The sequence below is a fragment of the Prescottella soli genome (assembly GCF_040024445.1).
GTDB lineage: Bacteria > Actinomycetota > Actinomycetes > Mycobacteriales > Mycobacteriaceae > Prescottella > Prescottella soli.
Genome location: NZ_CP157276.1, coordinates 2,052,741 through 2,110,411, shown reverse-complemented (window position 1 = coordinate 2,110,411; position 57,671 = coordinate 2,052,741). Strand labels below are relative to the sequence as shown.

44 protein-coding genes, 1 tRNA gene and 1 riboswitch (1 of these 46 only partly in view) are annotated in these 57,671 nt (G+C 69.7%); of the genes, 27 read left to right on the top strand and 18 right to left on the bottom strand.

From position 1 onward, the window contains the following. The 5 genes in view from ABI214_RS09920 to ABI214_RS09900 are tightly spaced (each overlapping or abutting the next) and all read left to right on the top strand, a layout consistent with a single transcriptional unit that may run on beyond the window. Positions 1-263, top strand: the 3' portion of a protein-coding gene (locus ABI214_RS09920; RefSeq protein WP_348609500.1) for an MCE family protein. Its footprint begins 1,126 nt before the window's first position; 263 of the gene's 1,389 nt are visible here — the last part of the coding sequence; the start codon falls outside the window, past its left edge; it ends in the stop codon at positions 261-263. Then, on the top strand, positions 260-1,492 hold the full coding sequence (locus ABI214_RS09915) for an MCE family protein (RefSeq protein WP_348609498.1): 1,233 nt from the start codon (positions 260-262) through the stop codon (positions 1,490-1,492). Before ABI214_RS09920 ends, ABI214_RS09915 begins: the two co-directional genes overlap by 4 nt. After that, a complete protein-coding gene (locus tag ABI214_RS09910) occupies positions 1,489-2,892 on the top strand; it encodes an MlaD family protein (RefSeq protein WP_348609496.1) in 1,404 nt (467 codons plus the stop codon). Before ABI214_RS09915 ends, ABI214_RS09910 begins: the two co-directional genes overlap by 4 nt. Continuing rightward, on the top strand, positions 2,889-3,686 hold the full coding sequence (locus ABI214_RS09905; protein WP_348609493.1) for a mammalian cell entry protein: 798 nt from the start codon (positions 2,889-2,891) through the stop codon (positions 3,684-3,686). The genes ABI214_RS09910 and ABI214_RS09905 overlap by 4 nt, the downstream gene beginning before the upstream one ends. Then, positions 3,683-4,189, top strand: coding sequence for a mammalian cell entry protein (locus ABI214_RS09900; protein WP_348609490.1), 507 nt, complete (start codon positions 3,683-3,685; stop codon positions 4,187-4,189). The genes ABI214_RS09905 and ABI214_RS09900 overlap by 4 nt, the downstream gene beginning before the upstream one ends. 69 nt (positions 4,190-4,258) lie before the next feature. On the opposite strand, the gene ABI214_RS09895 is transcribed toward ABI214_RS09900, so the two are convergent. Continuing rightward, positions 4,259-5,788 (bottom strand): alpha,alpha-trehalose-phosphate synthase (UDP-forming), encoded by a 1,530-nt coding sequence (locus ABI214_RS09895; RefSeq protein WP_348609487.1) that lies wholly within the window; start codon positions 5,786-5,788, stop codon positions 4,259-4,261. 30 nt (positions 5,789-5,818) lie between these two features. Then, positions 5,819-5,992 carry a hypothetical protein gene (locus tag ABI214_RS09890; RefSeq protein ID WP_175420559.1) on the bottom strand — a complete coding sequence of 58 codons (174 nt, stop codon included), beginning with the start codon at positions 5,990-5,992 and terminating at the stop codon, positions 5,819-5,821. 133 nt (positions 5,993-6,125) lie between these two features. Here ABI214_RS09890 and ABI214_RS09885 point away from each other — a divergent pair, with 133 nt between their 5' ends. Next, positions 6,126-7,823: an ABC transporter ATP-binding protein gene (locus ABI214_RS09885; RefSeq protein WP_348609483.1), complete on the top strand. Its 1,698-nt coding sequence runs from the start codon at positions 6,126-6,128 to the stop codon at positions 7,821-7,823. Further along, positions 7,820-9,601: an ABC transporter ATP-binding protein gene (locus ABI214_RS09880; RefSeq protein ID WP_348609480.1), complete on the top strand. Its 1,782-nt coding sequence runs from the start codon at positions 7,820-7,822 to the stop codon at positions 9,599-9,601. Before ABI214_RS09885 ends, ABI214_RS09880 begins: the two co-directional genes overlap by 4 nt. Before the next feature lie 25 nt (positions 9,602-9,626). On the opposite strand, the gene ABI214_RS09875 is transcribed toward ABI214_RS09880, so the two are convergent. The 3 genes from ABI214_RS09875 to ABI214_RS09865 all read right to left on the bottom strand — a co-directional run bounded on the left by ABI214_RS09875 (position 9,627) and on the right by ABI214_RS09865 (position 12,126). Then, on the bottom strand, positions 9,627-10,151 hold the full coding sequence (locus tag ABI214_RS09875; protein WP_348609477.1) for a cytochrome C5: 525 nt from the start codon (positions 10,149-10,151) through the stop codon (positions 9,627-9,629). A 31-nt stretch (positions 10,152-10,182) separates the two neighbouring features. After that, positions 10,183-11,019: a tyrosine-protein phosphatase gene (locus ABI214_RS09870; protein WP_348609474.1), complete on the bottom strand. Its 837-nt coding sequence runs from the start codon at positions 11,017-11,019 to the stop codon at positions 10,183-10,185. A 168-nt stretch (positions 11,020-11,187) separates the two neighbouring features. Then, entirely contained in the window at positions 11,188-12,126 is a 939-nt protein-coding gene (locus ABI214_RS09865; protein WP_348609471.1) for a methionyl-tRNA formyltransferase, read from the bottom strand. 113 nt (positions 12,127-12,239) lie between these two features. On the opposite strand from ABI214_RS09865, the gene ABI214_RS09860 reads away from it, so the two are divergent. The 4 genes from ABI214_RS09860 to ABI214_RS09845 all read left to right on the top strand — a co-directional run bounded on the left by ABI214_RS09860 (position 12,240) and on the right by ABI214_RS09845 (position 31,634). Beyond that, positions 12,240-13,040 (top strand): alpha/beta fold hydrolase, encoded by an 801-nt coding sequence (locus ABI214_RS09860; RefSeq protein WP_348609468.1) that lies wholly within the window; start codon positions 12,240-12,242, stop codon positions 13,038-13,040. A gap of 129 nt (positions 13,041-13,169) precedes the next feature. Beyond that, entirely contained in the window at positions 13,170-29,930 is a 16,761-nt protein-coding gene (locus ABI214_RS09855; RefSeq protein ID WP_348609465.1) for an amino acid adenylation domain-containing protein, read from the top strand. A gap of 136 nt (positions 29,931-30,066) precedes the next feature. Continuing rightward, complete coding sequence (locus ABI214_RS09850) at positions 30,067-31,404, top strand: lysine N(6)-hydroxylase/L-ornithine N(5)-oxygenase family protein (RefSeq protein ID WP_348609462.1); 1,338 nt, start codon at positions 30,067-30,069, stop codon at positions 31,402-31,404. Then, positions 31,401-31,634, top strand: a complete 234-nt coding sequence (locus ABI214_RS09845) for an MbtH family protein (protein ID WP_127917713.1) — start codon at positions 31,401-31,403, stop codon at positions 31,632-31,634. The genes ABI214_RS09850 and ABI214_RS09845 overlap by 4 nt, the downstream gene beginning before the upstream one ends. 15 nt (positions 31,635-31,649) lie before the next feature. Here ABI214_RS09845 and ABI214_RS09840 read toward each other — a convergent pair whose 3' ends face one another. After that, positions 31,650-33,119 (bottom strand): threonine/serine ThrE exporter family protein, encoded by a 1,470-nt coding sequence (locus ABI214_RS09840; RefSeq protein ID WP_348609458.1) that lies wholly within the window; start codon positions 33,117-33,119, stop codon positions 31,650-31,652. A 1-nt stretch (position 33,120) separates the two neighbouring features. Beyond that, positions 33,121-33,501 (bottom strand): nuclear transport factor 2 family protein, encoded by a 381-nt coding sequence (locus ABI214_RS09835; protein WP_348609455.1) that lies wholly within the window; start codon positions 33,499-33,501, stop codon positions 33,121-33,123. An 83-nt stretch (positions 33,502-33,584) separates the two neighbouring features. Between ABI214_RS09835 and ABI214_RS09830 the strand changes: the two genes are divergently transcribed. After that, a tRNA-Thr gene (locus tag ABI214_RS09830) sits at positions 33,585-33,656 on the top strand. 66 nt (positions 33,657-33,722) lie between these two features. Here the strand turns inward: ABI214_RS09830 and ABI214_RS09825 are convergent. The 4 genes from ABI214_RS09825 to ABI214_RS09810 form a co-directional block, all read right to left on the bottom strand. Then, positions 33,723-34,106, bottom strand: coding sequence for a VOC family protein (locus ABI214_RS09825; RefSeq protein WP_348609452.1), 384 nt, complete (start codon positions 34,104-34,106; stop codon positions 33,723-33,725). Positions 34,107-34,197: 91 nt separating this feature from the next. Further along, positions 34,198-34,383, bottom strand: a complete 186-nt coding sequence (locus tag ABI214_RS09820) for an enoyl-CoA hydratase (RefSeq protein WP_348609449.1) — start codon at positions 34,381-34,383, stop codon at positions 34,198-34,200. A 158-nt stretch (positions 34,384-34,541) separates the two neighbouring features. Beyond that, complete coding sequence (locus ABI214_RS09815) at positions 34,542-35,183, bottom strand: class I SAM-dependent methyltransferase (protein ID WP_348609446.1); 642 nt, start codon at positions 35,181-35,183, stop codon at positions 34,542-34,544. A 2-nt stretch (positions 35,184-35,185) separates the two neighbouring features. Further along, complete coding sequence (locus tag ABI214_RS09810) at positions 35,186-36,157, bottom strand: NAD(P)/FAD-dependent oxidoreductase (RefSeq protein ID WP_348609443.1); 972 nt, start codon at positions 36,155-36,157, stop codon at positions 35,186-35,188. A 90-nt stretch (positions 36,158-36,247) separates the two neighbouring features. Here ABI214_RS09810 and ABI214_RS09805 point away from each other — a divergent pair, with 90 nt between their 5' ends. After that, entirely contained in the window at positions 36,248-36,844 is a 597-nt protein-coding gene (locus ABI214_RS09805) for a helix-turn-helix domain-containing protein (RefSeq protein ID WP_348609440.1), read from the top strand. A gap of 22 nt (positions 36,845-36,866) precedes the next feature. Here ABI214_RS09805 and ABI214_RS09800 read toward each other — a convergent pair whose 3' ends face one another. The 4 genes from ABI214_RS09800 to ABI214_RS09785 all read right to left on the bottom strand — a co-directional run bounded on the left by ABI214_RS09800 (position 36,867) and on the right by ABI214_RS09785 (position 39,180). After that, positions 36,867-36,998, bottom strand: coding sequence for a hypothetical protein (locus tag ABI214_RS09800; RefSeq protein ID WP_348609438.1), 132 nt, complete (start codon positions 36,996-36,998; stop codon positions 36,867-36,869). A gap of 290 nt (positions 36,999-37,288) precedes the next feature. Further along, positions 37,289-38,125 (bottom strand): ABC transporter, encoded by an 837-nt coding sequence (locus ABI214_RS09795; RefSeq protein ID WP_348609435.1) that lies wholly within the window; start codon positions 38,123-38,125, stop codon positions 37,289-37,291. Positions 38,126-38,187: 62 nt separating this feature from the next. Further along, positions 38,188-38,502: a DMT family transporter gene (locus tag ABI214_RS09790; RefSeq protein ID WP_348609433.1), complete on the bottom strand. Its 315-nt coding sequence runs from the start codon at positions 38,500-38,502 to the stop codon at positions 38,188-38,190. A 15-nt stretch (positions 38,503-38,517) separates the two neighbouring features. Further along, positions 38,518-38,578: riboswitch (guanidine-III (ykkC-III) riboswitch) on the bottom strand. 23 nt (positions 38,579-38,601) lie between these two features. Continuing rightward, the gene (locus tag ABI214_RS09785; protein ID WP_348609431.1) at positions 38,602-39,180 is read right to left on the bottom strand and encodes a TetR/AcrR family transcriptional regulator; all 579 of its coding nucleotides are present in this window, start codon (positions 39,178-39,180) and stop codon (positions 38,602-38,604) included. 191 nt (positions 39,181-39,371) lie between these two features. Here ABI214_RS09785 and ABI214_RS09780 point away from each other — a divergent pair, with 191 nt between their 5' ends. From ABI214_RS09780 to ABI214_RS09765, 4 genes are all read left to right on the top strand, one after another. Beyond that, complete coding sequence (locus tag ABI214_RS09780) at positions 39,372-40,619, top strand: NAD(P)/FAD-dependent oxidoreductase (RefSeq protein ID WP_348609428.1); 1,248 nt, start codon at positions 39,372-39,374, stop codon at positions 40,617-40,619. Positions 40,620-40,767: 148 nt separating this feature from the next. Beyond that, positions 40,768-40,905: a hypothetical protein gene (locus ABI214_RS09775; RefSeq protein WP_348609424.1), complete on the top strand. Its 138-nt coding sequence runs from the start codon at positions 40,768-40,770 to the stop codon at positions 40,903-40,905. A gap of 146 nt (positions 40,906-41,051) precedes the next feature. Further along, positions 41,052-41,753, top strand: a complete 702-nt coding sequence (locus ABI214_RS09770) for a response regulator transcription factor (protein ID WP_348609421.1) — start codon at positions 41,052-41,054, stop codon at positions 41,751-41,753. A 9-nt stretch (positions 41,754-41,762) separates the two neighbouring features. Continuing rightward, positions 41,763-43,157, top strand: a complete 1,395-nt coding sequence (locus tag ABI214_RS09765) for a sensor histidine kinase (RefSeq protein ID WP_348609418.1) — start codon at positions 41,763-41,765, stop codon at positions 43,155-43,157. A gap of 6 nt (positions 43,158-43,163) precedes the next feature. Here ABI214_RS09765 and ABI214_RS09760 read toward each other — a convergent pair whose 3' ends face one another. Beyond that, a complete protein-coding gene (locus ABI214_RS09760) occupies positions 43,164-43,589 on the bottom strand; it encodes an HIT family protein (RefSeq protein WP_348609415.1) in 426 nt (141 codons plus the stop codon). Positions 43,590-43,763: 174 nt separating this feature from the next. Between ABI214_RS09760 and ABI214_RS09755 the strand changes: the two genes are divergently transcribed. From ABI214_RS09755 to ABI214_RS09715, 9 genes are all read left to right on the top strand, one after another. Continuing rightward, positions 43,764-44,423, top strand: a complete 660-nt coding sequence (locus tag ABI214_RS09755) for a YdcF family protein (RefSeq protein ID WP_348609412.1) — start codon at positions 43,764-43,766, stop codon at positions 44,421-44,423. Positions 44,424-44,553: 130 nt separating this feature from the next. After that, positions 44,554-45,792 (top strand): glycosyltransferase, encoded by a 1,239-nt coding sequence (locus tag ABI214_RS09750; protein ID WP_408585869.1) that lies wholly within the window; start codon positions 44,554-44,556, stop codon positions 45,790-45,792. Beyond that, a complete protein-coding gene (locus ABI214_RS09745; protein WP_348609409.1) occupies positions 45,789-47,921 on the top strand; it encodes a glycosyltransferase family 39 protein in 2,133 nt (710 codons plus the stop codon). Before ABI214_RS09750 ends, ABI214_RS09745 begins: the two co-directional genes overlap by 4 nt. A 43-nt stretch (positions 47,922-47,964) precedes the next feature. After that, positions 47,965-48,207: a DUF2630 family protein gene (locus ABI214_RS09740; protein WP_348609406.1), complete on the top strand. Its 243-nt coding sequence runs from the start codon at positions 47,965-47,967 to the stop codon at positions 48,205-48,207. Positions 48,208-48,259: 52 nt separating this feature from the next. Further along, complete coding sequence (gene purD / locus ABI214_RS09735; RefSeq protein ID WP_348609403.1) at positions 48,260-49,513, top strand: phosphoribosylamine--glycine ligase; 1,254 nt, start codon at positions 48,260-48,262, stop codon at positions 49,511-49,513. Positions 49,514-49,636: 123 nt separating this feature from the next. Continuing rightward, positions 49,637-50,797: a pyridoxal phosphate-dependent aminotransferase gene (locus ABI214_RS09730; RefSeq protein WP_348609400.1), complete on the top strand. Its 1,161-nt coding sequence runs from the start codon at positions 49,637-49,639 to the stop codon at positions 50,795-50,797. 91 nt (positions 50,798-50,888) lie between these two features. After that, positions 50,889-51,500: a TetR/AcrR family transcriptional regulator gene (locus ABI214_RS09725; RefSeq protein ID WP_348609397.1), complete on the top strand. Its 612-nt coding sequence runs from the start codon at positions 50,889-50,891 to the stop codon at positions 51,498-51,500. Between the two features lie 36 nt (positions 51,501-51,536). Further along, on the top strand, positions 51,537-52,958 hold the full coding sequence (gene purB / locus ABI214_RS09720) for an adenylosuccinate lyase (RefSeq protein ID WP_348609392.1): 1,422 nt from the start codon (positions 51,537-51,539) through the stop codon (positions 52,956-52,958). Between the two features lie 2 nt (positions 52,959-52,960). After that, positions 52,961-53,677 (top strand): dienelactone hydrolase family protein, encoded by a 717-nt coding sequence (locus ABI214_RS09715; RefSeq protein ID WP_348609388.1) that lies wholly within the window; start codon positions 52,961-52,963, stop codon positions 53,675-53,677. Here ABI214_RS09715 and ABI214_RS09710 read toward each other — a convergent pair. Both ABI214_RS09710 and ABI214_RS09705 read right to left on the bottom strand, forming a co-directional pair. Further along, positions 53,655-55,184: an MFS transporter gene (locus tag ABI214_RS09710; protein WP_408585870.1), complete on the bottom strand. Its 1,530-nt coding sequence runs from the start codon at positions 55,182-55,184 to the stop codon at positions 53,655-53,657. The two genes, ABI214_RS09715 and ABI214_RS09710, sit on opposite strands and share 23 nt — an antisense overlap. 318 nt (positions 55,185-55,502) lie before the next feature. After that, complete coding sequence (locus ABI214_RS09705; protein WP_348609383.1) at positions 55,503-56,081, bottom strand: TetR/AcrR family transcriptional regulator C-terminal domain-containing protein; 579 nt, start codon at positions 56,079-56,081, stop codon at positions 55,503-55,505. Between the two features lie 311 nt (positions 56,082-56,392). Here ABI214_RS09705 and ABI214_RS09700 point away from each other — a divergent pair, with 311 nt between their 5' ends. Next, a complete protein-coding gene (locus ABI214_RS09700) occupies positions 56,393-57,556 on the top strand; it encodes a saccharopine dehydrogenase family protein (protein ID WP_348609378.1) in 1,164 nt (387 codons plus the stop codon). Positions 57,557-57,671 lie beyond the last annotated feature (115 nt).

Here is a 57,671-nt window from a genome sequence, read left to right as displayed (position 1 = left end):
CCGAACGCAGCGCAGATCTGTGCAAGCAGCAGCTGGGGCCCGTCCTCGAATCGATGACAATGAACTATCCGCCGATCATGACGAACCCGGCCATCGGTGAGTTTGCGCAGCCTGGTGACGTCGAGTTCACGGAACCCGGACTCCAGCAGGCAGCGGCCGGCGGTGCGCCCGTTTCCGCAGTCAAGAGTCCGCTCGATGCGGCGCCCACGGCGACTGTGCCGAAGGATCTGACCGGGCTGATGCAGCCGGGAGGTGGACGATGACAAGGTTGTCGACGGCCCGTCGGGTGGGACTCATTGCGGGCCTGCTCTCCGCGAGTTTGGTGCTCTCCGGTTGCGAGTGGACGGGACTGAACTCCGTGCCGCTGCCCGGTGCCCAGGGGCGTGGTGACGGCGCCTACGAGGTCGAGATCCAGATGCCGAATGTGACGACGCTGACCGAGAATTCGCCGGTCCTCGTGGACGATGTGACGGTCGGCCGCGTTTCGAAGATCGAGGTTCAGGGCTGGCACGCACTGGTCACTGCGTCGCTCAACGGCGACGTCGATCTTCCGGAGAACTCGACCGCCAAGATCGGGCAGACCAGCCTGCTCGGTTCGGCCCACCTGGAGCTGGCCCCGCCCGTCGGGGAGGCGCCCAAGGGCAAGCTCGCCGGGGGCGACGTGATTCCGCTCGATCGCGCGGGTGTGTACCCGACGACCGAACAGACCTTGTCGTCGCTGTCAGTGGTGCTCAACGGCGGTGGACTGGCGCAGCTGCAGGACATCACGTCGGAACTGAACAAGGCATTGGGCGGACGGGAGGACTCGGTCCGAGATCTGGTGCCGCAGTTGGATACCCTCGTCGGCAGTCTCGACCGGCAGCGCAACGAGATCGTGTCGGCGATGGAGGGCATCAACCGTCTGGCGGGTACCGCCGCGAAGCAGACGGACACCATCTCGAAGGCGCTGGACGCGATCCCGCCGGCGCTCGAGGTGCTCGTCGATCAGCGGCAGGACATCACCAACGCGATGGTGTCGCTCGGGCAGCTCAGCGATGTCGCGGACAGGCTGATCAAGGAGAGTGGCGACGATTTCGCGACGAACGTCCGCGCGCTCATCCCGACCTTGACGGCGCTGGCGAACTCGGGCGAGAGTCTTACCCAGGTTCTCGGCGTGCTGTTGACCTTCCCGTTCCCCCAGGCCGGTCTGAACAACGTCATCCGTGGTGACTACGCGAACCTCGGCATGACGATCGATCTCACGGTGCCCCGCCTCGAACTGAACTTCCTGTCGGGAACGCCGATGGGAGCACGCCTCGGTAGCCCCGAAGGCATCCTGGCGAAGGATGCGGGCGTGGCCGGCCAGGCGCAGGACCCGCTGCGCGCACCGTTGCAGACACCGGCCGCGAAACCCACCGAGAAGCCGAAGCCGGCTGCTGGAGGCGGGATCCAGATTCCGGGCTTGCCTCCGATCAACATTCCAGGTCTACCGTTGGGGGAGCCGGCACCATGATGCTCTCGAAGTTCGTCAAGGTTCAGTTGGTGATCTTCTCGATCCTGACCGTGATCGGTCTGGTCGTGATGGCCACGCAGTATGTGCGGTTGCAGGACATGGTCGGCATCGGGCGGTACAAGGTGACAGTCGAGCTGCCCTCGACGGGTGGCCTGTACCGCAACGCGAACGTCACCTACCGCGGAACGACGGTGGGCAAGGTCGAGGAGGTCAGGCTCTCGGACACCGGCGTAGAGGCGGTGCTCAACGTCGACTCCGGCTTCGACATTCCGGCAGACGTCAACGCCGACGTCCGGAGCGTGTCTGCGGTCGGCGAGCAGTTCGTCGACCTGGTCCCGCCGGAGGACGCCGCCTCCAGCGAACAGCTCTCGGGCGGCGACGTCATCCCGGTGAGCCGCACCAGCGTCCCGCAGGACGTCGGCGCGATGCTCGATCAGGCCGACTTGTTGTTGGCGAGCATCTCGGACACCAAGCTCCGTACGGTGATCGACGAATCGTTCAAGGCGTTCAACGGTTCCGGACCCGACCTGCAGCGTCTGATCGATTCTGCCCGGTTGTTCGTCGAGGAGGCGAACAAGAACAGTGACGCGACGAAGACGCTCATCGATCAGGCCGGACCCTTGCTGGACACCCAGGTGGTAAGCAGCGACGCAATCCGATCCTGGACAAGAGATCTGGTGACGTTCACGAACCAGCTCCGCACCAGCGATCCGGATCTGCGCGCTGTGATCGAGAAGGGGCCGGGCGCGGCGCAGGAAGCGAACCAGCTTCTGCAGGACCTCAAACCGACGTTGCCGCTGCTGCTGGCCAATCTCGTCAGCGTCGGTGAGGTGGGCGTCATCTACAACCCGGGGATCGAGCAGATCCTGGTGCTGTACCCCCCGTTGACAGCTGCTCTGGTTACCATCGCTGGCGCCGGGCCATTTGAGGACGGTGCTCTGGTGAACTTCCATATGGAGCTCAACGATCCGCCGCCGTGCACCACGGGCTTCCTGCCGCCGGACCAGTGGCGATCGCCTGCCGACGAGTCTCTGGTCGATACGCCTGGGGACCTGTTCTGCAAGGTCGACCAGTCCGATCCGAATGCGATCCGCGGTGCGCGCAATCTGCCCTGTATGGAGTATCCCGACAGGCGTGGACCCACTCCGGAAGCGTGTCGTGACGGCTACGTCCCGGTGGGCAACAATCCGTGGCAGGGCCCACCGCAGCCGGTCGCTGCCGCGGCCGACAAGCCGGTGCCGGGTCCCGTCACGACAGGTGCCACGACGGCGGCACGTCGGTACGATCCGGTGACGGGCACGTACATCGGCCCCGACGGAAGGACTTACTCGCAGCCGAATCTCGGTGGCAACGCGGGTCAGTCATTGGAGGATCTTATGAAGGGCCAGCAAGGGCGATGACGATCGACAAGGCTGCCGAACGCGAGGACGGCGGGCGGCAGGCCCGCCGACGCGCCTCGCGTCCGGCGGGCCCCTCCGGGGCCGAGCCGACGAATTCTGAAGTGACCACACCGACGACCACGACTCCGGAACCGACGGTGCCGGGGTCCGGCGGGACGTCGGTGAAGCCGGCAGCCCCCGTGCCACCGCAGGAAGCCGCGGTCCGGACACCTGACGCGACTACCACCGGGTCGGGCGCTACCACCGCGGTTGAACCGACCACGGCGTCGGCGGTCGAGGCAGATTCCCCCTCGGACGAACCGCCGGCGAAACGATCGAAGGCGCAGTTGGTCCTGGGCGTGCTGGCAGGTGTCGTGATCGTCGCGCTCGTTGCCGCAATCACGGTCCTCCTCATCGATCGCAAGCATGCCTCGGACCTGGCGGTCGAGCGGGCAAGATACGTCGACGTCGCCCGCACCACGGCGATCAACATCAGTACGCTGCGGTCGGACTCGGCCAAGGAAGACCTCGACAAGCTGTTCGAGGGCACCACCGGCCCGCTGCGGGCGGACCTCGATGCCCGGCTCAACGACTTCGCGGGTGTGGTCTCCAAGCTCAACGTGAGCACGACCGGTGAGGTGGTGGAGGCCGGGCTGGAGAGCGAGGACGGCAACTGCAAGACGTCGCTCGTCGCGGTGAAGGCCAATCAGAAGAACGCCGACGAGCCGCCGGTGGACAAGTCGTTCCGGTTGCGCGTGGTGATCTGCGACGAGGGTGGCAACCTGCTCGCATCGAATGTGGAGTTCGTGCCGTGAAAAACAATGTGACGCAACTGCAGAAGATCCTGACGATCGTCGTCGCGATCACCATCGTGGCGCTGGCGGGCGTGGCCGGTTGGCTGTACTGGGGCCCGGGTGGAATGCGCGAGACGGAGGCAACCGAGCAGGCGCGCAGCGAGGTTCTCGACGTCGTCGACGGCAAGGTCGTCGCGATGCTCGCCTACAACCACAACACCGCACAGGACCAGCTGCACGCTGCCGCTGACGGACTCACCGAGGACTACAAGAAGCAGTATCTGGATCTTGTCGACAACACCATCGCTCCCGGCGCGAAGGAGAAGTCGATCGATGTGCAGGTGTCGACGTCGGCGAAGTCGGTCGTCGAGGCGAGCCCGGACCGCGTCGTGACCCTGCTCTACCTCAACCAGATCACCACAAGTTCCGAATCGCCGGACGCGGTCAGCAGTGGCAGTCGCGTGCGGGTCGAGATGGTCAAGGATGGCGACGACTGGCTGATCAACTGGCTGACGCCGATCTGATCCAGATCCACTCCGAGAACCGAAATGGGCTCCCGCGCAATGCGGGAGCCCATTGTCGTTCGTGTGGGGCTAGTCGGCGAACTCGCTGTCCGGCGGCAGGAGGGCCGATCCGGCGATGCCGTGCTGGTCGAGGGCGTCGAGGAAGGAGCGGGCCCACCGGTCGACGTCGTGCGCGAGGACCTGGCGGCGCAGGGCGCGCATGTGGCGTCGGCCGTCCTCGCGGTTCTGCTCGAGCGCGGCCTCCATCTTGTCCTTGACGTCGTCGAGGTCGTGCGGGTTGCACAGGAAGGCCTGGCGGAGTTCGGCTGCGGCGCCGGTGAATTCGCTCAGCAGCAGGGCGCCGCCGAGGTCGCTGCGGCAGGCCACGTACTCCTTGGCGACGAGGTTCATGCCGTCGCGCAGCGGCGTCACCAGCATGACGTCGGCGGCGACGAAGAACGCGATCAGATCGTCGCGTCCGATGGGGCGGTGGATGTAGTGCACGACAGGCCGGCCCACCTCGGCGTACTCGCCGTTGATGCGGCTGACGGTCTGCTCGATCGCACCGCGCATCTGCACGTAGCTCTCGACGCGCTCGCGGCTCGGTGTGGCGAGCTGGACCATCACGGTGTCGGCCGGGTCGACGCGGCCCTCCTCGAGGAGCTCGTACAGCGCGTCGAGGCGGACGTCGATGCCCTTCGTGTAGTCGAGGCGGTCGACGCCCAGCATGATGTGCTTGGGGTTGCCGAGTTCCTTGCGGATCTGCTTGGCGCGGTCGCGAATCGACTTGCGGCGCGAGATCTCGTCGAGCTTCCCGGAGTCGATCGAGATGGGGAAGGCGCCGACACGCACGGTCCGGAAGCCGACCTGGACGATGCCGAGCTTGGAGCGGACGCCGACGGTGCCGCGGGAGGTCTGCTGTCCGGCGAGCCGCCGGGCGAGGTACATGAAGTTCTGTGCGCCGCCGGGCAGGTGGAAGCCGATGAGGTCGGCGCCGAGGAGCCCCTCGACGATCTCGCGCCGCCACGGCATCTGCATGAACAGCTCGACCGGCGGGAACGGGATGTGCAGGAAGAAGCCGATGGTGAGGTCGGGGCGCAGCATCCGCAGCATCTTGGGCACCAGCTGCAGCTGGTAGTCCTGGATCCACACGGTCGCGCCCTCGGCGGCGGCCTTGGAGGTGGCCTCGGCGAACCGGCGATTCACCTCGACGTACGCATTCCACCACTCGCGCCGGTACTCCGGCTTGACGATGACGTCGTGGTAGAGCGGCCACAGGGTGGCGTTGGAGAAGCCCTCGTAGTAGTCCGCGACCTCCTGCGCGCTCAGCGGCACGGGGTAGAGGTCGAGGCCGTCCTCGACGATCGGGTCGAGCTCGACGTCCGCGACACCGGGCCAGCCCACCCATGCGCCCTTGTTGCTGCGCAGGATCGGCTCGAGCGCGGTGACGAGCCCGCCGGGGCTACGCTTCCAGCGGGTCGTGCCGTCGGGCAGCTTCTCGAGATCGACGGGTAGTCGGTTCGCGACGACAACGAAGTTGGAGCCGGGGAGTTCGACCCCGTCGGAGTCCGCGCCCGCCTCGCCCTCGGAACTCGTCGATGATTCCGAGCGCGCAGCCACGGATCTCCTTACCTTCCCTGTCGGTCTTCGTCAGTCAAGCTTGGGGTTCGGGCCGATGCCGAGCATCGAGAGCAGCATCCGGCATTCGTCGGCGTCGGCGGCATACGCAGCGACGACGCGCTGGGCCTGCCGGGCAGTCTCGTCGGCTACGGGCTCGAGGTCCTCGTCCGCGATGTCGTTCTCGGTGGTCGTCTTCGCGGCCATCTTGTTCCTTCCGGCTTGCTCTACTACGGCGCAGGTAGTTCTTACTGCGACTCTATGAGAACCGCCGGGGTAAGCGCCACTCACCATCCAGTTAGGGTCTACTTACCTAACTGGATCGGGGGGTGGAGGATCGATGACGGGTGGTATCGCGGTTCTGCGGCGAACACTCGCGCGCAACCGTGCGCGGTTGTTCGCGGGCACCGTCCTGGTGAGCGTGCACCAGGTCGCGGAAACCGCGGTGCCGATCGGGATCGGGGTCATCGTCGACCGCGCGGTCGAGACCGGCGACGTCACGGCGCTCGTGGTGTGGCTGGCGGCGCTGGCCGTCCTGTTCGTGGTGTTGACGTCGTCCTGGCGCATCGGCGCACGGTTCATCGTGGCCGCGGTCCAGCAGGAGGCGCACCGGCTGCGGGTCGAGGTCGCGGGCCGGATCCTCGATCCGCGCGGCGTCCGCACCGAGCTGCGGGCGGGGGAGCTGTTGACGGTCTCCACCTCGGACGCCGACAAGGAGGCGTGGATCCTCGACGTCGTACCGCGGGTCGCGGCCGCGTTGACCGCGATGATCGCGTCGGCGATCGCGCTGCTGTGGATCGACGTGCAGCTCGGCCTGGCGGTGCTGATCGGTACGCCGGTGATGCTGGGGCTGCTGCAGCTGGCGGCACCGCTGATCACCCGGCGTGCGGCCGCACGGCAGGAGACGTCGGCGCGTGCGGCCGGCATGGCGACGGATCTGGTGAGCGGGCTGCGCCCGCTGCGCGGCGTCGGGGCCGAGGAGACCGCGGCGCGGCGGTACCGCGCCGTCAGCCGTGAGGCGCTCGCCGCGACGATGCGGGCCGCGAAGGCGACCGGCGTGTTCGTCGGCGTGTCGATGACGGTGAGCGCGCTGCTCGCGGTCTCGGTCGCCGGCTTCGCGGGCTGGTTCGCGCTCGACGGGCGGATCTCGGTGGGCGAACTCATCACCGTCGTCGGTCTGTCGCAGTTCATCGTGGAACCGCTCGGCATGCTCGCGCGCGTGCCGGGCCTGTACGCGAACGCGCGGGCGTCGGCGGACCGGCTCGCCCTCGTGCTCGACGCCGACCCGCTGCTGCCCGAGGGGACATCGGTGCGGTCGGGCGCGAGCGACGTGGAGTTGCGGTCGGTCGCCTACCGGTCCCTCGAGGACGTCACGCTCGATCTCGCGCCCGGAGAGCTGCTCGGGGTCGTCGCCTACCGGCCGGAGGACGCCGAGGCCCTCGCGGAGGTGCTGTCCGGGCAGGTGCCTCCGGACCTGTACGGGGGAGTGGTCCGGATCGGCGGCGTCGCGTCGGCCGACCTCGGACTCACGCACGCGCGCCGCACGGTGCTGGTGGAACCGCACCGCACCGATCTGTTCGCCGGCACCGTCCACTCCAACGTCACCGCCGGTGCGCCGGGCGCGGACCACGCTGCGGTGCAGCGGGTCCTGACCGCGTCGGCCGCCGTGGACGTCGTCGACGCGCACCCGGCGGGCCTCGACCACGAGGTCACCGACCGCGGGGCGAGCTTGTCCGGTGGGCAGCGTCAGCGGGTGGCGCTCGCCCGTGCGTTGGCCGCGCAGGCGCCCGTCATGGTGCTGCACGATCCGACCACGGCCGTCGACGCCGTCACCGAGCACGCCATCGCCGAGGGCATCGCGTCCGCGCGGCACGGTGGCGAGCGCGCCCACTCGACCGTGCTCATCACCAGCAGTCCCGCGTTGCTGGCGGTGACGGACCGCGTCGTCGTCCTCGCCGCCGGCCGGGTGACCGCCGGGGGCACCCACGCGGACCTGTCCGCGCGCGACGCGAACTACCGGAAGGCGGTGCTGCGATGAGCGCGCCGGAGCCGCGACTGCTGCCGATCGCGTCGGCGTCGGAGAGCTGGCGCTGGCTCGGACGGGAGTTGGGGCAGCGCAAGGGAACGACCGCGCTGACCCTCGTCGTCGGGCTGGTCGCGGCCGCGGCCGCGGTGGTACCGGTGTACGTGTTCGGTGTGCTCGTCGACCGGGTGCGTGAGGGCGCCCCGGCGTCGACGATCGTCGGCGTCGTCGTGGTCATCACCGTGGCCGCGATCGTCGCCGGGGCGTTGACCGGCGTCGGCTCGTACCTCGTCGCGCGGCTCGGCGAGGGCACGCTCGCCGGACTGCGGGAGCGGGTGGTGGCGCGGGCACTGCGGCTGCCGATCCCGACGATCGAACGAGTCGGCAAGGGCGACTTGCTCTCCCGCGTCGGCGACGACGTCTCGGTGATCGGCAAGGCCGTCGCCGACGTCGTACCGAGCCTGATCTCCGCGCTGCTGCTGGTGCTGCTGAGCATGGTGGCGATGGTCGGAATCGACTGGCGCCTGGGGCTGGCGGGGATGGTCGCGCTGCCGATGTACGCGCTGGCGCTGAAGTGGTACCTGCCGCGGTCGGGACCGCTCTACGCCTGGGAGCGCGTCGCGATGGGGCGGCGCTCGCAGGCCCTCGTCAGCAGCATGCAGGGTGTCCGAACGGTCCGCGCGTACGGCCTCGAGGACCGGCACCTCGCCGACATCGACCGGGCCTCCGCGGACGCCCGCGACCTCGCGGTCGGGGTCTTCGGGCTGTTCACCCGGTTCGCCGGGCGCGGTAACCGGGCCGAATTCGTCGGTCTCGCCGTCATTCTCGCGGTCGGCTTCGTGCTCGTGGACGCCGACGCGGTCACCGTCGGCCAGACCACCGCGGCGGCGCTGCTGTTCCACCGCCTGTTCAATCCGATCGGCGCCCTGCTGTACACGTTCGACGAGGTGCAGTCCGCGGGCGCGAGCCTCGCGCGACTGGTCGGCGTGCTCGGGATCCCCGAGACCGGCGAGCCCGGGACCCGCGGCGAGCCGACCGACGGGTCACTCGAGCTGGTGGACCTGCGGCACAGCTACGACGGCGGTCACGAGGTGCTGCACGGCGTGAGCCTGCGCATCGCGCCCAGGGAACGGGTGGCGCTGGTCGGGTCGACGGGCGCCGGCAAGTCGACCCTCGCGGCGCTCGCGGCGGGATCGCTGCCGCCGACGTCGGGCACGGTCCGCCTCGGCGGGGTTCCGCTGGGCGAGTTGGGCGCTGGGGCCCTGCGTCGGTATGTCGCGATCGTCAGCCAGGAGGTCCACGTGTTCGCCGGACCGCTCGTCGAGGACCTGCGACTCGCCCGGCCGGACGCGTCGGCCGACGACGTCACCGCCGCCCTCGACACGGTCGGCGCGCTGCCGTGGGTGCGGGCTCTCGCGCACGGACTCGACACCGTCGTCGGGGAGGGCGGTCACCCGCTCACCGCCGCCCAGGCCCAGGAGTTGGCGCTGGCCCGCCTCGTTCTCGCCGATCCGGAGGTGGCGGTCCTCGACGAGGCGACCGCCGAGGCCGGCAGCGCCGGTGCGCGCGAACTCGAGCGCGCCGCCGACTCCGCGACCCGCGGCCGGACCACGCTCGTCGTCGCGCACCGGCTCACGCAGGCCGCGACCGCCGACCGCGTCGTGGTGCTCGAGCACGGACGGATCGTCGAACTGGGCACACCCGCCGAGTTGGTCGCCGCGGGCGGACGCTACGCGCAGCTGTGGGCGGCGTGGGAAGGGTCGGGCGGGCGGCTCGATTCCGTGCGAACGTGATCCCGGCGCCCCGCGTGTGGACGACCTAGCGGTCGTCGGCCGAACTCACGTGGTCCAGGAGGTCGTCGAGCGACTCGAACTCGACGACCTCGGTGTCGTCGTCCTTCTCGTCCACGACGACACCGTCGACGTCGAGATCCTCGTCGAGCTGGGCCCGGATCCAGCTGTCGGGGAACCGCTTCGGCGCGGCAAAGGAGAGAAGTACGGCGTCGTGGAAGACGGCCATGGACGTGAGCGTCAGATCATCGCGCAGGTCGGTCGCCTCGATCACACTCTGATCGCCGACCGCCTCCTCGATCTCCTCGGCGACCGAGTCGACGATCCGACCCCATCGGGCATCGGTGACCGTCAGCACTCGTTCGACCGCAGCGAGGAGCACGGCGGTGTCCATGTCGGACCGGTCGTCGAGTTCGGGGTCGACGTTCACGGTGACGTCGGTTCCGGCGGCACGCATCCGAGCGGTCCCGAACACGAATCCGTCGTCGGCCTGTGGCTCCGTCAGTAATCCCGTCCGGGCGATCTCGTCCCTGAGCCGGTCGATCGTGTCCATCGGGGCGATGCCTTTCCGAAGATGAGGTGGGTCAGACCAGCAGGCGCGCCCGCAGGGTGTCGATGGTCTGCTGGTCGACTCCCAGTCCCTTGCGCACGTAGTTGTCGACACCACCGTACAGCCGGTCGACCTGAGCGAAAGCGGCGTCGAGCCACGACCTCTCGACGGCCTTGTCGCGGCCCAGGTACGTGTTGCTGGCCAGGAAGTCCTGGTACACCGTCTCCTTCGGCACGCCCAGCAGGGTCAGCAGGATCGCGGTGCTCCAGCCGGTGCGGTCCTTGCCGGCGCTGCAGTGGTACACGGTGGCGCCGGCGGTGTTGCCGGCGATCGCCGTGAGCAGGTCGCGGAACGCGACGTCGGAGCCGCGGTAGGTCACCATGAACGGGTAGCCGATGGACTGGCCGATGTCGGACGACCCGTTCACGGCGGCGTCGATCAGCGCGCGGCCCAACGTGATCGGCACGAACTCGTGAAACGCGATGCCGTGTTCGAGCGAGACGACGTCCGCCACCTGGTAGCGGACTCCCTCGGGGATCCGGTCCGGATCGTCCTTGCGCTCCGACATATTCCGCAGGTCCACGTCGAGCGTGACGTTCGCGGTGGTGAGCTTTGCGAGGTCGGCGTCGGTGAGCGAGCTGAGCTTGTTGGAGCGGAACACCAGCCCGGTGCGGACGTGCTTGCCGTCCGACGTCTCGTAGCCGCCGATGTCGCGGAAGTTCTTCGCGCCCTCGAGGCGGATCGCGGTGGTGGTGGTGTCCGTCGTGGGCTCGGCACTCGCGAGCGGGGCGGCGACCACCGGCGCGACCAGGGCGAGCAGGCCCACGATCAGCAGGAGCAGTCGATTGAAGGCGGTACGGGTCGATCCCATGGGTCCTCGCGAGTGCCATCGGGCGCGGGCGGCCCGGTGCCGCCGCGGTTTCGGAGGGAGGCTAACCGGAGAAACCGGGTGTGGTGTCGCAAATGCCGTATCCGGTCGCGAATGTCCGGCTGACCGCAGGGGCGCCGGACGCGCCCGCGGTACAACTCACCATGAGACTCAGCGTCCCAGGTACCCGCCACCGTGCGGGAAGAACTCCTTGCCCGACATCTCGGTGCCGTCGTCGAGGCGCACGCGCTCGATGACCAGACCCTTGTTCTGCCCGGTGCGGGCGTCGGGGCCGGCGACGATGACCATGCCGAGGGCCTCGTGGATGAAGACGCGGCCGGGGGTGCCGCCGTAGTTGCCCTTCGACACCGACGACTGCAGCACGCGGATGCGCTGTCCCTTGAACGTGGTGAACGCGTTGGGGTACGGGTCGGACTGGGCGCGCACGAGACGCTCGATGGCGTCGGCCGGCCATGTCCAGTCGATGCGACTGTCCTCCTCGGAACGCTTGTGGAAGAACGTGGCCTGCGTGCGGTCCTGCGGCGTCCAGTCGGTGCGGCCGGACTCGATGAGCGCGAGGGCGTCGAGCGTGATGGGGCCGATCATGTCGACGGTGCGGTGGAACAGATCGGTGACGGTGTCCTTGGGGCCGACCGGCGTCGAACGCTGCAGGACGATGTCGCCGGCGTCCAGTTCGTCGTCCATGAGGTGCGCGGTGAGGCCCACCTCATCCTCGCCGTTGATGAGCGCCCAGATGAGCGGCGAGAAGCCGGTGTACTTGGGCAGCAGCGAGTCGTGGATGTTGAGGGTGCCGTAGCGCGGGGCGTCGAACACGTCGCGGGGCAGCCACGTTCGCCAGTTGTTGGCGACGATGATGTCCGGTGCGGCGGCCTTCAGGGCGGCCTTGAAGTCCTCGTCGGGCCGGTTCGCGATGTGCACGGGCACGCCGTGCTCGGCGGCGAGGTCGGCGACGGAGTCGGCCCACATCTTCTCGTAGGCGTGCTCGCTCTTCGGGTGCGTGATGGCCAGCACGACCTCGTGATCCGAATCGAGGACGGCCTGCAGGGTACGGTGGCCCCAGGTTTGGTAGCCCAGCGTGGCGACTCTCAACGCGATCCTCCTGGTCGGGTTGTGCCGGAACAGTCGCCACTCGCGACGACCACAGCAAATTAGGTTACCCAACCCTATGTGACGCAGTGACCGCAGCACGAGGAAGGCCGCCAATGCCCATCGCCACCATCAACGGAATTCCTCTGAACTACCAGGTCAAGGGTGAGGGCGACCTCGTCGTGTTGATCATGGGTACAGGAAGTCCCGGCCGTGTGTGGGACCTGCACCAGGTGCCGGCGCTGCAGGCGGCGGGCTACCGCGTGTGCACGTTCGACAACCGCGGCATCGCGCCGTCCGGGGAGAGTGTCGGCGGCATCACGATCGAGGACCTGGTGGCCGACACGGCCGGGTTGATCGAGCTGCTCGGCGGCCCCGCTCACGTCATCGGCACGTCGATGGGCGCACGCATCGCGCAGGAGCTGACCCTCGCGCGCCCGGAGCTGGTCCGCAAGGCGGTGTTCCTCGCCGGTCACGCCCGCATGGACCAGTTCCAGCGCACCCTCAACGAGGGCGAGCGCGAGCTCGAGGATTCGGGAATCACCCTGCCGGCGAAGTACCGCGCCGCGATCACCGCGTTGATGAACCTGTCGCCGGCCACGCTCGCCGACCAGCATGCGGCCCGCGACTGGCTCGACGTCTTCGAGTTCTCCACCGGCAAGTCCTCGCCCGGTGTGCGTGCCCAGCTCGCGATGGATCGTAGTTTCGACCGGGCGCAGGCCTACCGCGGCATCACCCGCCCGTGCCTGTCCGTCGGTTTCGCCGACGACCGCATGATCCCGCCCTTCCTGTCGAAGGAGGTGGCCGACGCGATCCCGGGTGCGGTGTATCAGGAGATCCCGGACACCGGGCACTACGGCTACCTCGAGCGCCCGGAGGCAGTGAACAAGGTGGTCCTCGACTTCCTCGCCGGCTAGCGCCGCCGCGCGCCGATCCGGGTGGGCGGTGGGCGTGTTCTCCCCGTGAGGTGGGTTAGCCTATCCTAAACTCCCTCTCATACTGCGTCCGTCTCGCGCGGCGCGCCCACGACGGACGATCGGATTTGTATGTCTGCGGACCACCTGCCGGCTGCCCCCATGCTCGACGCGCCCGTCGCGGGTCTGCCCATCACCGCGGCGCAGTCCGAGGTCCTCGTCGCGCAGCAGTTGGATCCGCAGAGCACCATCTACAACCTCTCCCTGGTCGTGGAGGCCACCGGACCCATCGACCTCGACCGCGCGGTCGAGGCGATCCGCCGGACCGTCGGCCACGCGGAGGCACTCCACATTCGGTTCCGGGTCGGGGCGGACCGGACGCTGCGGCAGGTGCCGGCGCCGTCCGACGCGTGGCCGCTCGAGGTGGTCGACGTGCGCGACGCCGCCGATCCCGAGGCCGCCGCGCAGGAGTGGATGGACCGGGACATGGCGACCGTCGTCGAGGTCACGGGCGACGACGCGCTGTTCGCGCACGCACTGCTGCGGCTCGCCGACGACCACACCGTCTGGTACCAGCGCTACCACCACAGCATCATCGACGGCTTCGGCATCTCGCTGGTTGTCGCCGACATGGTCGCGCGCTACGGCGATCCCGGCCTCGAGTCGACGGCCGGGGCGTGGGCGCTGCGCGACCTCGTCGACGCCGACGTCGACTACCGCGGCTCGGCGCGGTTCGAGGCCGACCGGGACTACTGGCTGGCCGAGATCCTCGACGCGCCCGAGCCGCCGCAGATCTGCGCAGCCGGCGCCGACGCCTCGGAAACGCCCGAGTCCACGACCGTCACGATCGACGCCGCCATCGCGGACGCACTGTACGAGTTCGCGTCCGCCGCGGGAATCCGTCGCACTCGGCTGCCGATGGCGTTGATTGTCGCGTATCTCCATCGCGTCACGGGCCTGCGCGACCTCACGGTCTCGGTGCCGATGGCCGCCCGCGTCGGCCGCGCGATGCGCCGCACGCCCGGCATGGCGTCGACGATCCTGCCGGTGACGTTCCACGTGGATCCGGACGCCACCGTCGGCGATCTCGCGCGGGCGATCGACGCGCGACTGGTGGGAACGTTGCGCCACGGGCGTTTCCGTGGCGAGGACCTCGCCCGCGAGGTACGCGCGATCGAGCCCGACCGGCGTGTGTTCGGTCCGGGCATCAACTCGATGATGTTCGAGCACGTGCTCGAGTTCGCCGGCAGCCCCGCGCACATCCGCGGCTCGGTCACCGGGCCGGTCCGGGACCTCGACTTCTCGATCCAGGGCGGCGAGGACGGCGAGCCGATCCGCATCGACCTGCGCGCCCCGGCCGGGCAGCGCGCCGAACTGCTGCGGCACGAGGAACGTCTGGCGCACTTCGTGTCCCAGTTCCTCCGGAACCCGATGGCCACCGTGCGTGCGCTCGAGCCGATGACCGACGACGAACGCCGCCGCGTCCTGATCGACTGGAACGACACGGCCGAACCCCAGCCCTCGTGCACCGTCCCGGAACTGTTCGCCGAGGTCGCCCGTCGCGCCCCCGACGCCGAGGCGCTGGTGGCCGGCGATCGCCGCCTGACCTACCGCGAGCTGTCGGAACGGGTGGCGCAACTCGCGCACCACCTGCGCGAGCGCGGACTCGCAGCGGAAGAGGTTGTCGCCGTGGGACTTCCGCGGTCCGCCGAGATGGTCGTCGGCCTGCTCGCGGTGTTGTGCGCGGGCGGGGCGTTCGTCCCGCTGGACCCGTCGTGGCCGCGCGAACGACGTGATTCCGTGCTCGCCGACGCCGGCGCCCGACTGGTGCTCACCGGTGCGGGCGGCGTCGATGCGGGTGCGGACGCGGTGGACGTCGACCTCGATGCGTGGGCGCATGGTGAGTATCCGATCGAGCTGCCGGAGGGCGGTTTCGACGGCCGCCGCCTCGCGTACGTGATCTTCACGTCCGGCTCCACCGGCCGGCCCAAGGGGGCGATGATCCGGCACGAGGCGATCTGTGCGCGCCTGCTGTGGCAGCGCGAACGAGTCCTCGGCTTCGGCGCCGACGACGCCTCGCTGTTCAAGGCGCCGCTGTCGTTCGACATCTCCGTCAACGAGATCCTGCTGCCCCTGGTCTCGGGCGGACGCCTGATCGTCACCGAGTCCGGCGGTGAGCGCGACCCGCAGTACCTGCTCGATCTCATTGCCCGCGAACGCGTCACGTTCGTCTACCTGGTGTCGTCGATGCTCGACGTGCTGCTCGACCTGGCCCGCGGCACCGACCTGCTGTCGGGTCTGCGGCACGTGTGGTGCGGCGGCGAGGTGCTCACCCCGGACCTGTTCGACCGGTTCCGGCGACAGCTGTCGACGACGCTGTACCACGGCTACGGCCCGGCCGAGGCCACGATCGGTGTCTCGCACGTGATCTACCGCGACGACGCCGCCCGCATCGCGACGTCCATCGGCCGCCCCAACCCCAACACCCAGCTGTACGTGCTGGATTCGCAGCTGCACCCGGTCCCGGAGGGCATCGGCGGCGAACTGTACGCGGGCGGCTACCTGCTGGGCCGCGGCTACGTCGGCGCGCCCGGGCTGACGGCGTCACGCTTCGTCGCGAACCCGTTCGCGGACGACGGTTCCCGCCTGTACCGCACCGGCGACCTGGCGCGGTGGGCCGCCGACGGCACCCTCGACTTCCTCGGCCGCGCCGACAACCAGGTGAAGATCCGCGGCATGCGTCTCGAACTCGAGGACGTCGAGGCCGCGCTCGCGTCCAACCCGGACGTGCGGCACAGCGCTGTCCTGGTCCGCAAGACACCGGCCGGGGCCAACTACCTTGCGGCGTACGTGGTTGCGGACACCGGCCGCTCACTCGGCCCGGAGACGCTGCGGGCGTGGGCGTCGGACAAGCTGCCGGAGTACATGGTGCCGTCGGCCTTCGTCGTCCTGGACGAGTTCCCGCTCACCCCGAACGGCAAGCTCGACCGCCGGGCGCTGCCGGCGCCCGACCTGGCCGCGGCGAGCGAGCACGTCGCACCGCGGACCGCGCTCGAGTCAAGGCTGTGCGCGTTGATCGGCGACGTGCTCAGCCTCGAACAGGTGGGCGTCACCGACGACTTCTTCGCCCTCGGCGGCGACAGCATCGTCGCGATCGCACTCGTCAATCAGGCTCGGCGCGACGGCTTCTCGATCACCGCGCGCGACATCTTCCAACTCCGGACCGCCGGCGCGCTCGCGGCCGTGGTCGACGGCCGGGTCGCGGACGCGCAGGATGCCGACGACGTCGCGGTGGGCGAGGTCCCGGCGATCCCCGTCGTGGCGCGCGTGTGCGCCGCCGGAACCGACGTGCGCACCTTCCACCAGTGGGTGCTGGTGCAGACCCCGGCCGGGCTCGACGAGGAGACCGCGACGGCGGCGCTGCAGGCGGTCGTGGCGCGACACGACGCGCTGCGGGCCCGTTGGGACCGTGAGCGTGGCGTTCTCACGGTTCCGGCGACGGACCAGCCGGTGACGGTCCACGTGTCGGACCTGCCCGACGGCGACGTGGACGCCGCGGTGGCCGCCGATCGCGAGGTCATCGTCGACCTGCTCGATCCCGAGTCCGGAATCATGTTGCAGGCCGCCCTGTTCCGCTCCGACGACGCGCCCGGACGACTGCTGCTCGTCGCGCATCACCTCGTCGTCGACGGCGTGTCGTGGCGGATCCTGCTGGAGGACTTCGCGCGTGCCGCCACCGCGATCCTCGCCGAGGCAGAGTCCACGACCGGCTCGGCCGATGTCGACCTACCTCCGGTCGGGACGTCGCTGCGCCGGTGGGCGCACCTGCTGGACGAGCGCGCGCGGTCCGGCGCGTTCGACGACGAACTCGGCTACTGGCGGTCGGTGACGGCGCCCGGCGCGCTCGAGATAGGTTCGCGCGCGCTGGAACCCGCCACCGACACGTGGTCCACCGCGGACACCCTGACGGTGGAGACGACGTCGGACATCGCCGCGCCGCTGCTCGCCGACGTGCCCGCCGCGTACCACGCGGGCGCCGGTGACGTCCTCGTCGCCGCACTGGCCGTCGCGCTGCGGCGCTGGCGTGGCGCTGCGGGCGCGGATGTCCTGGTGGACCTCGAGGGCCACGGGCGCGAGGAGCACCTCGTCCGGCGGTCCGGCACGGCGCTCGACATCTCCCGCACCGTCGGCTGGTTCACCACCGTCTACCCGGTGCGCCTCGACGTCGCGTCGGATCACGTCCCGTCGGCGCTCAGGTCCGTCAAGGAGCAGCTCCGCCGCGTCCCGAACAACGGATTCGGTTACGGTGCACTGCGATACCTCACCGAGTGCGGAGACGAGCTCGCGACCGACACCGCGTCGCCGGTGCTGTTCAACTACCTCGGCCGCGTCGCGGCCGGCGCCGGCCGCGACTGGCTGCCCATCGCGACCGGCGGAGCAAGCGATCCGGCGATGCCGATGGGGCACGCCCTCACCGTCGACGTGATCGCCACCGACGGCCCCGACGGGTCGACGCTGCGCACCACGCTCACCTGGGCCGGGGGAGTGCTGTCGCGGGCCGAGGTCGACGAGTTCGCCGACCGGTGGAGCGCCGCGTTGCGCGAGATCGCCGACGCCGCGGCAGACGGCGGTCACACACCGTCGGACTTCCCGCTGGTGCCGCTGGCTCAGGCCGACGTCGACCACGTCGCGGAATCCGCCCGGACGCTGGCCGACATCCTGCCGACCACTCCGCTGCAGGACGGCATCTACTTCCACAGCGTTTACGAGCGCGACGGCGTCGCCGACTCCGTGGCCGATCCGTACGTGGTCCAGCAGATCGTCGAGCTGACCGGCGAGGTCGACGCGGTCGCGCTGCACCGGGCGCTGCAGGGCGTCGTCGACCGGCACGATGTGCTCCGGGCGGCGCTGCGCCCGCTCTCCGACGGCCGTGTGGTGCAGGTGGTCTCGGCGCGGGCGGACGTCCCGATGACCGTGCTCGACCTGTCCGGTGACCCCGACCTGTCGGGCACCGTCGACCGCGTGCTCGCCGAGGATCGGTTGCGCGGCTTCGACTTCGAGCGTCCGCCGCTGGTGCGCTACACGCTGGTCCGGGTCGAACCGTCGAAGTTCCTCCTGCTGCAGTCGATCCACCACGTGGTCGCGGACGGCTGGTCGGTGCCGGTGATGCTGCGGGAGCTCATGGCGCTCTACGCCCCGTCCGGCACCCCGCTCGCGCTGCCGGCGCCCGCGCCGTACCGGAACTACCTGGGATGGTTGGCGTCCCGTGATCGTGACGCGTCGCTCGCGGTGTGGCGACAGGCGCTCGCCGAGGCGGGTGAGCCGCCCGCGCTGCCCGGTGCCCCGGCCACGGGAGCGGCGGGCGTGCGCAGCGTGGAGGTCTCGCTGTCGGTAGCCGCGACCGAGGCGCTGGATCGGTTGGGTCGCGACCGCGGGCTGACCACCGGCACCTTCGTCCACGGCGCGTGGGGTCTGCTGCTGGCCCGCCTCACCGGCCGCCGCGACGTGCTGTTCGGCTCGACCGTGTCGGGCCGCGGCGGCGACCTGCCCGGCATCGAGTCCATGGTCGGACTGTTCATCAACACCGTGCCCGCCCGGCTCCGCCTGCGCCCCGACGAGACGGCCGCGGACGTCCTGACGCGCTGGCAGTCGGAGCAGTCGGCGCTGCTCGAGCACCAGTACGTGGGACTCGGTGAACTGCGCCGCCTCACCGGTCTGCAGGAACTCTTCGAGACGCTCGTCGTGGTCGAGAACTACCCGATCGGGAACACGGCCATCGCGGATCCGTCCGGCACCGTGCGACTCACCGGCATCCGGTTCGACGAGCATCCGCCGTACCCGCTGACGGTCGTCGCGGTGCCCGGCGACCGGCTGCGGTTCGAGGTCAAGTACGACGCCGCGCGCGTCGGCGACGCGACCGCCGCACAGATGGCGGACGGGCTCGTCGCCCTGCTGTCGGGGCTGCCGGACTCGATCGACCGCCCGGTCGCGGCGCTCGCGCTTGCCGGGCGCCCCGCGCCGGCGCCGCGCACCGAGTTCCCGTCCACGACCGTGCCCGCGCTGCTCGAGGAGCAGGCGGCGCGCACCCCCGAGGCCACCGCGGTGGTGTTCGAGGGGCGGTCGCTCACCTACCGGCAGCTGCACGAGCGCGCAAACCGACTGGCGCACCTGCTGATCGACCGCGGTGTGCGACCGGAGGCCAAGGTGGCCGTCGCGCTGCCGCGGTCGCTCGAGCTGATGGTGGCGCTGCTCGCGGTCGGCAAGGCCGGCGGCGCCTACGTGCCCCTCGACACGGGCTACCCGGCCGAGCGGCTCGCGTACATGCTCGAGGACTCGGCCCCGGTGTGCGTGCTGACGTCCGCCGCCGTCGCCGCGGGCCTCCCGGATGCCGGCGCCGAGACGATCCGCGTCGACGAGATCGACCTCGACGCATACCCGACCGAGCGGCCCGAGGTCGCGCTGTGCCCGCAGCACCCGGCGTACGTGATCTACACGTCCGGCTCCACCGGACGACCCAAGGGCGTCGTCGTCCCGCACGCGGGTGTGGTCAACCGGTTGCTGTGGATGCAGACGTTCCGGCCGATCCTGCCCACCGACCGGGTGCTGCAGAAGACCCCGTCGAGCTTCGACGTCTCGGTGCCCGAGTTCTTCGGGCCGCTCCTCGCCGGCGCGACCCTCGTGATCGCGCGGCCCGACGGCCACCGCGATCCGCAGTACCTGGCCGAGCTGATCGTCGACGCGAAGATCACCCGTGCCCATTTCGTGCCGTCGATGCTCGAGCTGTTCCTCGCCGAGCCCGAGGCCCGGGCGTGTGTGGGGCTGCGCGTGGTCGCGGCCAGCGGTGAGGCGCTCCCGCTGTCGGTGGCGCGTCGGTTCGCCGAGGTTCTGCCCGGGGCGCTGCTCGACAACCTGTACGGCCCCACCGAGGCGTCGGTGGAGGTCAGCTTCGCGTCGGCCGTGCAGGACCTGCCGGCCGACGCCGCCGCTGTCCCGATCGGCTACCCGGTCTCGAATACCGCTCTGTACGTTCTGGATCCGTACCTGCAGCCCGTCACCGACGGAGGCGCGGGGGAGCTCTATCTCGCGGGCCCGCAGCTGGCGCGCGGCTACCTCGGTCGCCCCGATGTCACCGCCGACCGTTTTGTCGCCGATCCGTTCGGCGCCCCCGGCGAGCGCATGTACCGCACCGGTGACGTCGTCCGCCGTGGCGCCTACGGTGCGGTCGAGTACCTGGGCCGCGCGGACGATCAGGTGAAGCTGCGCGGCTTCCGCATCGAGCTGGGGGAGATCGAGGCCCGGCTGGCCACGCACCCCGAGGTGGCCCACGCGGCCGCGGTGATCCGGGAGGACATTCCCGGCCACCAGCAGCTCGTCGGCTACCTCGTCGCCGACCCCGCGCTCGACACCGACGCCGTCCGCCGTCACGTCGCACGGGCGCTGCCGGAGTTCATGGTGCCCACGGCACTGGTCGTGGTCGAGGCGTTGCCGCTGAGCCCCAGTGGCAAGCTCGACCGACGGGCGCTTCCCGCACCTGTCGTCGAAACGTCCACGAGCCCGGACAGTTCGGCCCCGACCGGTCAGGCGTCCGCCGTCGCCGGGCTGGTCGCCGAGGTCCTCGGACGCGACACCGTCGGGGAGGACGACGACTTCTTCGCGCTCGGCGGCGACAGCATCCTCGCGATCCGTCTGGTGAACCTCGCTCGCCGCGACGGCATCTCGATCACCCCGCGGCAGATCTTCGAGCAGCGCACCGCGCGGGCGCTGGCGCGGCTGATCGGCGACGCCGACGCACCCGCGACCGAGGCCACGCCGACACGCACGCCGATCGTCACCACCGGTGACACCCTGCCCATGCCGGTCGTGCACCGGCTCTCGGAGTGGAGCGGCGGCACCGACCGCTTCAACCAGGCGGTGCTGGTGCACAGCCCCGCCGGCGCGACGGCCGAGAACCTCACGGCCGCACTGCGGTCCGTCCTCGACCACCACGACGGGCTGCGGCAGCGCCTGACCCGGCACGCGCCGGGGGTGTGGTCGCTGCACATCGCCGAGCGCGGCGCCGTCGCGCCGTCGCTGCGCCGCGTGGACGTCACCGGCCACGACGATGCGCAGTTGCGTGCGGTGATCGCGGCCGAGTCGTCCGCCGCGGCCGACCGCCTCGATCCCGAGGCCGGCGCCGTGGTCGAGGCGGTGTGGTTCGACGCGGGCGAGCACGACCTCGGACGCCTGCTCCTGGTCGCCCACCACCTCGTGGTCGACGGTGTCTCGTGGCGGGTGCTGCTCGAGGACCTGCCGATGTCGTGGGTGGCGGCCCGATCGGGTCTGCCCGCCGCCCTCGACCCCGTCGGCACCTCGCTGAAGGCGTACGCGGACCTCGTCACCGCGCATGCCCAGCAGCCCGCCCGGCTGCGTGAGCTGGCGCACTGGCGCGAGATCACCGCTCCCGGAGCCGAACTGGTGCCGTCCGCGCAGGGCGACGTCACGATCGGCACCGGATCGAGCCGCACCGTGCGGTTGACCGTCGCCGACACCGAGGCCGTGCTGACCGCCGTGCCCGCGCTCGCATACGCCGACGTCACCGACGTCCTGGTGACCGCGCTCCGCATCGCCGTCACCCGCTGGTTCGCCGGGCAGGGCCGCGCGTCGGACCTGCTGGTCGATCTCGAGCGGCACGGTCGTGAGGAGCTGGCGCCGGGCATCGACCTGTCCCGCACCGTCGGCTGGTTCACCAACATCAGCCCGGTGCGCCTTCCCGGCGGCACCGAGGGCGTCGATGCGCTCAAGTCCGTCAAGGAGGCGCTGCGCGCGGCGCCCGACGGCGGCATCGGCTACGGCATGCTGCGGTACGCCAACGCCCGCACCGCCGGGATGCTGGCCGCGGGTGCGTCGGCGCAGGTGCTGTTCAACTACCTGGGCCGGATGCCCGCCGGCCTCGTCGGGCCGTGGACCACGGCGCCCGAAACCGACGTCCTGGCAACCGATCCCGACGCCGACATGGGCGGCCCGTACCGGCTCCTCGTCAACGCGCTGTGCGAGGACACCCAGGACGGGCCCGTGCTGAGCGCGGTGTTCGGCTGGTCCGAACCGGACCTTTCCGCCGCGGACGCCCGCGCCCTGAGCGACGGTTGGGCGGCCGCACTGAGTGAACTGGTCGTCCTCGCCTCGCAGCACGACGGGCCCGCCGCGCTCACCCCGTCCGACGTCCCGCTGGCGGCCCTCACCCAGGGCGAGATCGACACCGTCGTCGACGCCGCACCCGCGGGCGTCGAGACCATCTGGCCGCTGTCGCCGCTGCAGGAGGGCCTGTACTTCCAGGCCGGAATCGCCGACGGCGCCGACATTTACACCGCCCAGTTCTCGCTGGACTTCGACCGGCACCTGGACCTGGAGCGACTGGCCGCCGCGATCCGCACCCTGCAGCGCCGCAACCCGACGCTGCGTGCCGGATTCGCCAGTGCGGGACTGACCGCGCCGGTGCAGTTCGTCAGCGCCGGACTCGACGTCCCGATCACCGAGGTGGATCTGCGCGACCTCGACGCCGCCGCCCGCGAGGAGCGGGCCGCGCAGCTGATGCTCGAGGATCGGCGCACGCCGTTCGACCTAGCGGCCCCGCCGCTGTGGCGGGCGACGGTGCTGCGCCTCGGCGAGGACCGCGACCGCCTGGTGATCAACCGCCAGTTCCTGCTGTGGGACGGCTGGTCCAACGGCCTGGTCGTCAGCCAGCTGCTCGCGCTGTACGAGACCGGCGGCGACGACACCGGATTCGTCACGCCCGACGGCGGATTCGACGACTACCTGTCCTGGCTCGCCGGCCGCGACGGCGGCGCCGCCGAGACGGCGTGGAGGCGCGCGCTGTCCGGGCTCGAGGAGCCGACGCTGCTCGCCCGGCGAACCGGCGAGCCGACGGGTCTGCCCGACCGCCGCGACGCCGTGCTGTCCCGCGACCTCGGCGAGCGCCTGCGCGCGCAGGCCGCGCGGGCGGGCGTCACGTTCAACGCGATCCTCAATGCGGCGCTCGGAGTGGTGCTGGCCGGTGCGACCGGGCGCGGTGACGTCGTGTTCGGCACGACGGTGGCGGGCCGCCCGCCGGAGGTGCCGGGAATCGACTCGGTGGCCGGCATGTTCCTCAACACCGTGCCGGTGCGGATGTCGCTGCGGCCGAACGAGTCCGTCGCCGATCTGATGCGTCGCACCCAGTCCGAGCGGCTGGAGCTGATGCCCTACGACTACCTCGGCCTCGCGGCGATCCAGCGGACGAGCGAGCACCGCGAACTGTTCGACGTGCTGTACGTGCTGCAGAACTTCGTCGACGAGAACCAGGTCTCGGCGCTGCACGCCGCGCACGACATCAGCGGCGGCGACAGCATCGACCACACGCACTACCCGCTGACGGTGGTCGTCACGCCCGGCGCCGAGACCAAGGTGAAGTTCGAGTTCCACCCGGACACGGTGGCGGCGAAGGACGCCGAGCGCATGCTCACGGGATTCGTCCGACTGCTCGAACAGTTCGCGGATGACGTCGACGTGCTCGTCGGCCGGACCGACACACTCGCGCCGTCGGACCGCAGCCGCATCGAGGCGTACCGCACGGAGACCACACACCCGTTGCCGGAGAAGACGATCGCGGACCTGTTCGCCGAGACCGCGCAGCAGATCCCGGACACCACCGCGCTGGTGTTCGGCGACGTCACCGTCACGTACGCCGAGCTGGACGCCCGGATCAACCGGATGGTGCGGGTGCTGCTCGCGCACGGTGCCGGTCCCGAGAAGATCGCGGCGCTGGCGCTGCCGCGGTCGGTGGAGACCGTCGTCGCGCTGTTCGCGGTGCTGCGGACCGGTGCCGCGTACCTGCCGCTCGAACTGGACCACCCGGCCGAGCGTCTGGTCGGGATGCTCGACGACGCTCGCCCGGTGACGATGGTGACCACCTCGGCAGTCGCCGAAAGCCTCTCGGCGGCAATGGTGGACACGATCGTCCTCGACGACGCGACTGCCGTCGACACGCTCCGCGCCGCCGACGGGTCCGCGCTCACCGACACCGAACTCGGCGGCTTCGCGCCCGGCACCCCCGGCCGCCTGGACCATCCCGCCTACGTGATCTACACGTCCGGCTCCACCGGCCGACCCAAGGGCGTCGTGACGCCGTACCGCGGCCTGACGAACATGCAGTTCAACCACCGCGAGGCGATCTTCGAACCGGTCGTGCGCGGGTCGGGCGGGCGCACGCTGCGCATCGCGCACACCGTGTCGTTCGCGTTCGACATGTCGTGGGAGGAGCTGCTCTGGCTCGTCGAGGGCCACGAGGTGCACATCTGCGACGAGGACCTGCGGCGTGACGCACGGGCGCTGGTCGCGTACGGCGACGCGCACGAGATCGACGTCGTCAACGTGACCCCCACGTACGCGCGGCATCTCATCGAGGAGGGCCTGCTCGACGACGGACCGAGACGGCACCGACCGCCGCTGGTGCTGCTCGGCGGCGAGGCCGTCTCCGATCAGGTGTGGGACGCGTTGCGCGACACCGACGGCACGTCCGGCTACAACCTGTACGGCCCCACCGAGTACACGATCAACACGCTCGGCGGCGGTACGGCGGACAGCGCCACGCCGACGGTGGGCCGGCCGATCTGGAACACCGCCGCGCACATCCTCGACGGCTGGCTGCGGCCGGTCGCCGACGGCGTGCCGGGCGAGCTGTACATCTCCGGTGTCGGGCTCGCGCGCGGCTACCTCCACCGGTTCGGCCTCACCGCCGAGCGGTTCGTCGCCGACCCGATCGTGGGCGGCGGAGCCCGGATGTACCGCACCGGCGACCTGGTCCGGCGCGGGTCCGACGGCAACATCGACTTCCTCGGCCGCACCGACGACCAGGTGAAGATCCGCGGGCACCGAGTCGAACTGGGCGAGGTCGAATCCGTGCTGGCCGCGCTCGACGCGGTGCGCCAGGCCGCGGTGATCGCCGACGCCGGACCGGGCGGGGTCAAGCGTCTGGTCGCCTACGTGGTGCCCGCGCGCGCGGGCGCGGCCGTCGACGTCGCCGCTCACGCGCGGAAGGTGCTGCCGGACTACATGGTTCCGGTCGCCTTCATCGAGGTCGACACGCTGCCCATGACCGTCAACGGCAAGCTCGACGTCCGGGCGCTGCCGTCCGCCGACACGGTGCTCGGACAGGGTTCGGACGAATCCCGTGCGCCGCGGGACGCCGTCGAGGAGGCCCTGTGCCGACTGTTCGGCGAGGTCCTCGAGCTGGACGTCGAGCTCGGCATCGACGACAACTTCTTCGACCTGGGCGGGCACTCGCTGCTCGCCACCCGGCTGATCAGCCGGGCGCGCGCGGAACTGTCTGCCGAGCTGACGATGCGGGACCTGTTCGAGGCACCCACCGTCGCCGAGCTCGCGCGTCGGATCTTCGGGCGCGGAGAGTCGACCCGACCGGTGCTGGTGGCGGGGGAGCGACCCGAGCAGCTGCCGCTCTCGCCGGCGCAGCAGCGGCTGTGGGTGATCCAGCAGATGGAAGGCGATTCTGCCGCCTACAACTTCCCGATCGTGCTGCGCCTGCGCGGTGACCTCGACGCGTCCGCGTTCACGGAGGCACTCGCCGACGTCGTCGCCCGGCACGAGGTGCTGCGCACCGTGTTCGACGAACACGACGGGGAGCCGGTCCAGGTGATCCTGGCCGACGCGCGGCCCGAGGTGGCCGTCGTCGAGGCGGAGCCGGATGAGACACCCGCGCTGGTGGCCGCCGCGGTCGGGCGCCCGTTCGACCTCACCACCGAGATTCCCGTGCGCGCCACGGTGATCCGTATCGGTCAGGGCGAGCACGTGCTCGCCCTGGTCCTGCACCACATCGCCACCGACGAGTGGTCGGACCGGCCGTTCCTGCGCGACCTGATGGTCGCCTACGCGGCACGCGTCCGCGGCGCGGCGCCGGAGTGGGCGCCGCTGCCGGTGCAGTATGCGGACTTCACGCTGTGGCAGCGGGCGCTGCTCGGCGAGCCGTCCGACGCCGACTCGCTGATCAGCGGCCAGCTCGACTACTGGGCCGGCGTCCTCGACGGTGCACCGGAGGAACTGGCGCTCCCGGCGGATCGCACCCGGCCCGCGCGCCCCAGCTTCGCCGGTGGCGCAATCGAACTCGACCTGGACGCCGATACGACCGGCGCATTGCGGGCACTCGCCCGCGAGCACGGCGCCAGCATGTTCATGGTGCTGCACGCTGCGTCGGCCACCCTGCTGCAGCGGCTCGGCGCCGGCGACGACCTGCCGTTGGGTGCGCCGGTCGCCGGGCGTGCCGAGCAGGGACTCGACGACCTGGTCGGCTTCTTCGTCAACACGGTGGTGCTCCGCACCGACGTCTCGGGTGACCCGACGTTCGTGGAACTGCTGGCCCGGGTCAAGGACCTCGACCTGGCCGCGTTCTCGCACGCGGACGTGCCGTTCGAATCCGTCGTCGAGCGACTCAACCCGGCTCGCACGCTGGCCCGGAACCCGCTGTTCCAGGTGATGGTCGGCTACCACAGCCGCACCGCCGACCCGGCGCCGTCGCCCGACCTGGCGCTCGCGCCGGTGTCGATCGAGGAGCGCACCGCCAAGTTCGACCTGGTGTTCAACTGGACCGAATTCCTCGACGAGGAGCGGGTGCGGTTGCGGCTCGAGTACAGCGCCGACCTGTTCGACCGCGACACCGTCGACCGCATGGCCCGCCGCCAGGTCGCGGTCCTCGGGGCCGTCGCCGCGGATCCCGCGACCCGGGTGTCCGACGTCGACGTGTTCCTGGGCGGCGAGCGCGACGCGGTGCTGCGCGCCTTCAACGACACCTCCCGTCTCGTCGAGGAGCTGACGCTGCCGGAGGCGTTCGAGCGGTGGGCGCGGGAGACCCCCACGGCGGTGGCCGTCGCGGACCGGAACGGCGAGGCGACGTACGCCGAGCTCGACAAGCGGTCCAGGAGCATCGCGGCCGTCCTCGCGGCACGCGGGGTCCGCACGGAAAGCGTGGTGGGCCTGGCCGTTCCGCGGTCGATCGACATGGTGGCGTCGGTGCTCGGGGTGTTGCGTCTGGGCGCGGCCTATCTACCGCTCGATCTGACCCACCCGGCGGACCGCATCTCGTACATGCTCGAGGATTCGGGTGCCGGGATCCTGCTGACGACGTCGTCCGAATCGGCGCGCATCGCCGCGCCGGACCTCGAGCGCGTCCTGCTCGACGATCCACTCGTGATCGCCGAAACCTACGGTCGCACCACCGACGGACTGCCGACGCCGCCGCCGGGGCTCGAGCACGCGGCGTACGTGATCTACACGTCCGGCTCGACGGGCCGTCCCAAGGGCGCGGTCCTGCCACATGAGGGCATCATGAGCCTCGTCGCGACGGCCGAGGACCGGATGAAGCTGACCACCGGGTCGGTGGTCATGCAGTTCGCCTCCGTCGGCTTCGACGTCGCGGTGTTCGAGTTGTCGATGGCGCTGTGCACCGGGTCGGCGTTGGTGATCGTCCCGGAGGAGGCCCGCGTGGCCGGTCCGGAGCTCACCGACTTCATGCACGAGCGCAAGGTCACGCACGCGATCCTGCCACCGTCGCTCATGGCCGCACTGCCGCCGGGATGTGCTGTGCCGGAAGGCTGCACCGTGCTGGTGGGGACCGAGACGGTGCCGCCGGACCTGATCGGTCGCTGGGCCGAGCGGTTGAACCTGCTCGCCGCCTACGGGCTCACCGAGGCGACGGTCAACAACACGCTGTGGCAGGCGCAGCCGGGGTGGACGCAGTCGGTGCCGATCGGCATCCCCGACCCCAACGAGCAGGCCTACGTCCTCGACGACCGGCTGCGTCCGGTGCCGCCGGGCATCGCCGGTGAGTTGTACATCGCCGGGCGCGGTCTGGCACGGGGCTACCTGGGCCGGCCGGCGCTCACGGCGGGCCGGTTCATCGCGAATCCGTACGGGCCGGGGCGCATGTACCGCACCGGTGACCGGGCGCGGTGGCGGTCCGACGGGAACATCGACTTCCTCGGCCGCGTCGACGACCAGGTGAAGATCCGCGGGTTCCGGATCGAGCTCGGCGAGATCATCGCCGCGCTCGCGAGTCACCCCGGGGTGAGCCAGGCCGCGGTGGTCGCAGACACCGGCGGCGGCATCACCCGACTGGTCGGCTACGTGTCACCGGAGTTCGTCGACGGATCGGATTCCGCTCCCGCCGTGGACGCGTCGGAGGTTCGTGCGCACGCCGCTCGGACGTTGCCGGACTACATGGTGCCGACGATGGTCGTGGTGCTGCCCGGTGCGCTGCCGCTCACCCCGAACGGCAAGCTCGACCGAAAGGCGTTGCCGGCGCCGGACTGGGCGATCCTCGCCGGCGACGGCAGCCCGCGCGACGACGTCGAAACCGAACTGTGCGAGATCTTCTCGGAGATCCTGCGCCTGCCCGTGGTCGGCATCCACGACGGCTTCTTCGACCTCGGCGGGCACTCGATGGCCTCGATGAAGCTCGTGGGCCGGGTCCGCACCGTGTTCGGGCGCGAGATCACCATCCGTGACGTGTTCGACGCCCCGACGGTGGCCGAGCTGGCCGAGGTCGTCCGGCGTGCCGACAACCCCGGGCGGCCGGCGCTGGTCGCGACCGGCGACGACGCTCCCGTCTCTCTGGCCCCGGCGCAGCGGCTGCACTGGCTGCGTCACCGCGCCGCGGGGTCGTCCGCGCGGGCCGACCATGCGCTCGCGCTACGACTGCGAGAGCGCATCGATCCCGAGATGCTGGCGCGGGCACTCGACGACGTCGTCGACCGGCACATGCCGCTGCGAACCGTGTTCGCGCCGGACGGTTCCGAGGTGTTCGCCTCCGACGGTCCACGCCCGGGCATCGACGTGATCGACGTCGGCGACGACGACCTGCACCGGCGGGCCTACGAGCTGGCACAGCTCCGGATCGACCTCACCGGGGAGGCGCCGCTGCGCGTGCACCTGGTGAGCGACGACGCCGGACGTCAGGTACTGCTGCTCACGATGCACTACCTCGCGGTGGACGAGTGGTCGGTGGTGCCGCTGCTCGGAGACCTGTTGTCCGCGTATGCGTCCCGCGCCGGCGGCAGTGCGCCGCAGTGGGAGCCGCTCGCGGTGGAATACCCGGACTACGTGCGCTGGCAGCAGCGGTTGCTCGGTGACCCTGCCGATCCGTCGAGCCGACACGCCCGACAGCTCGAATACTGGCGGAACAGGCTGTCCGACATGCCCTTCCGTCTCCACCTTCCCGCCCCGGCGGGAGTGCGGGAGCCGCGGCGCGAGATGGTGTCGATCGAGATCGATGCCGACCTGCACGACGGGATCGACCGGCTCGCGGTTCGCACCGGGACGAGCATGTTCATGATCCTGCAGGCGGCGTTGGCCACGCTGCTGACGAGGAGCGGTGCGGGCACCGACATTCCGATCGGCTCGCTCGTCGCGGGCCGATCCGAGGACGCGCTCGCTCCGATGATCGGGTGCTTCTTCAACGTCGTCGTGATGCGGACCGACACGAGCGGAACCCCGGACTTCGAGGAACTGCTCGCCCGCGTCCGTTCCTCGAATCTCGAGGCGCTCGATCATCAGGACGTCGGATTCGCCTACGTTGCAGCCGAACTCGATGGCGCCAGTGCCGGCGGTCGCTATCCGCAGGTGATGCTGGTCCACCACGAGCAGGCCCGCTTCGATGCGCTCGAGGGCGTGCTCGACGGGTTCCTGCCGGTGCCGGTCGGACAGCCGTCGGCGGAGCTGACGCTCAGTTTCTACGAGCCGGCGGGGACGGGTCCGGTGCACGCCCACTTCGAGTTCTCCACCGGTGCGCTCGACCGCGACGCGGTCGTGGGGTGGGCGCGGGAGCTGTCGGCGCTGCTGGCGTCGGTCGTGAGCGGGGGAGGTGTCGCCTGACTCGGATCGGCTGTGACGCGTCACACGCCGAAGCCGGTATCCGTAGGCTCCCCTAATGAGGGTAGCCTTTGCTATCTTCTCCAACGGAAGATGCGGGGACCCAACAGCGGTGGGGCTACGAGGACGGACATGAGCGATGACTGACAGTCAACGAGCCGACGGTGACGAAACGCTCGACGTGGTCGGGATCGGGTTCGGTCCGTCTAACCTCGCACTCGCGATCGCGATCGAGGAGCACAACGCGGAGTGCCACCCCGACGAGCGGATCACCGCGTGCTTCTTCGAGAAGCAGGACGAGTTCGGCTGGCATCGCGGCATGCTCCTCGACGGCGCGACCATGCAGATTGCGTTCCCCAAGGATCTCGTCACGTTCCGCAACCCGCGCAGCGGGTACAGCTTCTTCTCGTATCTGCACGATCGCGGACGGCTCGTCGACTTCGTGAACCACCAGACGTTCTTTCCCACGCGGGTGGAGTTCCAGGACTATCTGCAGTGGGCGGCCGGGCGCGTCGCCGCCGACGTCCGGTACGGCACCACCGTCGCCGTGGTCGAGGGGATCGACGACGGGGGAGCGGTGGACAGGTTCGCGCTCTCGCTCTCGGACGGCACCGTCGTCCGGGCCCGAAATGTCGTGGTGGGTGCGGGATTGCGGGAACGGCTGCCGGAGTGGGCGACGCCGTCGGCCCGGTGTTTCCACAACCACCAGTTCCTGTTCCACATCGCGGAGTTGCCGGAGCCGGTGCATCAGCGATTCGTCGTCCTCGGCGCCGGCCAGAGCGCGGCAGAGGTGGTGCAGTACCTGCACGGCAACTATCCCGAGGCCGAGGTTCACAGCGTGTTCTCCCGGTTCGGGTTCAGCCCGGCCGACGACAGCCCGTACGCGAACCGGATCTTCGATCCGGGCACCGTGGACGAACTGCACGCCGCGTCCACGGCGGAGCGTGAACGCCTGCTCGAGCTGCACCGCGGCACCAACTACTCGGTGGTCGACATCGAACTGATCAACGCGCTGTACGCCGCCGAGTACCAGGAGCGGGTGCGCGGCGAGCAGAGGCTGTTCATGCGACGTGCGTCCGAGGTCAGTGCGGTGCGCGAGGACGCCGACGGCATCGAGGTGTCGGTGCACAGCACCCTCGACGGCCTCACCGACACGCTCGTGTGCGACGCGCTGGTGTTGGCCACCGGGTTCTCGGCGACCCCGCTCGACTCGCTGTTCGGCGAGTCGTTTCCCGGCGTGGGGCTAGATCGCGGCGTCGGCCGCGATTACCGCCTCGACGCCGGACCGGACGTCACCGGGGGCATCTACCTGCAGGGCGGAACGGAGAAAACACACGGCTTGACGGCGTCATTGCTGTCCAATGTTGCAGTGCGCGCGGGAGAGATACTCAATTCGATTCTCGCTCATCGAGATATCAGCGGACGCCTTGCTAGGCTGAACGCAGCCAACCCGTACGCAACAAGCGAGGTCAGATGAGCACCAATCCGTTCGACGACGAAGACGGCCGCTTCTACGTGCTGGTCAACGACGAAGACCAGCATTCCCTGTGGCCCACGTTCTCCGAGGTCCCCCAGGGCTGGAGGATCGTCTTCGGCGAGGATTCGCGTCAGGCGTGCGTCGAATACGTCGAGAAGAACTGGACCGACATGCGGCCGAAGAGCTTGCGTGAGGCCATGGAGCAGGACCAGAAGAACGCCGAGAAGTAATCCGTCCGGTTCCGACTACGTGACGTTCCGAGTCACGGAGTCGGACACGGAATTGCTCATCGTCACGCTGCGTCGCCCGAATCGCGGGCGGCGCAGCGTCGTGTTTCGGCGCAATGTCGCATTGCGGCGCCGTGGCGGGCGCCGCAACGTCCGAGCGCCCCATTCGCCGAGCGTGACGCCCGCCGCCAGCGCGCACCCGACACCGAACGCGCCCAGCAGCGCGGTCAGGCCGACGATCACCTCGTCGTTCAACATCGCGTACAGACCGCGATACAAGGACAGACCCGGCAGCAGCGGCGTGATGCCCGCCACCGCCACGACGAGTGGCGGGGTCAGCGCCCGTCGTGCCATGAGACCGCCCGCGAAACCGACCACGGTCGCCGCGATCGCCGACGAGATCACCGGGCCGATGCCCATGCTCTGCGCGAGCACGAAGAAGAGCAGGCCCGCGGCGCCGCCCAGACCGGCGGCCGTCAGCGCCCGCCGCTCGGCGTAGCACGCGAGTGCGAAGAACATCGACGTCAACGCGCCCGCGATCACCTTCACAGGAAGTTGGGTGATGTCGGGGGGCGGGACGTTGCTGATGAGCGGCAGGTCCGCGCCGAGCGCGCTCGCGACCCGCAGGGACAGCGCGACACCGGCGATGATGCCGCCGGTCATCATCACGACTTCGAAGAACCGGGCCGAAGCCGTGATCGGCGCGCCGGTGATGGCGTCCTGCACCGAACCGACCAACGACAGGCCGGACAGCAGCACCACCACCCCGGCCGCGATGATCAGCGATGGTCTGACCTCCACCCCCAGGTGATCCCGGACCGCGTACAGCGCCATCGCCGGAGTGGCCGCGATCAGCCCGCCCATCATCTGCTGGAAGAAGTAGGGCAGCCCGAACCGGTTGAGGACCCGATTGACGCGGTCGATCACCACGGTGGTGAGGAACGCGACGATCGTGATGAACGGGCCGGCGCCGAGCAGCACGGCGACCGCGGCGGCCACGCCGGCCCAGCCGAGCGTCGCGATCCAGCGGTTGTAGGGGTGCGGCGCGGAGACGATGGCATCGAGGGCGGCGTGTGCCTGCGCCGGGGTGATCGCCTCGAGCCGGATCCGCCGGGTGAGGCGGTCGGCGGCCGCGAGGCGGGTGAAGTCCATCGACCGGTAGTGCACGATCCGCATCGTGCTCGCCGGCGGGATCAGAGGCCCGCGGTGCGCGGAGAGCACGATCGAGTTGTAGGTGACGTCGACGTCGCACTGTGCCAGGCCGTACGTCGCGGCGACGAAGCGGACCTGCGTGGCGGTGTCGACCGCGGAGGTGCCCGACGCCAGCAGCAGGTCCCCGATACGCACCGCGAGGTCGAGTACCTCGGCAACGCGGGCGTCGTCGGTGAGGTCGATCGGCTGCAGCGGTGTGGGAGCCGCTGTGACCGTGTCGACCGTCGCCCGACGGTCCTTGACGAGACTTCCGATCGACGCCGCGAACCTGCGCACGTCAGATGTCGGTGACGAGATCCTTCTCGGTGAGATCGGTGGCCTCCAGTGCCGATTCGAGCGTGTCGTGCCGGAAGACAGCGGTCACCTGGTCGTTCACGACGCGGAAGGCGGTGCCAACGGTCTTCGACTCGCCCGGCTTGGCCGCCCAGGTGGCCTGCTCCTCGACGACGACGACTCCGTCGTGCATGAACATCCGGCCGGGGACCAGTGTAAGTCCCGCTGAATCGGCCCATTCCCGCAGCGCGGTCAGGCCCTGCGCGGCACCTTCCGAACCTCCCAGTTCGATGTCGTCGCTCGAGACCGCGAGGAGCGTGTCGATGTCGGACGAGTTGAGGGCGTCATGCCACGCGAGAATCGTGGCGATCTCCGAGATGCGCATGGGACAACGCTAACCAAAACGGGCGGTCGCGGCACGGTTACGCGCACCACCATCGGGTATGGATATGATGAGCGCGCTCGACTGCCTCCTTAGCTCAGTGGTAGAGCACTCGCCTTGTAAGCGAGCGGTCGTCAGTTCAATCCTGACAGGGGGCTCCGAAGAAGGACCCTCGCCGGCATTACGCCGACGAGGGTCCTTTGTCTTCTGCGCGCGACTTCACGTCACGCTCCCAGTCTTCGCCCTCCGGGCGGACGGCAGACGCAGAAAGGATGGCCTGCGGGGTCGAGCAGCACCCGGCACTTGTCGGGGGCGTATTGCTCCGGGGCGATGCGCGCTCCGAGCCGCACCGCCTCGGTCTCGGCGGCATCGAGGTCGTCGACGACGAGGTCGAGATGGATCTGCGTCGGCACGGCGTTGTCCGGCCAGGACGGTGCCCGGTATTCCGGCACGCGGATCATCGTCAGCATCGCGTCGGGGGCCTCCATGCTCACGAACTTCTCGTTGGAGTTGGTGATCCTGCCGCCCAGGATGTCGCACCAGAAGCGGGCGAGCGCGGGCGGATCCGCGCAGTCCATTGTTATCGAACCCAAATGTCCAACGGCCATCCCTGGACGCTACTAGCCGCATTGCAATCGAAAGCCGATTTCCTCACCGAACAAACGGTGAATTGCGTCAGTTCGCCACCGGTGTATTCGTTCACAGGGCGAAGCCGTCCCCCGATTTCGCGTCGGCGATTGTGAAAGTGGGGTACTTCTCGCCCGCGTCGTTCTTCAGTAGCTGAACGCGGATCCCGGACCCGCCCCGGCGTCGTCCGACGACCCTGCCGAAGCACCAGTCGCCGCTGTCGAGTGCGATCAGCGTCTTACGTCCGCGTCGCATCATGAGTAGTTCTCCTCCGGTTTCGAACCGACCTACTCCAGGTTGCCGCGCCCGGGTGCCCGTGTGCACCGTCAGAACTACCTGTTCCACTCCCGTCCGCTACCTGTTTTGAGCCGCGGCCGCGCCGACCCCGTGGGCGACGCGGCCGCGCCGAGCCTCGATCAGCCCGCTCGGTGCGCCCGCACGACCGAGTCGTGGATGGTGACCTCGTGGTCGCCGTGGGTGACGGTCCGCGACGTCGCGGTCGCGGTGTCGACCGTCCATTCCTGCGGATCGAGCAGCGCCACAACATCTTCCGGGGTGAAGAACAGTTCCGGCCGGGGCGGGCGCGGGATGCTGGTATCCAGGTCCGACGGGTGGTGGCCGACGATCAGCAGAGTGCCGCCGGGTGCGACCAGCTCTGCGAGGCGCTGGTACAGCAGCTCGCGCGGGCCGGTCGGCAGGTGTACGTACTGCGAGGTCACAAGGTCGTACCCCGTCCTGTTGTCCGGAGTCCACTCGAGCAGGTCCGCCTGCTGCCACGTGATCCGCTCGGCGATGTCGCTGCCGGCGTCGGCCGCGTGACCGGCGGCGCGTTCGATCGCAACGGTGGACAGATCGATGGCTGTCACCGCCGCGCCGCGCCGGGCGAGCCAGATGGCGTCGGCGCCCTCACCGCAGCCGACATCCAGTGCCGTCGCCGGGGCGAGGCCCGAAACCTCGTTCACCAGATTGGGATTCGGGTTCCCGCTCCACAGGCGGTGGCTCGAGCGGTAGCGCTCGTTCCAGAAATCCTCGTCGAACACCTCGGTCATGTCGGTCATTCTCAGGCTCCCTTCTGCTGCCGTGCCCGAAGTTCGGCGACGGCACGGTTCGTGTCCTCGGCGATGAGATCGTTGTTGAGCGCGGTGGCGGCCAGCGCGGCACCCGCGGCGGCTCCCAGTACCTGCGCCTTGATGTCGGTGACGTTGCCCGCGGCCCACACCCCGGGCACCTTCGTCAGTCCGGACCAATCGGACGGTACGAACTGTCCGCCGGACATCGGCTCGAGCTCGGTCTCGAGACCCAGCGAGGTGAGGGCGTCGACGCGGGCCACGAAGCGCGGCGCCACCACCAGCGCTCGACGCGCGACGACCGTGCCGTCCGCGAGCCGGACACCGGTGAGGTGGTCGCCATCGATCACCAGCGAATCCACGACGCCGTCGACGACGCGGATGCCGCGCGCCTCGAGCTGTTCGCGCTCCTCGGTGCTCGGCTCGGGTCCGGTGTGCCGGAACAGCACGACGTCGTCGGTCCACTGCCGGAACATCAGTGCCTGGTGCACCGACATCGGTCCGGTGGCGAGCACGCCGACCGGTTGGTCGCCGATCTCCCAGCCGTGGCAGTACGGGCAGTGCAGGACATCGCGTCCCCAGCGTTCCCGGATCCCGGGAACGTCGGGCAGTTCGTCGACGAGGCCGGTGGTCACGAGGAGCCGCCGGGCGCGCACCCGCCGGTCACCGGAGATCGTCACCGTGAAACCGCCGTCGGTTCGGCGGGCGTCGGTGACGGTGCCCGGGACGACTCGGCCGCCGTAGCGGCGGACCTCGTCGCGCCCGATCGCGGTCAACTCGGTGGGCGGCAGGCCGTCGCGCGACAGGAATCCGTGCACCCCGGCCGCCGGTGCGTTGCGCGGGTCGCCGGCGTCGACCACCAGGACCGTCCGGCGCGCGCGGGCCAGCATCAGCGCGCCCTCCAGTCCGGCGGCGCCCCCGCCGATCACCACCACGTCGTAGTCGTCCAGCAGCTGATCACTCATCGATGACTCCCCTTTTCTCGTTCGGCCACCACCATGCCGACCGTCGTCGAATTCGAGCAAGCAATTTTGCCGAAGTGGCAAGCTGTCGTCATGGACGACGACATGGATCGGATCCTCGACGCGGTCGGTCCGCGGCTACGGGCGCTGCGACAGCAGCGGGGCGTGACGCTGGCGGACCTGTCCACCGACACCGGGATCTCGGTGAGCACGCTCTCGCGGCTCGAATCGGGCCAGCGCAAGCCGAACCTGGAACTGCTGCTGCCGCTGGCCAGGGCGTACGGCGTGCCGCTCGACGAACTGGTCGGGGCTCCGCCGACAGGGGATCCGCGTATCCACATGCAGCCGATCCGGCGCGGCGACCGGACGATCGTGCCGCTGACGCGTCGGCCCGGCGGGATCCAGGCGTACAAACACGTGATTCCGGGTGGGAAGGGGGAGCGGGAGCCCGACCTGCGCGTGCACGAAGGCTACGAGTGGCTGTACGTGCTCAACGGACGCCTGCGATTGGTTCTCGGCGACCGCGATCTCGTGCTGCAACCGGGCGAGGCCGCCGAGTTCGACACCCGGGTTCCGCACTGGTTCGGTGCCGCCGGCACCGAACCAGTCGAGTTCCTCGGGCTCTTCGGCCGCCAGGGCGAGCGCGCGCACATCCGCGCGCGTCCGGCCGGGGACGAGACGGGGGAGTGAGTCGAAGGGGGGAGGCGGAGCCTCACTTGTCCTGGGAAGCGGCGGGGGCGTCTCCGAACATCGCTGCGATACGGGACTTGATCTCCTCGGTGCTGATCGCTCCGGTGCGGAGGCCGTTCGCGGTGGTCTGACGGTTGTTCGAGATGTGGTTCATTCGACTTCTTCCGTGCCTTCCAGGTACGTCCGTTGCCGTCCGGCGTCGTCGACACCGATGTAACCGGCGGTGCGGCGTCCGGGACGGACCAACCGCGCCATTGGCAAGGCTAGCGACGCGAAGGAACTTGGGAAGCGTCTCCCGAAAGTGGTTATACAAACGGAATCAACGTCGCCGAACGCTGGTGTATTCGTTACGAATTCCCGGTTTCATCGGGACCGAAGTCCCTTGCCGCGGGTGCGGAACACGACGTCGAGACGTATCCCGTTGTGGGACACAGCTCGCGTCGGTCAGGCGGGGCCGAGGGACAGATCGCCACCACGGCCGCCCTTGAGCCAGCGTCCGGGGAGACGCCCCGCCAGGTCGCCGAGCGGTCCCACCGCCGCGCTGAGGATGCCGACGGTCTCCTGCAGCAGGTCGATGCTCGCGCTCATCCGTTGCAGGTTCGGCGCCAGCGCCGTCAGCGTCTCGGACAGGGCCACGATCTGATCGAGCGGGCCGCCCTCCGCGATGAGCCGCTCGAACGCGCCGTCCTCCGCGAGAAGCGTCTCGAGGATGCCGTCCTCGGCGAGCGCCTTGTCGACGATCCCGTCCTTCTTCGTCAGTCGCTCGACGGCCCCGTCTTCGGCAGTGAGTCGCTCGAGCGGCCCGTCCTCGGCGGTGAGGCGATCGAGCAGCCCGCCCGGTGCGAGGAGTCGTTCCAGCGGTCCGTCCTCCGACAGGATTCGGTCCAGCGGCCCGTCCTCGGCCAGCACCCGATCCAGCGGGCCGCCCGGAGCGAGCACCCGTTCGAGAGGGCCGCCGGGCTCGAACAGGCGCTCGAGGGTGCCCCCGTCGGAGGTGAGACGGTCGACGACGCCGCCCGGTGCCAGCAGCCGATCGAGCGGTCCGCCGGGGCGCAGCGCCTGGCCGAGCGGGCGTTCGTCGGACGCGAGTGCCGCGATCTGCTGGACCAGTTGCAGCGGTCCGCGTGGGTTGGCGAGGGTCGCGGCGCTCACGCCGGTCACCGTCGGGCTGGCCAGCGCCATTCGCGTCGTCGCGAGCGCGGTCCCGGCAATCTCGAGCGCCGAATCCGCGATGGCGAGCCCGGCCCGGACCGGAAACGTGATCGCTGACACCAGATTCATCCGTTTACTGTAACCCCCGCCACACAGTCAAACGGGACGTTCGGTCCATGGTGCGGGAGCGGTCAGTGCAGGGCCTTCAGCCCGATCACGCAGCCGACGATGCCGAGGATCAGCAGGATCTTCACGAGCGATGCGCTCTCGGTGCCGGTGATCATCGCGTAGCTGACGGTCAGGGCCGCGCCGATGCCGACCCACACCGCGTACGACGTGCCGATCGGAAGGGTCCGCATCGCGTAGGCGAGGCCGGCCATGCTGAGCACGATGCCGACGCCGAACACGATCGACGGTCCGAGTCGAGTGAAGCCTTCCGACTTGCCGAGGGCGGTGGCCCACACCGCTTCCAGGACGCCGGAGATCACGAGCACGATCCAAGCCATGGTGTTTCAACTCTCCAAACACCGTCTTGTCGCTGGCCGGGTACGGTGTGCTCGTCCGGATGTCAATTGACTGGTACCACGGTACCGAAATCTGCGCGGCTAGGACGGCCGTGTGGCAGAGAGCACCATCCCGACGACCTGCTCCACCTCCTCGGCGGAGGCTCGGCGACCGAGCATCATCGGCGCCATGAACAGAGGCGCGGACAGTGTGTTCACCACGGCCTCCGGTGTGTGGTCCGAGTTGGCCTCGCCCCGGTCGATCGCGCGCTGCACCATCTGTTGCCATGCGTCGAGAACGGGCCGGTACCGCTCGAGCACGAGCTCGTTGAAGTCGGGGTAGCGGTGGCTCGCCATGAGTGCGGCCGATGCGACTTCGACCGGGCTGGCGGCGTATTCGGCGATCTGCTCGGCGAAGGCGCGGACGTCGGATTCCCACGCGCCCGTGTCCGGTGGGGCGACCTGGCGGACGTGCATCGACAGCGCCTCGACGAGCAGGTCGTTGTGCGTCGGCCACCAGCGGTAGATCGTCTTGCGGCTGACGCCGGCGCGGGCGGCGACCTCGACGGTGGTGAAGTCCAGGCGCCCCTCGGCGAGGAATCCCAGACACGCCTCGCCGACGGCCACGCGAACTTTCTCGCTCCGGCCACCCGTCCGAACCCGCTCGGGCTTGTCGTTCAACGTCGTCTCCTCTCCCGACCAACTCTTAACGACACATACTGTTGACTTAGCGGCAAGGGCGATGAATGATTTCCGTCACACGCCGCCGAACGCGCCGGTCCAGCCTCCCAGAGCCAGGTGGTCGCGGCGGCATCGCGATCGAGCCTTCCGGGGGCCGAGTTCTGTCCCGGGGCAGCCAACGAGGAGAATTCATGCAGGGTGAAGGCTATTTCGACGTCATCGTCGTCGGGGCGGGACCCATCGGCGCGGCCACCGCACGGCATCTGAGTGAGCGCGGCGCGTCGGTGCTCGTCGTGGGACCGGACGAGCCGTCGGGGTTCGCGGACCACGACGGAGTGTGGGCCGGGTACTACGACCAGGGGCGGCTGGCGCACGTCCTCGAGGTCCCGCTGATGACGTCGATGCTGACGATGAGGTCGATCCGTCGATTCCCTGACCTGCAGAGACGCACCGGAGTGGAGTTCGCCATGTCGCGGCACTCGCTCACGGTCATGCCCGACGGCTCGGAGGGCGGCGAGGTCGCCGACTGGTTCGACCGGGCGGTGCTCGCCGGGAACGCGGCCGACCTCAACGTCGCGGTGCAGCAATTGAGCGACGAGGAACTGCGGCGGGAGTATCCCGAGCTGCGGTTCGCTCCCGGTCACATCGGCATAGTGCAACGGGACGCCTTCATCGTGAATCCGCGCGCGCTGGTGCGAGCGGAACTGGCCGCGGCCGTCTCGCGCGGCGCAGTGTTGATCCGTGACGTGGTCGACAGTGTGGAGCGCTCTCGTCGAGGGGTGAGAGTCACCTCCCGCTCGGGTGAAACATGGCGTGCCGGAAAGGTTGTCGTCGCGACGGGCGCCGCGACCAACGTCGGCGGACTCCTCCCGCGGCCGCTGGACATGCGCACTTACGGCGCGACGGTGGTCCTCGTCGAGGTGTCCGATCCGGCCGAGTTCGACATTCCGGCGATGATGTACATGAAGACCTCCGGTGACCAGGTGGTCTACGGCGGGATCATCATGTCGCCTCTGCAGTACCCGGACGGCCGGTGGTATCTCAAGTGTTCCGGCCGCAGTCTGCTCGACAACCCACTCGACTCCGCTGAGGCGATCACCCGTTGGGTTCGCACCGGCGGCCGGCACGAGGACATCCGCGAGTCGCTCGACCTGCTGACCGAACTCCTTCCCGGAAAGGCCCTCGGTCCCGCGCACACCCGGCCCTGCATGGTGTGCGAGACCCCGACGGCGCTGCCCTACATCGATCGGGTCGACGAGCACACGATCGTGGCGATCGAGGGGGAGCGCGGCGCGATGGCTGCCGACGAAATCGGGAGGCTCGCTGCAGGACTCGCGATCGACGGAGTGTGGACCGACGGCATTCCGCACGCGGCCTTCCAGGCCCGCTGGGCGGAATCGGAGGTCTCACCTCCGCTGCGCTCGGTCGCGACCGCCTGACCCGCCTTCTGCAGCCGTGGCCTGCTGACCGATTCGTGCTCGTCCGCGCGTGCCGTCATGCGGAGTCGCGGCGAGACACGCTCACCGTCGACCGGCGGGAGCACACCACTCCGCACGAACCGTCGTGCGGACGAACAGGAGGAAACCAATGGGTTCGACAGCTTCGGATCTGCAGTTGATGGGCAACATCGCCACGATCGTCGGCGGTGCCGCCGGCATTCTCGGCGGCCTCGGCGCGGCGGTCGGGCTCGCCGCGTTCTTCGCCGGGGGCGCCGCGCTCAGCTGACCTGGTCACGCACAGGGTGCGAGCCCGGAGGTGCCTCCGCCGGTCGGCGTCCGGCGGCGGCACCTCCGTGGTGCAGGTGGGGCATTCACAGGAACTTCCCAGCGAACGCCCAGCCCGAATACAGTTGGGCGGGAGATTCTGGTGAGGTGAACGAAACGCCGCAGGCCCGGGTGCTGATCGTCGACGACGAGCCGACACTCGTCGAACTGCTGTCGGTCAGCCTCCGCTTCCAGGGCTTCGAGGTGGCGACCGCGACGAACGGCGCCGAGGGGCTCGACCGGGCGCGGACGTTCCGGCCGGATGCCCTCATCCTCGACGTCATGATGCCCGGTATGGACGGCTTCGGAATGTTGCGGCGTCTGCGCGCCGACGGCGTCGATGCCCCGGTCCTGTTCCTCACGGCACGGGATGCCTTGGAGGACAAGGTGACCGGACTGACGATCGGGGCCGACGACTACGTCACCAAACCCTTCAGTCTCGAAGAGGTGGTCGCGCGGCTGCGGGTGATCCTGCGCCGGGCCGGTCACGGTGACCCGGACAAGCAGTCGTCCCGAGTCAGCTTCGCGGACATCGAACTGGACGACGACACCCGTGAGGTGTGGAAGGCGGGCCAGCTGGTGCCGTTGTCGCCCACCGAGTTCACGCTGTTGCGGTATTTCATGGTGAACGCCGGCACCGTGCTGAGCAAGCCGCGGATCCTCGATCACGTGTGGAACTACGACTTCGGCGGCGAGGTCGGTGTGGTCGAGTCGTACGTCTCGTACCTGCGACGCAAGATCGACACCACCGAGCCGCGCCTGATCCACACGTTGCGGGGTGTGGGCTACGTGATGCGTGAACCCCGGTAGGCGGCGACGATGAGGCGCCTGCGCGCACTGCCGTTGCGGATCACGCTCGTCACCGCGCTCCTCCTGCTGGCCGCGGCCGGTCTGCTGGCGTCCGGTATCGCGGTGACCTCGGCGATGGAGCGCTCGCTGCTGGACCGGACGGATCGGCAACTGTTCGACGCCGCCCACGGGTGGGCGAAGCCGCGGGATCCGCGGGTGGGACCGCCGCTGGCCGAGCCCGGGCCGAACCGTCCCCCCAGCCCGTTCTTCGTCCGGACCACCGCCCCCGACGGCTCGGTCCGGATGGAAGTGAACGACGAAAGCACCAATGCCACACCGGTACTGGTAGACGATCCGGGTCCGGTCACGGTGGGTTCGGCCGGTGGTGGTGGCATCCGATGGCGCGAGATGTCGGTGATCAGCCCGGCGGGCACGACGACGGTGGCGATGAAACTCACCGATATCGACGAGACTGTGGACCGCCTCGTCGTGCTGCAGGTCGGGATCGGCGCGGTGGTCCTCGTGGTCCTCGGATTCGGGGCCCATTTCGTGGTGCGCCGCAGCCTGCGGCCACTGCGCGAGGTCGAGGAGACCGCGGCCGGGATCGCGGCCGGCGATCTGCACCGGCGAGTGCCCGAACGGGATGATCGGACCGAGGTGGGCAGGTTGTCGTCGGCGCTGAACGGCATGCTCGCACAGATCCAGTCGGCGTTCGCCGCCACGGCCGCGTCGGAGGAATCGGCGCGCCGGTCGGAGGAACGGATGCGTCGGTTCGTCGCCGACGCCAGCCACGAACTCCGCACCCCGCTGGCGACGATCCGCGGCTTCGCCGAACTCTATCGGCAAGGCGCGTCGACGGACACCGAGATGGTGATGAGCCGCATCGAGGACCAGGCCACCCGCATGGGTCTGCTGGTCGAGGACCTGCTGATGCTCGCTCGCATGGACGCCCAGCGTCCCTTCGAGCGGCACCCGGTGGACCTGCTCACGGTGGCCGCCGATGCCGTTCACGACGCGCGGGCCATCGCGCCGCAGCGTCGAATCACGTTGGAGTTCCTGCCCGATTCGGGTCCCGCGGAAGTACTGGGCGACAACGCCCGGCTGCGTCAGGTGGTCGGCAACCTGATCGGGAACGCGCTCGAACACACCCCTTCTGCTGCATCGGTGACGGTGCGGGTGGGGACAGGGGGCGAGGACGCGGTGCTCGAGGTGGCCGATACCGGACCGGGGCTGAACGAGGCGGATGCGACGCGGGTGTTCGAACGGTTCTATCGCGCCGACGAATCCCGGACCCGGGCGAGCGGCGGCAGCGGACTGGGCCTCTCGATCGTCGCGGCGATCGTGGCGGCGCACGGTGGCACCGTGGCCGTCGACAGCGCACCCGGTAAGGGGGCAACCTTCCGGGTGCGACTGCCGCGGGGGTGAGGTCGGTCAGGCGGGAACGAACTCGCCGTTGCCGAGTTCGCGCAGCGCCGCCTTGATCTTGACCGCGGCCTCGTCCAGGGACTCGGCCGAGGGGTTCGGGTCGGCGCCGCTGATGTCGAAGTTGCCCATGGTGTACGCGGGGAACACGTGCATGTGCAGGTGCGGCACCTCGAGGCCGGCGATCAGGAAGCCGGCGCGGGGCGCATCGAATGCCTTGCGGACGGCCTTGGCGATTTCGCGCGAGACGGTGGTGCACTTGTCGAACAGTTCATCGTCGACGTCCTGCCACTGGTCGACCTCCTTGCGGGGGACGACGAGCGTGTGACCCTGGGTCACGGGGGCGATGGTGAGGAACGCGACGACGTCCTCGTCCTCCCACACGAAACGTCCGGGCAGGTCTCCGGCGATGATGGCGCTGAACACTGAAGGCATACCGCGAGGATAGGTGCCACCGACGGTGGCCGGTACTCCGCCCGCGCTCGCGGGCGGTGGCAGCGTCGTGACCACGGAATATCACGGAACGGACGGCGAGATCACGCTCGGTAGTCCACACTGATTGACTATCGCAGCATTCGGTCGGGGGACCGTTACTCGAGGGGGAGTTGTATGTCCGTGTTCCCGTCACCCCGACGGATCCTCTTTTCGGCCGTCCTTGCCGCCGCCGCAGTCGGATTGGCGATTCCCGGCCAGGCCGGCGCCGAATCCTCGCTCGACATCGTCGATGCACTGTCGCCGACCACCCTGGTCAACGGCGCGCTGTCCGTGGTCGGCGGATGCCAGAGTCCGGATCGGGACCAGATCCTGAACTGCACCCGGCAGGAGACGCTCACCACGCAGGTTCCGGTGATGCTGGCCTTCACCCCGTTCACCACCAACATCGTGGTGCTCGGTGCCGGCCTGTACCCGGACGGGACGATGCGGCCGGTGCTCGTGTCGCGGCTGCAGGCGGCTCTCCAACTGGCGCAGCGGTTTCCGGTCTCCCCGATCATCGTGACCGGCGGTGTGCCCCAGTCCGGTGTCACCGAGGCGCAGGCGATGCGGCAGTGGCTCGTCGCCAACGGAATCCCGCCGATCCGGATCACCGAGGAGAACACGTCGCGGTCGACGGTCGAGAACGCCCGGAACACGAACGACATCCTCGCGCAGCGCGGTGCCAGCGGCGCCGTCGTCGTGACCAGCCCCGACCACCTGCAGCGAGCGATGGTCGACTTCCGCGTCGCCGTCGCCGGCCGCATCCCGATCGCGGGCGTCGTCGCGCCGTACTGACCGCGAAACGCACGCCGCCCCGAACCATTCCGCCGTCACCGGACATTTCCGGTGACGGCGGTCGGCTCTGACAGGAACCTCACAGCCGGGCCGCAGCTGGCTCCGAGCCGGACCCCACATTCTGGGGTGCATGACGACCGAACCTCAGTCCTCGGTTGACCTGCAGCGGCCCGAGGCGATGACCATTGCCCCCGCCCTCGACATCGTCGTACCCGTGTACAACGAGCAGTCGGCGCTCGAGGGATGCGTGCGCCGGCTGCGGACCTACCTGTCCGCCGAGGTGCCCTACACCGCCCGGGTCACGATCGCGGACAACGCCAGCACCGACGACACCCTCGGCATCGCGCGGGCCCTCGCCGACGAGTTCGACGACGTCCGCGTTCTGCACCTCGACGAGAAGGGGCGGGGACGGGCGCTGCGGGCGGCGTGGGGGCGGTCCGACGCCCAGGTCCTGGTCTACATGGACGTCGACCTGTCCACCGGGCTCGAAGCGCTGATGCCGCTGGTCGCACCGCTGCTGTCGGGGCACTCGGACGTCGCAATCGGCTCCCGACTGGCCCGTTCCTCGCGGGTCGTGCGCGGCCCCAAGAGGGAGTTCATCTCTCGCAGTTACAACCTGATCCTGCGCGGCACACTGCACGCGCACTTCTCGGACGCCCAGTGCGGATTCAAGGCGGTGCGCGCCGACGTGGCGCGGGCGCTGCTGCCCCTGGTCGAGGACGGCGGCTGGTTCTTCGACACCGAACTGCTGGTGCTCGCCGAACGTGCCGGGATGCGCATCCACGAGGTGCCCGTCGACTGGGTCGACGACCCCGACAGTCGGGTGGACATCGTCGCGACCGCTCTCGCCGACCTCCAGGGCGTGGCGCGAGTGGGCCGCGCGCTGGCGACGGGTGCGCTACCGCTCGCGTCGCTGCGGGAGAGCCTCGGTCGGGGTGCCCTGGCCCCCGGATCGTCCCCCGCGATGCTCGGGCAGCTCGTGCGGTTCGCCGTCGTCGGGGTTGCCAGCACGGTCGCGTACGCATTGCTCTACCTCGCGATCCAGGGCCCACTCGGCGCGCAGTGGGCCAATGCCGTCGCACTCCTGATCACGGCGGTCGCGAACACCGCGGCCAACCGGGCGTTCACCTTCGGCGTCCGCGGACGTCATGACGCGGGCCGGCACCAGTTGCAGGGCCTGATCGTCTTCGGATTCGGGCTGGCTGTCACGAGCGGATCGCTCGCGGCGCTGCACCGGTTCGCACCCGGTGCATCCCCGCATCTCGAGCTCGCGGTTCTGGTGATTGCGAATCTCGTTGCCACACTTACACGTTTCATCGGCCTGCGCTGGGTGTTCCGGCACGGAGCCACGGAAGGAGTCACGCGGTGAGCGTCACCATGGATCGCCCGGTGGAGGCGGCGCAGCCGGCTGCCGCCCCGAAACGGAATGCCGAGTACTGGGCGCTGGCGGCGCTGCTCGTCGGAACCGCCGTCGCGTACCTGTGGAACTTGAGTGCCTCGGGGTGGGCCAACTCGTTCTACTCGGCCGCTGTCCAGGCGGGCTCGGTGTCGTGGAAGGCGTTCTTCTTCGGCTCGTCGGACGCGGCCAACTCGATCACCGTGGACAAGCCGCCGGCATCGCTGTGGGTGATGGCGCTGTCGGTGCGGGTGTTCGGGCTCAATTCGTGGAGCATCCTGGTGCCGCAGGTGCTGATCGGCGTGGCGTCCGTCGCGTTGTTGTGGGCGACCGTGCGCCGGTACTTCGGTGCCGCCGCCGGACTCCTCGCGGGCCTGGTCCTGGCGTTGACACCGGTCGCGGTGCTGATGTTCCGGTTCAACAATCCGGACGCACTGCTGGTGTTGTTGATGATCGCTGCGGTGTGGGCGACGTTGCGCGGCGTCGAGGACGGCCGCACGCGGTGGCTGGTGCTGACCGGCGCCTTCGTCGGGCTCGGATTCCTCACCAAGCAGCTCCAGGTGATGCTGGTGGTGCCGCCGCTGGCGCTGACCTATCTGATCGCCGGCCCACCGAAGCTCGGCAAGCGGATCCTGCAACTGTTCGCTGCCCTGGGCGCGCTGGTCGTCTCCGCCGGATGGTGGCTGCTCACGGTCGAGCTGTGGCCGGCGGACTCGCGGCCGTGGATCGGTGGATCGCAGAACAATTCGATCCTCGAACTGACGCTGGGCTACAACGGTTTCGGGCGATTGAGTGGCAACGAGCGCGGCAGCGTCGTGCCGGGTGGCGGAGGCGCACGCGGCGGGTTCGCCGCTGCCGACGCGATGCCCGGCGGCGCGCCGGGCGGCTTCCCCGGTGGCGACGGGATGCCCGGTGGCGGCGGTCCCGGCGGCGGCATGTGGGGGAGCACCGGCATCACGCGGCTGTTCGAGCCCGCGCAGGGCGGTCAGATCGCGTGGCTGCTGCCGACGGCGCTGATCCTGCTGGTCGCGGGAATCGTGCTGTGCGGGCGCGCCGCTCGGTCCGACGTCCGCCGCGCCTCGTTCATCGCGTTCGGGTCGTGGCTGCTCGTCACCGGTCTGGTGTTCAGCTTCATGGCCGGCATCTTCCACTCGTACTACACGGTGGCGTTGGCGCCCGCGGTCGCGGCGGTCGTCGGTGCCGGCGCGGTGACGCTGTGGCGCCGTCGCGAGCTGTTGTGGGTCCGGATCGTCGCCGCCGTGACGATCGTGGTGACCGCGACGACCGCGTGGATGCTGTTGGGCCGCAGCCCCGATTTCGTGCCGTGGTTGCGGTGGGCGGTGATCGTCGTGGGCGCCCTGGCTGCGGTCGCGATGTTGGTGCCGGCCGTCCTGCGGGCACGCGCCGCCGTCGTCGTGATCGTGGCGACGCTCTTCACCGCGTTGGCCGGACCGGTGGCGTACGCGACCGACACGATCGGTACCGGACACGCGGGGTCCATCCCGTCGGCCGGACCGGGCGTCCAGGGCGGCATGGGTCACGGTGGGCCCGGCGGCATGCGGGGTATGTGGGAGCAGCAGGACGGGATGCCGATGCCGGGCAACGGTGCCGGGATGCCCGGCAACCCCGGGACGGCCGACGGCACGCGCGGACAGGGCGACCGTGCAAACGGCGGAGCCGGCACGTTCGAGATGCAGGGTGGGCCCGGTGGAATGCCGGGTGGCTTCGGGGGCAGCGGTGGCCTGCTGTCGGCCAGCACCCCGGGTGACGAGCTGACGGCGCTGCTGCGCAGCCACGCGGACGACTTCACCTGGGTGGCCGCGGCGATCGGCTCCAACACCGCGTCGGGCTACCAGCTCGCGACCGAGCGTCCCGTGATGCCGATCGGCGGGTTCAACGGCAGCGACCCGTCACCCACGCTCGAGCAGTTCCAGCAGTACGTGGCCGACGGAAAGATCCACTACTTCATCGCGGGCGGCATGGGTGGCGGCCGCGGAGGCGGCCAGGGCGCCGCGTCGCAGATCTCAGAGTGGGTCCAGGCCAACTTCACGTCTTCCACGGTCGAGGGGGTCACGATCTACGACCTGACGGCGGAACGGTGACGGACCCGGGCGGACGGGCCTACCCTCCAGGAAAGGAGGCAACATGACCGATCACGACGTCATCGAACACATCGACGAACTGGTTCGCGAAGAGAAGGAACTCCGTGCCCGCGCGGCCGGTGGCGGCCTCGGCGACGAGGACCGCGCCCGCCTGACGCTCGTCGAGGAACGTCTCGACCAGTGCTGGGATCTGCTGCGGCAGCGGCGGGCGCGGGAGGAGTTCGGCGAGGACGCCGACACGGCCGCGGCCCGGCCCGTCGACGAGGTCGAGTCCTACCGGCAGTAGGCGGCCGAGGTCGTGGTCGAGACGGCTCGGGCCGGGCCGTAGGCTGACACCTGTGCGCGTACTCGTGATCGGCTCCGGAGCCCGTGAACATGCCCTTCTGTTGGCCCTCGCCCGCGACCCGGGCGTCGACAAGCTGATGTGTGCCCCCGGCAATGCCGGCATCGCCCGCATCGCCGAGACCCACGCGGTCGACGTCGCGTCCGGTGACGCCGTCGTCGCGCTCGCACAGTCGCAGGCCGCCGACCTGGTCGTCATCGGCCCCGAGGTTCCGCTGGTGCTCGGCGTCGCCGACGCCGTCCGTGGGGCCGGGATCGCGTGCTTCGGTCCGTCCGCCGAGGCCGCCCGCATCGAGGGCTCCAAGGCGTTCGCCAAGGACGTCATGGCCGCCGCCGGTGTCCGTACCGCACACAGCGAGGTCGTCGACAACCCGGCCGAGCTGGACGCGGCCCTCGACCGCTTCGGCCCCAACTGGGTCGTCAAGGACGACGGGCTCGCCGCCGGCAAGGGCGTCGTCGTCACCACCGACCGCAGCGCCGCGCGCGACCACGCCGCCGAGTGCCTCGAGATCGGGCACCCCGTGCTGCTCGAGTCGTTCCTCGACGGCCCCGAGGTCTCGCTGTTCTGCCTGGTCGACGGCGAGACCGTGGTCCCGCTGCTGCCCGCGCAGGACCACAAGCGCGTCGGCGACGGCGACACCGGCCCCAACACCGGTGGCATGGGCGCCTACACGCCGCTGCCGTGGCTGCCGGCCGAGGCCGTCACGCAGATCGTGGACGAGGTCGTCAAGCCCGTCGCGGTCGAGATGGCGAAGCGGGGCTGCCCGTTCACGGGTCTGCTCTACGCGGGTCTCGCGATGGGTAAGGACGGCCCGGCTGTCGTCGAGTTCAACTGCCGCTTCGGTGACCCCGAGACGCAGGCCGTTCTGGCGCTGCTCGAGTCGCCGCTCGGCGAGGTGCTGAACGCCGCCGCGACCGGCACCCTCGCGTCGGTCCCGCCGCTGCAGTGGCGCGATGGCGCCGCGGTCACCGTCGTCCTCGCCGCCGAGAACTACCCGGCCACCCCGCGCACCGGTGACGTCATCACCGGCTCCGAGGCCGAGGGCGTCCTGCACGCCGGCACCGCGGCCCACGAGGACGGCACCATCGTCTCCGCCGGCGGCCGCGTCCTGAGCGTCGTCGGTGTCGGCGCCGACCTGACGGAGGCCCGCGAGGACGCGTACGCGCGGCTGGCCGAGGTCAAGCTGCCGGGCGGACACTTCCGCAGCGACATCGGCCTGGCCGCGGTCGAGGGCCGAATCTCCATCTGACCCGCCGCTCCACTCTTCGCGACGCCGCGTTCCCGATCGGGGGCGCGGCGTCGTCGTTTCCGGAGCGGCAACGGTCCGGCACCGGATTCGGGCGGCGCTGTTCTGCGCGCTAACGTCGGAGACGTGCGTACCGACTCCCAGCGATCGTCCATCCCCGCGTTCCACGTCATGGATGTGTGGAAGGCCGCGAACGAGCGGCAGCGCACCCACGGCGACGTGCTGTCGCTCGCGGCCGGTCAGCCGTCCACGCCGGCACCGCGACCCGTGCTGCGCGCGGCCCGCGAATCGCTGGACAACCACCTGCTCGGCTACACCGAGACGTTCGGGATCGAACCGCTCCGCGAGGCCATCGCCGACTATCAGAGCACCCGGTCCGGGATCTCCGTCCACGCCGACGAGGTGGTCGTCACCACCGGGTCGTCGGGCGCGTTCACGCTGCTGTTCCTGGCCGCGTTCGACGCCGGTGACACCGTCGTCGTCGCGCGCCCCGGCTACCCCGCCTACCGGAACACGCTGACGGCGTTGGGCTGCAACGTCGTCGAGATCGACTGCGGACCGGAGACCCGGTTCCAGCCGACGGTCGCGATGCTCGAGGCGATGGACACCCCGCCCGCGGGCCTGATCGTCGCGAGCCCCGCGAACCCCACCGGCACCGTCATCGACCCGGTGGAACTGGCCGCGCTGGCCCGCTGGTGCGAGGAGCACGACACCCTGCTGATCTCGGACGAGATCTACCACGGCATCGAATTCGGCGGCGGGCAGGTCACGGCGTGCGCGTGGGAGACCTCGCGCTCGGCCGTCGTCGTCGGCTCGGTGTCGAAGTACTTCTCGATGACCGGCTGGCGGATGGGCTGGATGCTCGTGCCCGAGTACCTGCGCCGCGCGCTGCAGCGGCTCGCGTCGAACATGACGGTGTGCCCGCCGGCGATCTCGCAGTACGCGGCCGTCGCGGCGTTCTGCGACGAGTCCCGCGCCGAGCTCGACGGCCACGTCCAGCGGTACGCCGTGAACCGGGAGCTGCTGCTCACGGGCCTGCCGAAGCTCGGGCTCACCGAGTTGGCGCCGGCCGACGGTGCCTTCTACGTGTACGCCGACATCGCGCACCTGACCGACGACTCGACGTCGTGGTGCGCGCGCCTGCTCGCCGACACCGGGCTCGCGCTGGCGCCCGGCATCGACTTCGACACCGCGCACGGCGACCACACCGTGCGGCTGTCGTTCGCCGGATCGACGGCGGAGATCCAGGACGCCCTCACCCGCCTGGAGGGATGGCTGCCCCGCTAGTCGGTCGTTAGTCGGTCGTCGGACATGGGCGGTTTCGCACTCTTCGCCGAATCCGCCCTGGCACGGGGTGTCCGGCTGGCACGATGAGGGGATGACTTCCGCCGCGACCCCCAAGGGCGAGAGGAGACGGCGGACGCTGGTCACCGCCGCGGCGGATCTGCTGCTCGAGGGCGGATTCGACGCGGTCCGGCACCGTGCCGTGGCGTCCCGGGCGGGTCTTCCGCTGGCGTCCACCACCTACTACTTCAGTTCGCTCGACGAGCTGGTGGCGTTGGCCGTCGAGCACAACGGCAACCGTGAGCTCGACGCGATGCGCGAACGCATCGACGACGTCACCCAGCGACGCCGCGGCGTCGAGGCGACCGTCGACCTGATCGTGGATCTGCTGGTGGGACCGGACGACGCGGGCGACGGCGGCCGCGAGCGGCTCATCGCGCGGTACGAGCGGTTCGTCGCCTCCGCCCGGCATCCGGAGCTGCGCGACGTCCAGCTGCGACTGCGCGCCCAGCTCGATGACCTGCTCGCCGAGGTGCTGCGCCGGTCCGGGCGTGCCGTGCGCGAGCAGCAGCTGCGCCGGCTGGTCGCCGTCGTCGACGGGGTCGTCGTGGGGGCGCTCAGCGAGGTCGACCCCGATCCGCGGGCAATGGCCCGGGCGATGCTGCTCGACCTGATCGACGACCTGGCGCCGCCGACGGTGCGCTGACGAGGGTGTTCGGGTCCGGCCGTAAACTGGGGCCTCGTGAGCCGCATCCCGAATGTCCTTGCCAACCGTTACGCCAGCCCCGAGCTGAAGGCGCTGTGGTCGCCGGAGTACAAGATCGTGCTCGAGCGTCAGCTGTGGTTGGCGGTGCTGCGCGCCCAGGCCGAGCTCGGGATCGACGTCCCCGCCGAGGCCGTCGCCGACTACGAGCGGGTCCTCGAGCAGGTCGACCTCGACTCGATCGCCGAGCGGGAGCGGGTCACCCGCCACGACGTGAAGGCCCGCATCGAGGAGTTCAACGCCCTCGCCGGTCACGAGCACGTCCACAAGGGCATGACCAGCCGCGACCTCACCGAGAACGTCGAGCAGCTGCAGGTGCTGCGCTCGCTCGAGCACGTCTACAACCACGGCGTCGCCATCGCCGCCCGCCTGGGCGAGCGGGCCGCCGAGTACACCGGCATCGTGATGGCCGGGCGCTCCCACAACGTCGCCGCGCAGGCCACGACCCTCGGCAAGCGCTTCGCGTCGGCCGCCGACGAGCTGCTGGTCGCGCTCACCCGCGTGCGTGAGCTCATCGACCGCTACCCGCTGCGCGGCATCAAGGGCCCGATGGGCACCTCGCAGGACATGCTCGATCTGCTCGACGGCGACGCCGCCAAGCTCGAGCAGCTCGAGGCCAAGGTCGCCGAGCACCTCGGCTTCGCGCACGTGTTCACCAGCGTCGGCCAGGTCTACCCGCGTTCGCTCGACCACGATGTGCTGTCCGCGCTGGTTCAGGTCGGTGCCGCGTCGTCGTCGATGGCGCACACCATCCGCCTGATGGCCGGCCATGAGCTGGTCACCGAGGGCTTCCAGCCGGGCCAGGTGGGCTCGTCGGCGATGCCGCACAAGATGAACACCCGCTCGTGCGAGCGCGTCAACGGCCTGCAGGTGGTGCTGCGCGGTTACGCATCGATGGCCGCCGAGCTGGCCGGTGCGCAGTGGAACGAGGGCGACGTGTTCTGCTCCGTCGTCCGACGTGTCGCGCTGCCGGACGCGTTCTTCGCGATCGACGGCCAGATGGAGACGTTCCTGACCGTGCTCGCCGAGTTCGGCGCCTACCCGGCCGTCATCGAGAACGAGCTGAACCGCTACCTGCCGTTCCTCGCCACCACCAAGGTCCTCATGGCCGCCGTCCGCGCGGGCGTCGGACGCGAGACCGCGCACGAGGCCATCAAGGAGCACGCGGTCGCCGTTGCTCTCGCGATGCGCGAGGAGGGCAAGGAGCCCGATCTGCTCGACCGCCTGGCCGCCGACGAGCGTCTGCCGCTCGACCGGGCCGCGCTCGACTCTGCCCTCGCCGACCGCACCGCGTTCGTGGGTGCTGCCGGCGCGCAGGTCGACTCGGTGGTCGCCGAGGTGCAGAAGCTTGTCGACGCCAACCCCGCCGCCGCTCGCTACACCCCCGGAGCGATTCTCTAGCAATGGGTTTCGCGGTCGAGGCTCGGACTGTTCGCGTCGGTGAGCTCACCGCGCACCTCGCGCGGCCGGAGGGCGGCAGCGACACCGTCATGCTGCTGCTGCCGATGATCAACGGGATCGACGAGCAGGTGCGCGACTACGCCGCCGACGTCGCCGCGGCCGGGATCACCGCGCTGGTGTGGGATCCGTGGCACGGTCCGAGCCTCGACGACACCCCGAAGGAACGCCTGTTCGAGCTCATGGGTCAGCTCGACGACGAGGCGTGCCTGGCGGAGATGGACGCCCTGCTCGACTACGCACGCGGTGAACTGGGTGCCCGTCGGGTCGGTGTGATCGGCTGGTGCCTGGGCGGCCGCTTCTCGCTGCTGCTCGGTGCGCGCGACCGCGAACTCGCGAATGTCGTTGCGTACCATCCGTCGATCTGGGATCCGGCGGCGGCGAACCATGTGGTCGACGCGGTTGCGCTTGCCCCAGCGATTGCGGCACCGGTCATGGTGCTGCACGCAGGCGCCGACACGATCCTGTCGACCGGAACCTTCGGGACACTGCAGGCTGCGCTGCAGTCGCGGGACACCGGGGCGACGATCGTGCATGCATACCCGGGTGCCGCGCACGGGTTCAGTGCCCGTGCGCGGCACGGCGATCCGGTGAACAAAGCGGCGTGGGATATTTCCTGGCCGCAGGTGCTCGCCTTCGCTACGGCAACGCTGGCGCAGTAGCTGCCGCAACGTCGGCGCCGGCATCATCTGCGACCGCCTGGAGGTCGGCCTGCTGCTCGGCCTTGCGGGGCAGAGCCAGGGCGGTGATGATGGCGACGGCGGCGGCTGCTGCAGCGATGAGGTAACCGATGGTGATGCCGTTGTCCGAGTAGAAGGCTGCTCCGTCGAGTTCCATCGCGATCTTCGAGTTGAGCACCGAGAAGGCGACCACGGGCAACACTGCGGGCAGGATGTTCTGCGAGACGGACGCGAGTGCGCCCGTGGTGGCCTGCAACGATTGCGGAACGGTGGCCAGCAGCAGGTTCGGTGTGCTCGCGTAGCCGAGGCCGGTACCCAGGCCGACAATCGCGCTGAAGACGATGACCGAGGCCTTGCTCTCGTGCGACAGGGCGGTCGCGGCGGTGCCGGCGGTCATGAGAACGAGGCCCGTGATCATCGTGACGCGTGGTCCGACGCGACGGACGACCCAGCCGACGATGACGCCGCCGAAGACGGTGGCGGCACCGAACGGTGCCTGGTAGATCGCAAAGCCTTCTGCGTCGACGCCGAATCCGTAGCCCAGACCGAGTTCGCCCGGAGTCATGGCCATGAACGGCAGGATGGTTGTGTACACCGCGCCGTTGGCGTAGACCAGACCGCTGGTGAGTGTGGTCAGCGCGACCGGCCGGTTCGTCAGCAGGCGGAGGTCGATCAGCGGTTGCTCGATCCGTCGTGCCGAAACAATCCACGCCACCAGCAGCGCCACACCGCCGAGGAGATAGGCGAGGGTGCCGGGTGCGGTCCAGCCCCAGTCCGGTCCGAAGCTGATGCCGACGAGCGCACTGCCGATTCCTGTGCCGAGCAGGATCGCGCCGACCAGGTCGAGGCGCGAGTGCAGTCGCTGGTTCGATTCATCGGTCGTGAGCAGGATCATCGGGGCCAGGACCACGAGGCAGATCAGGGTGAACCAGAACATGCTGCGGAACCCGAAGTTGTCGACGAGCCAGCCGGCGAGGAACGGGGCAGGGATGGCAACGAGGCCCATACCGCTGATGACGACGCTGACCGACATCGCGATGGTGCGCTTGGGGAACACGTCGCGGATGAGGGTGTATACGAGGAACAAGCAGGGGTTGAGCATGCCGGTGAGAGCACGGCCGATCACCAGGATGCCGAAGGACGGGGCGATCGCGGAGATGAAGGCGCCGAGGGCAGCCAGCGCTATACACACCATCAGCAGTTTGCGCTTGCCGTGGGTGTCGGCGAGCTTGCCGATCAGTGGTGAGGCGACGGCGCCGAGCAACACGAACGCCGTCAGCAGCCAGGCGCCCTGCGTGGTTTGGTAATGGGCTGAGATGTCGGGCAAGGCGATCGAGATCAGCATGTAGCTGATCGACAGGAGTTCGAGCAGCAGGCCCATCGAGAGCAGGGACAGAACTACCCTGGGCGTCCAGCCTTCGTGGGCAGGCTCGTGGGGGCGGTCGGGTTCAGGGGAGTCGGTGTCGAGAGTGGGGCCGTGAGAGTGCATGCGTGATGTCCTTCCGAAGGCGGGTGCGGTGCTCCGGGAAAAACCTTGGTACCGCGGAACGCGTCGAACGCTGAAGGAGAGCTGTAATGGCATGAGGCAAAACGGTATTGGCCGACCTTGGCCTACGGCGTTGCCCGGTGTCGTGTGGAGAATGCGAATGCTAGAGCTCAGCATTCCGCATGGAAGGCGTGTGTCCCGCCCAGCGGGAGGCTTCTTCGAAACGCCGACGTGAGCGCGCGAATCGGCCGCCCGATGGATCGGTTGAATCGGTCAAATCGACGAGAGCGGTGACGCGACAACCGATTTCGATGCTGCGATTCAGTGGGTGAGCGGGGCACCGTAGCGGGTTGCGATGCCGGTGATGAACCCTTCCAGTGCAGCCGTGAAGTTGCTGTACCCGGTGTGCTCGTGCAGTTCGGCCATGAATCGCGCGGCGCGACCGTGATCCGCTGCGAACTGTTCGTCCAGGTCCATGCCCGTCCGACGTCGCCATTCGGCCAGGTCGACTCCCGATTTCAGTTCTTCCCCCGGGTCGTCGATGGCCATGGCGGCCATCCCCAGGGTCAGGCCGGCGACGCCGAAGATCACTGTGTAGCCCGCGGAACGGTCGATCCCGGCCCGTTCGAGGCGCTCGAGGACGAGTTCCAACTGGTCCAGCGATGCGGCGTCCACGCGTCGACGTGGAGTGGACCAGACGCTGATCAGCCACGGGTGCCGGACGAACGCCTGCCAGTCGCCGAGCGCCATCGTGCGGATCAGTTCGGGCCAGGTCACCCCGGGATCGCGGGGGAGGGGAGTTCTTCCGGTGATCGTGTCGACCATCGCGACGACGAGGTCGTCGCGGTCCTTGACGTGCCGGTACGAGGACATCGTGGACACGCCCAGCGTCGCGGCCACCCGACGCATGGAAACTGTGCCGATTCCCTCGGAATCTGCAATGCCGATGCCTGCCAGTGCGATTCGCTCTCGTGTCAGCGGCGGTCTTCCGGCTTCCTTCATTCTCGGAAATTCTCTCTCTTCGGGTAGTGACATCGCGGAGACGTCGTGTGTACAGTGTACGCACGGCGATGTGATCGATGCCATACTTGGCTGCCGCGCGCCGTGTCGGGGCTCGATGACGAGCTCGGCGATGAGCGTATATCGCAAGTCCCGCAGCCGATTCCGGGACAAGCACCCCTTCAGTAACGCAGACAGAGGTGCATCACTCCATGAAACTTGTCATCCTCAGTGCCGGTTCCATCGCAAGCTCCGTTGCACGGATCCTCGCGCCCACCGGCAGCTACGACGAACTCGTCATCGCCGACATCGATGTCGACAAGGCGAGGGCCGTCGCGAGCGAACTGGGCGGAAAGGCAGAGTATTTCGACGCGACGGATCCGGCCGGCATCAAATCGGTGATCGCCGGGGCCGACGTCGTCTTCAACGCGGTCGGTCCGTTCTACCGGTTCGGTATGCCGATCATCCGTGCTGCGATCGAGTGCGGTGTCAACTATGTCGACGTCTGCGACGAATTCGACGTCGCCGAGCAGCTCGTGTCGGCCGCCGATCTCGACGAGGCCGCCAAGGCCGCCGGCGTGAGCGTCATCTTCGGTATGGGCTACGCCCCCGGCATCACGAGCCTGATCGGCCGCTGGGCGGTCGAGTCGTTGGACTCGGCGCACAGCGTCGACGTGGCGATGGCGATCCCCTACATGGTCGACATGGGCGCGACGATCAACGAGCACATGCTCCATTCGATGTCCGGTGACGTCGTGCAGTACATCGACGGCAGGATGCAGCGGGTCCCCGCGTGGGGCGATCCCAAGCCATTCTCGTTCGCGGCGCCGTTCGACACCACTGCGCATGCCGGATACATGGGCCACCCCGAAGGGATCACGCTCGGTACCTACATGCCGGGCCTGCGCAATGCCACCGTGCGCTACACGTGGTTCGAGCAGGCCGGCAATGAGCTGTGGCAGCAGTTCGAGAAGCTCGGCCTGACCAACCCGGACAAGCTCGACGGTCTGCCGATGTCGCCGCGCCAGTTCCTCGCCCGCTACATGGCGACGAAGGAGGGCGAGAAGGGTCTCGCCGTCGAGTGGGGCGGGCAGCCGGGAACCGTGATGCAGATCATCGCGGACGGCGAGATCGGCGGAGAGGCTGCCCGTGCCGTGTTCGAGACGCAGGTCGTCTACACCGACGGTGTCGCCGCGGACCCCACCCCGCACGCCGCCGCGGCCGCTGTGCGGGAGATGCTCGAGGGGCGTATCTCCCGCACCGGTGTGATGTCCCCGGAGGCGTGCATCGATCCGGAGCCGTTCGTCACGAAGGTGCTCGACGCGACGGGCGTCACGCTCAGCAAGCGGATCACGACCACCACCACGATCCGCTGACCCTGACCCTGACCCTGACCCTGACCGTGGCCGTTCCATAATCGGATCATGACGATCACGGTGCGGCGGTCGTCGGACCAGGTTCGCAGGACTCGGGGCGCCTGTTCCTGCACCG

Coding starts and splice junctions, on each gene's coding strand:
- ABI214_RS09715 (WP_348609388.1), top strand. CDS start 52,961: ATGGGTTTCGCGGTCGAGGCTCGGACTGTTCGCGTCGGTGAGCTCACC.
- ABI214_RS09835 (WP_348609455.1), bottom strand. CDS start 33,501: ATGCGCATCTCGGAGATCGCCACGATTCTCGCGTGGCATGACGCCCTC.
- ABI214_RS09860 (WP_348609468.1), top strand. CDS start 12,240: ATGCCCATCGCCACCATCAACGGAATTCCTCTGAACTACCAGGTCAAG.
- ABI214_RS09710 (WP_408585870.1), bottom strand. CDS start 55,184: ATGCACTCTCACGGCCCCACTCTCGACACCGACTCCCCTGAACCCGAC.
- ABI214_RS09740 (WP_348609406.1), top strand. CDS start 47,965: ATGACCGATCACGACGTCATCGAACACATCGACGAACTGGTTCGCGAA.
- ABI214_RS09915 (WP_348609498.1), top strand. CDS start 260: ATGACAAGGTTGTCGACGGCCCGTCGGGTGGGACTCATTGCGGGCCTG.
- ABI214_RS09845 (WP_127917713.1), top strand. CDS start 31,401: ATGAGCACCAATCCGTTCGACGACGAAGACGGCCGCTTCTACGTGCTG.
- ABI214_RS09775 (WP_348609424.1), top strand. CDS start 40,768: ATGGGTTCGACAGCTTCGGATCTGCAGTTGATGGGCAACATCGCCACG.
- ABI214_RS09855 (WP_348609465.1), top strand. CDS start 13,170: ATGTCTGCGGACCACCTGCCGGCTGCCCCCATGCTCGACGCGCCCGTC.
- ABI214_RS09910 (WP_348609496.1), top strand. CDS start 1,489: ATGATGCTCTCGAAGTTCGTCAAGGTTCAGTTGGTGATCTTCTCGATC.
- ABI214_RS09780 (WP_348609428.1), top strand. CDS start 39,372: ATGCAGGGTGAAGGCTATTTCGACGTCATCGTCGTCGGGGCGGGACCC.
- ABI214_RS09755 (WP_348609412.1), top strand. CDS start 43,764: ATGTCCGTGTTCCCGTCACCCCGACGGATCCTCTTTTCGGCCGTCCTT.
- ABI214_RS09890 (WP_175420559.1), bottom strand. CDS start 5,992: ATGGCCGCGAAGACGACCACCGAGAACGACATCGCGGACGAGGACCTC.
- ABI214_RS09870 (WP_348609474.1), bottom strand. CDS start 11,019: ATGGGATCGACCCGTACCGCCTTCAATCGACTGCTCCTGCTGATCGTG.
- ABI214_RS09765 (WP_348609418.1), top strand. CDS start 41,763: ATGAGGCGCCTGCGCGCACTGCCGTTGCGGATCACGCTCGTCACCGCG.
- ABI214_RS09760 (WP_348609415.1), bottom strand. CDS start 43,589: ATGCCTTCAGTGTTCAGCGCCATCATCGCCGGAGACCTGCCCGGACGT.
- ABI214_RS09850 (WP_348609462.1), top strand. CDS start 30,067: ATGACTGACAGTCAACGAGCCGACGGTGACGAAACGCTCGACGTGGTC.
- ABI214_RS09795 (WP_348609435.1), bottom strand. CDS start 38,125: ATGAATCTGGTGTCAGCGATCACGTTTCCGGTCCGGGCCGGGCTCGCC.
- ABI214_RS09750 (WP_408585869.1), top strand. CDS start 44,554: ATGACGACCGAACCTCAGTCCTCGGTTGACCTGCAGCGGCCCGAGGCG.
- ABI214_RS09820 (WP_348609449.1), bottom strand. CDS start 34,383: ATGATGCGACGCGGACGTAAGACGCTGATCGCACTCGACAGCGGCGAC.
- ABI214_RS09880 (WP_348609480.1), top strand. CDS start 7,820: ATGAGCGCGCCGGAGCCGCGACTGCTGCCGATCGCGTCGGCGTCGGAG.
- ABI214_RS09800 (WP_348609438.1), bottom strand. CDS start 36,998: ATGAACCACATCTCGAACAACCGTCAGACCACCGCGAACGGCCTCCGC.
- ABI214_RS09700 (WP_348609378.1), top strand. CDS start 56,393: ATGAAACTTGTCATCCTCAGTGCCGGTTCCATCGCAAGCTCCGTTGCA.
- ABI214_RS09885 (WP_348609483.1), top strand. CDS start 6,126: ATGACGGGTGGTATCGCGGTTCTGCGGCGAACACTCGCGCGCAACCGT.
- ABI214_RS09905 (WP_348609493.1), top strand. CDS start 2,889: ATGACGATCGACAAGGCTGCCGAACGCGAGGACGGCGGGCGGCAGGCC.
- ABI214_RS09875 (WP_348609477.1), bottom strand. CDS start 10,151: ATGGACACGATCGACCGGCTCAGGGACGAGATCGCCCGGACGGGATTA.
- ABI214_RS09725 (WP_348609397.1), top strand. CDS start 50,889: ATGACTTCCGCCGCGACCCCCAAGGGCGAGAGGAGACGGCGGACGCTG.
- ABI214_RS09810 (WP_348609443.1), bottom strand. CDS start 36,157: ATGAGTGATCAGCTGCTGGACGACTACGACGTGGTGGTGATCGGCGGG.
- ABI214_RS09815 (WP_348609446.1), bottom strand. CDS start 35,183: ATGACCGACATGACCGAGGTGTTCGACGAGGATTTCTGGAACGAGCGC.
- ABI214_RS09825 (WP_348609452.1), bottom strand. CDS start 34,106: ATGGCCGTTGGACATTTGGGTTCGATAACAATGGACTGCGCGGATCCG.
- ABI214_RS09790 (WP_348609433.1), bottom strand. CDS start 38,502: ATGGCTTGGATCGTGCTCGTGATCTCCGGCGTCCTGGAAGCGGTGTGG.
- ABI214_RS09805 (WP_348609440.1), top strand. CDS start 36,248: ATGGACGACGACATGGATCGGATCCTCGACGCGGTCGGTCCGCGGCTA.